This is a genomic window from Actinosynnema sp. NPDC050801 (assembly GCF_040673975.1).
Classification (GTDB): Bacteria; Actinomycetota; Actinomycetes; order Mycobacteriales; family Pseudonocardiaceae; genus Actinosynnema.
The window spans coordinates 173015-229245 of record NZ_JBFAQZ010000003.1; the positions used below are offsets into that span (position 1 = coordinate 173015).

General features: G+C 71.8%; 57 protein-coding genes (2 of these 57 running past the window's edge). 25 read left to right on the top strand and 32 right to left on the bottom strand.

The features are described 5' to 3' along the window. Positions 1 to 856, bottom strand: the 5' portion of a protein-coding gene (locus tag AB0K14_RS08820; protein WP_360451071.1) for a hypothetical protein. The gene continues 290 nt to the left of window position 1, outside the view; the window shows 856 of its 1146 coding nt (coding positions 1–856); its start codon is at positions 854 to 856; the stop codon falls past the left edge of the window. A gap of 79 nt (positions 857 to 935) precedes the next feature. Here AB0K14_RS08820 and AB0K14_RS08825 point away from each other — a divergent pair, with 79 nt between their 5' ends. The 4 genes from AB0K14_RS08825 (at position 936) to AB0K14_RS08840 (ending at position 3904) form a co-directional block, all read left to right on the top strand. Further along, a complete protein-coding gene (locus tag AB0K14_RS08825; protein WP_360451073.1) occupies positions 936 to 1508 on the top strand; it encodes a TetR/AcrR family transcriptional regulator in 573 nt (190 codons plus the stop codon). Between the two features lie 166 nt (positions 1509 to 1674). Then, positions 1675 to 2052 (top strand): GntR family transcriptional regulator, encoded by a 378-nt coding sequence (locus AB0K14_RS08830; RefSeq protein WP_360451076.1) that lies wholly within the window; start codon positions 1675 to 1677, stop codon positions 2050 to 2052. Positions 2053 to 2096: 44 nt separating this feature from the next. Further along, positions 2097 to 2909 carry an ABC transporter ATP-binding protein gene (locus AB0K14_RS08835; RefSeq protein ID WP_360451079.1) on the top strand — a complete coding sequence of 271 codons (813 nt, stop codon included), beginning with the start codon at positions 2097 to 2099 and terminating at the stop codon, positions 2907 to 2909. Further along, on the top strand, positions 2906 to 3904 hold the full coding sequence (locus AB0K14_RS08840) for a hypothetical protein (protein WP_360451082.1): 999 nt from the start codon (positions 2906 to 2908) through the stop codon (positions 3902 to 3904). Before AB0K14_RS08835 ends, AB0K14_RS08840 begins: the two co-directional genes overlap by 4 nt. A 91-nt stretch (positions 3905 to 3995) precedes the next feature. Here the strand turns inward: AB0K14_RS08840 and AB0K14_RS08845 are convergent, their stop codons facing one another. Together AB0K14_RS08845 and AB0K14_RS08850 are read right to left on the bottom strand one after the other, a co-directional pair. Further along, positions 3996 to 5468 (bottom strand): hypothetical protein, encoded by a 1473-nt coding sequence (locus tag AB0K14_RS08845; RefSeq protein ID WP_360451084.1) that lies wholly within the window; start codon positions 5466 to 5468, stop codon positions 3996 to 3998. A 145-nt stretch (positions 5469 to 5613) separates the two neighbouring features. After that, a complete protein-coding gene (locus AB0K14_RS08850; protein ID WP_360451086.1) occupies positions 5614 to 6426 on the bottom strand; it encodes a nitroreductase/quinone reductase family protein in 813 nt (270 codons plus the stop codon). 377 nt (positions 6427 to 6803) lie between these two features. Between AB0K14_RS08850 and AB0K14_RS08855 the strand changes: the two genes are divergently transcribed. Then, entirely contained in the window at positions 6804 to 7334 is a 531-nt protein-coding gene (locus tag AB0K14_RS08855; protein ID WP_360451089.1) for a DUF4232 domain-containing protein, read from the top strand. 9 nt (positions 7335 to 7343) lie between these two features. Here the strand turns inward: AB0K14_RS08855 and AB0K14_RS08860 are convergent, their stop codons facing one another. The 4 genes from AB0K14_RS08860 to AB0K14_RS08875 all read right to left on the bottom strand — a co-directional run bounded on the left by AB0K14_RS08860 (position 7344) and on the right by AB0K14_RS08875 (position 11626). After that, the gene (locus AB0K14_RS08860) at positions 7344 to 8654 is read right to left on the bottom strand and encodes an ABC transporter permease (RefSeq protein ID WP_360451092.1); all 1311 of its coding nucleotides are present in this window, start codon (positions 8652 to 8654) and stop codon (positions 7344 to 7346) included. Then, positions 8651 to 9388, bottom strand: a complete 738-nt coding sequence (locus AB0K14_RS08865; RefSeq protein WP_360451094.1) for an ABC transporter ATP-binding protein — start codon at positions 9386 to 9388, stop codon at positions 8651 to 8653. Before AB0K14_RS08865 ends, AB0K14_RS08860 begins: the two co-directional genes overlap by 4 nt. Beyond that, complete coding sequence (locus tag AB0K14_RS08870) at positions 9385 to 10395, bottom strand: efflux RND transporter periplasmic adaptor subunit (RefSeq protein ID WP_360451097.1); 1011 nt, start codon at positions 10393 to 10395, stop codon at positions 9385 to 9387. The genes AB0K14_RS08865 and AB0K14_RS08870 overlap by 4 nt, the downstream gene beginning before the upstream one ends. A 199-nt stretch (positions 10396 to 10594) precedes the next feature. After that, positions 10595 to 11626 carry a GDSL-type esterase/lipase family protein gene (locus AB0K14_RS08875; protein WP_360451099.1) on the bottom strand — a complete coding sequence of 344 codons (1032 nt, stop codon included), beginning with the start codon at positions 11624 to 11626 and terminating at the stop codon, positions 10595 to 10597. Between the two features lie 209 nt (positions 11627 to 11835). Between AB0K14_RS08875 and AB0K14_RS08880 the strand changes: the two genes are divergently transcribed. Beyond that, entirely contained in the window at positions 11836 to 14055 is a 2220-nt protein-coding gene (locus AB0K14_RS08880; protein ID WP_360451101.1) for an Ig-like domain-containing protein, read from the top strand. A 154-nt stretch (positions 14056 to 14209) separates the two neighbouring features. On the opposite strand, the gene AB0K14_RS08885 is transcribed toward AB0K14_RS08880, so the two are convergent. The 3 genes from AB0K14_RS08885 to AB0K14_RS08895 are packed head-to-tail and all read right to left on the bottom strand — an operon-like array spanning position 14210 to position 17536. Beyond that, positions 14210 to 15166 carry a sporulation protein gene (locus tag AB0K14_RS08885; RefSeq protein WP_360451104.1) on the bottom strand — a complete coding sequence of 319 codons (957 nt, stop codon included), beginning with the start codon at positions 15164 to 15166 and terminating at the stop codon, positions 14210 to 14212. A gap of 25 nt (positions 15167 to 15191) precedes the next feature. Next, positions 15192 to 16229, bottom strand: a complete 1038-nt coding sequence (locus AB0K14_RS08890) for a hemolysin family protein (RefSeq protein WP_360451107.1) — start codon at positions 16227 to 16229, stop codon at positions 15192 to 15194. Then, positions 16226 to 17536: a hemolysin family protein gene (locus AB0K14_RS08895; protein WP_360451110.1), complete on the bottom strand. Its 1311-nt coding sequence runs from the start codon at positions 17534 to 17536 to the stop codon at positions 16226 to 16228. The genes AB0K14_RS08890 and AB0K14_RS08895 overlap by 4 nt, the downstream gene beginning before the upstream one ends. A 77-nt stretch (positions 17537 to 17613) precedes the next feature. On the opposite strand from AB0K14_RS08895, the gene AB0K14_RS08900 reads away from it, so the two are divergent. After that, on the top strand, positions 17614 to 18033 hold the full coding sequence (locus AB0K14_RS08900) for a MerR family transcriptional regulator (protein WP_364337754.1): 420 nt from the start codon (positions 17614 to 17616) through the stop codon (positions 18031 to 18033). Between the two features lie 51 nt (positions 18034 to 18084). Here the strand turns inward: AB0K14_RS08900 and AB0K14_RS08905 are convergent, their stop codons facing one another. Together AB0K14_RS08905 and AB0K14_RS08910 are read right to left on the bottom strand one after the other, a co-directional pair. After that, a complete protein-coding gene (locus AB0K14_RS08905) occupies positions 18085 to 18723 on the bottom strand; it encodes a hypothetical protein (protein WP_360451116.1) in 639 nt (212 codons plus the stop codon). Between the two features lie 143 nt (positions 18724 to 18866). Next, positions 18867 to 19850 carry a cation diffusion facilitator family transporter gene (locus AB0K14_RS08910; RefSeq protein WP_360451119.1) on the bottom strand — a complete coding sequence of 328 codons (984 nt, stop codon included), beginning with the start codon at positions 19848 to 19850 and terminating at the stop codon, positions 18867 to 18869. A gap of 33 nt (positions 19851 to 19883) precedes the next feature. On the opposite strand from AB0K14_RS08910, the gene AB0K14_RS08915 reads away from it, so the two are divergent. The 5 genes from AB0K14_RS08915 (at position 19884) to AB0K14_RS08935 (ending at position 23689) form a co-directional block, all read left to right on the top strand. After that, positions 19884 to 20255 (top strand): metalloregulator ArsR/SmtB family transcription factor, encoded by a 372-nt coding sequence (locus AB0K14_RS08915; RefSeq protein ID WP_360451121.1) that lies wholly within the window; start codon positions 19884 to 19886, stop codon positions 20253 to 20255. Between the two features lie 148 nt (positions 20256 to 20403). Further along, complete coding sequence (locus AB0K14_RS08920) at positions 20404 to 20583, top strand: hypothetical protein (protein WP_360451123.1); 180 nt, start codon at positions 20404 to 20406, stop codon at positions 20581 to 20583. 160 nt (positions 20584 to 20743) lie between these two features. Further along, the gene (locus AB0K14_RS08925) at positions 20744 to 21745 is read left to right on the top strand and encodes a GNAT family N-acetyltransferase (protein ID WP_360451125.1); all 1002 of its coding nucleotides are present in this window, start codon (positions 20744 to 20746) and stop codon (positions 21743 to 21745) included. A 207-nt stretch (positions 21746 to 21952) separates the two neighbouring features. Further along, entirely contained in the window at positions 21953 to 23113 is a 1161-nt protein-coding gene (locus AB0K14_RS08930) for an L-histidine N(alpha)-methyltransferase (protein WP_360451128.1), read from the top strand. Between the two features lie 6 nt (positions 23114 to 23119). Then, positions 23120 to 23689, top strand: coding sequence for a hypothetical protein (locus AB0K14_RS08935; protein WP_360451131.1), 570 nt, complete (start codon positions 23120 to 23122; stop codon positions 23687 to 23689). A 136-nt stretch (positions 23690 to 23825) separates the two neighbouring features. Here AB0K14_RS08935 and AB0K14_RS08940 read toward each other — a convergent pair whose 3' ends face one another. From AB0K14_RS08940 to AB0K14_RS08970, 7 genes are all read right to left on the bottom strand, one after another. After that, positions 23826 to 24182: a DUF6292 family protein gene (locus AB0K14_RS08940; RefSeq protein WP_360451134.1), complete on the bottom strand. Its 357-nt coding sequence runs from the start codon at positions 24180 to 24182 to the stop codon at positions 23826 to 23828. Positions 24183 to 24291: 109 nt separating this feature from the next. Next, the gene (locus AB0K14_RS08945; protein WP_360451137.1) at positions 24292 to 25908 is read right to left on the bottom strand and encodes a tannase/feruloyl esterase family alpha/beta hydrolase; all 1617 of its coding nucleotides are present in this window, start codon (positions 25906 to 25908) and stop codon (positions 24292 to 24294) included. Between the two features lie 70 nt (positions 25909 to 25978). Next, positions 25979 to 26509 (bottom strand): hypothetical protein, encoded by a 531-nt coding sequence (locus AB0K14_RS08950; RefSeq protein WP_360451139.1) that lies wholly within the window; start codon positions 26507 to 26509, stop codon positions 25979 to 25981. A gap of 113 nt (positions 26510 to 26622) precedes the next feature. After that, positions 26623 to 27369: an alpha/beta hydrolase gene (locus AB0K14_RS08955; RefSeq protein ID WP_360451141.1), complete on the bottom strand. Its 747-nt coding sequence runs from the start codon at positions 27367 to 27369 to the stop codon at positions 26623 to 26625. 150 nt (positions 27370 to 27519) lie between these two features. Then, positions 27520 to 28374 carry an NAD(P)-dependent oxidoreductase gene (locus AB0K14_RS08960; protein ID WP_360451144.1) on the bottom strand — a complete coding sequence of 285 codons (855 nt, stop codon included), beginning with the start codon at positions 28372 to 28374 and terminating at the stop codon, positions 27520 to 27522. A 137-nt stretch (positions 28375 to 28511) separates the two neighbouring features. Continuing rightward, on the bottom strand, positions 28512 to 30008 hold the full coding sequence (locus tag AB0K14_RS08965; RefSeq protein WP_360451147.1) for an amidase: 1497 nt from the start codon (positions 30006 to 30008) through the stop codon (positions 28512 to 28514). A 154-nt stretch (positions 30009 to 30162) separates the two neighbouring features. Beyond that, on the bottom strand, positions 30163 to 30336 hold the full coding sequence (locus AB0K14_RS08970) for a hypothetical protein (protein ID WP_360451149.1): 174 nt from the start codon (positions 30334 to 30336) through the stop codon (positions 30163 to 30165). A 17-nt stretch (positions 30337 to 30353) separates the two neighbouring features. Here AB0K14_RS08970 and AB0K14_RS08975 point away from each other — a divergent pair, with 17 nt between their 5' ends. Beyond that, positions 30354 to 30989: a hypothetical protein gene (locus AB0K14_RS08975; RefSeq protein ID WP_360451152.1), complete on the top strand. Its 636-nt coding sequence runs from the start codon at positions 30354 to 30356 to the stop codon at positions 30987 to 30989. Between the two features lie 409 nt (positions 30990 to 31398). Then, a complete protein-coding gene (locus tag AB0K14_RS08980; protein WP_360451155.1) occupies positions 31399 to 32331 on the top strand; it encodes a hypothetical protein in 933 nt (310 codons plus the stop codon). 40 nt (positions 32332 to 32371) lie between these two features. Here AB0K14_RS08980 and AB0K14_RS08985 read toward each other — a convergent pair whose 3' ends face one another. Next, positions 32372 to 33223, bottom strand: a complete 852-nt coding sequence (locus AB0K14_RS08985) for an ABC transporter permease (RefSeq protein WP_360451157.1) — start codon at positions 33221 to 33223, stop codon at positions 32372 to 32374. Continuing rightward, complete coding sequence (locus AB0K14_RS08990) at positions 33220 to 34104, bottom strand: ABC transporter ATP-binding protein (protein ID WP_360451159.1); 885 nt, start codon at positions 34102 to 34104, stop codon at positions 33220 to 33222. The genes AB0K14_RS08985 and AB0K14_RS08990 overlap by 4 nt, the downstream gene beginning before the upstream one ends. Positions 34105 to 34224: 120 nt before the next feature. On the opposite strand from AB0K14_RS08990, the gene AB0K14_RS08995 reads away from it, so the two are divergent. Continuing rightward, positions 34225 to 34926 carry a MerR family transcriptional regulator gene (locus AB0K14_RS08995; RefSeq protein WP_360451162.1) on the top strand — a complete coding sequence of 234 codons (702 nt, stop codon included), beginning with the start codon at positions 34225 to 34227 and terminating at the stop codon, positions 34924 to 34926. Between the two features lie 15 nt (positions 34927 to 34941). Here the strand turns inward: AB0K14_RS08995 and AB0K14_RS09000 are convergent, their stop codons facing one another. Genes AB0K14_RS09000 through AB0K14_RS09010 form a run of 3 tightly spaced genes read right to left on the bottom strand, consistent with a single transcriptional unit; the run spans position 34942 to position 37983 of the window. Next, positions 34942 to 35595 (bottom strand): response regulator transcription factor, encoded by a 654-nt coding sequence (locus AB0K14_RS09000; protein WP_360451164.1) that lies wholly within the window; start codon positions 35593 to 35595, stop codon positions 34942 to 34944. Then, positions 35592 to 36563: a histidine kinase gene (locus AB0K14_RS09005; RefSeq protein WP_360451167.1), complete on the bottom strand. Its 972-nt coding sequence runs from the start codon at positions 36561 to 36563 to the stop codon at positions 35592 to 35594. The genes AB0K14_RS09000 and AB0K14_RS09005 overlap by 4 nt, the downstream gene beginning before the upstream one ends. 22 nt (positions 36564 to 36585) lie before the next feature. After that, positions 36586 to 37983, bottom strand: a complete 1398-nt coding sequence (locus AB0K14_RS09010) for a serine hydrolase domain-containing protein (RefSeq protein ID WP_360451170.1) — start codon at positions 37981 to 37983, stop codon at positions 36586 to 36588. A gap of 230 nt (positions 37984 to 38213) precedes the next feature. Between AB0K14_RS09010 and AB0K14_RS09015 the strand changes: the two genes are divergently transcribed. The 5 genes from AB0K14_RS09015 to AB0K14_RS09035 all read left to right on the top strand — a co-directional run bounded on the left by AB0K14_RS09015 (position 38214) and on the right by AB0K14_RS09035 (position 43402). Next, positions 38214 to 39554 (top strand): glycoside hydrolase family 6 protein, encoded by a 1341-nt coding sequence (locus tag AB0K14_RS09015; RefSeq protein ID WP_360451173.1) that lies wholly within the window; start codon positions 38214 to 38216, stop codon positions 39552 to 39554. Positions 39555 to 39601: 47 nt separating this feature from the next. Continuing rightward, a complete protein-coding gene (locus AB0K14_RS09020; protein ID WP_360451176.1) occupies positions 39602 to 40090 on the top strand; it encodes a MarR family winged helix-turn-helix transcriptional regulator in 489 nt (162 codons plus the stop codon). 73 nt (positions 40091 to 40163) lie between these two features. Continuing rightward, positions 40164 to 41591, top strand: a complete 1428-nt coding sequence (locus tag AB0K14_RS09025; RefSeq protein ID WP_360451179.1) for an MFS transporter — start codon at positions 40164 to 40166, stop codon at positions 41589 to 41591. A gap of 56 nt (positions 41592 to 41647) precedes the next feature. Further along, on the top strand, positions 41648 to 42052 hold the full coding sequence (locus tag AB0K14_RS09030) for a TIGR03618 family F420-dependent PPOX class oxidoreductase (protein WP_360451182.1): 405 nt from the start codon (positions 41648 to 41650) through the stop codon (positions 42050 to 42052). 147 nt (positions 42053 to 42199) lie between these two features. Continuing rightward, positions 42200 to 43402: an MFS transporter gene (locus AB0K14_RS09035; protein WP_360451184.1), complete on the top strand. Its 1203-nt coding sequence runs from the start codon at positions 42200 to 42202 to the stop codon at positions 43400 to 43402. Between the two features lie 99 nt (positions 43403 to 43501). On the opposite strand, the gene AB0K14_RS09040 is transcribed toward AB0K14_RS09035, so the two are convergent. Then, positions 43502 to 44323, bottom strand: a complete 822-nt coding sequence (locus AB0K14_RS09040; protein WP_360451187.1) for an alpha/beta hydrolase — start codon at positions 44321 to 44323, stop codon at positions 43502 to 43504. A gap of 76 nt (positions 44324 to 44399) precedes the next feature. Between AB0K14_RS09040 and AB0K14_RS09045 the strand changes: the two genes are divergently transcribed. Beyond that, positions 44400 to 45437 (top strand): sigma-70 family RNA polymerase sigma factor, encoded by a 1038-nt coding sequence (locus AB0K14_RS09045; RefSeq protein ID WP_360451189.1) that lies wholly within the window; start codon positions 44400 to 44402, stop codon positions 45435 to 45437. Positions 45438 to 45468: 31 nt separating this feature from the next. On the opposite strand, the gene AB0K14_RS09050 is transcribed toward AB0K14_RS09045, so the two are convergent. Then, positions 45469 to 45993 (bottom strand): hypothetical protein, encoded by a 525-nt coding sequence (locus tag AB0K14_RS09050; protein WP_360451192.1) that lies wholly within the window; start codon positions 45991 to 45993, stop codon positions 45469 to 45471. Between the two features lie 69 nt (positions 45994 to 46062). On the opposite strand from AB0K14_RS09050, the gene AB0K14_RS09055 reads away from it, so the two are divergent. The 3 genes from AB0K14_RS09055 (at position 46063) to AB0K14_RS09065 (ending at position 49509) form a co-directional block, all read left to right on the top strand. Continuing rightward, a complete protein-coding gene (locus AB0K14_RS09055) occupies positions 46063 to 46512 on the top strand; it encodes a helix-turn-helix transcriptional regulator (protein ID WP_360451195.1) in 450 nt (149 codons plus the stop codon). 5 nt (positions 46513 to 46517) lie between these two features. Further along, the gene (locus AB0K14_RS09060; RefSeq protein WP_360451198.1) at positions 46518 to 46928 is read left to right on the top strand and encodes a VOC family protein; all 411 of its coding nucleotides are present in this window, start codon (positions 46518 to 46520) and stop codon (positions 46926 to 46928) included. Between the two features lie 181 nt (positions 46929 to 47109). Beyond that, a complete protein-coding gene (locus AB0K14_RS09065) occupies positions 47110 to 49509 on the top strand; it encodes an excinuclease ABC subunit UvrA (protein ID WP_360451201.1) in 2400 nt (799 codons plus the stop codon). A gap of 97 nt (positions 49510 to 49606) precedes the next feature. On the opposite strand, the gene AB0K14_RS09070 is transcribed toward AB0K14_RS09065, so the two are convergent. From AB0K14_RS09070 to AB0K14_RS09095, 6 genes are all read right to left on the bottom strand, one after another. After that, complete coding sequence (locus tag AB0K14_RS09070; protein ID WP_360451204.1) at positions 49607 to 50290, bottom strand: pentapeptide repeat-containing protein; 684 nt, start codon at positions 50288 to 50290, stop codon at positions 49607 to 49609. Continuing rightward, entirely contained in the window at positions 50287 to 50889 is a 603-nt protein-coding gene (locus tag AB0K14_RS09075) for a hypothetical protein (protein ID WP_360451207.1), read from the bottom strand. Before AB0K14_RS09075 ends, AB0K14_RS09070 begins: the two co-directional genes overlap by 4 nt. A 126-nt stretch (positions 50890 to 51015) precedes the next feature. Further along, on the bottom strand, positions 51016 to 52521 hold the full coding sequence (locus AB0K14_RS09080; protein ID WP_360451210.1) for an alpha-N-arabinofuranosidase: 1506 nt from the start codon (positions 52519 to 52521) through the stop codon (positions 51016 to 51018). Between the two features lie 7 nt (positions 52522 to 52528). After that, positions 52529 to 53395, bottom strand: coding sequence for a carbohydrate ABC transporter permease (locus AB0K14_RS09085; RefSeq protein ID WP_360451213.1), 867 nt, complete (start codon positions 53393 to 53395; stop codon positions 52529 to 52531). Beyond that, entirely contained in the window at positions 53392 to 54354 is a 963-nt protein-coding gene (locus AB0K14_RS09090; protein WP_360451342.1) for a sugar ABC transporter permease, read from the bottom strand. Before AB0K14_RS09090 ends, AB0K14_RS09085 begins: the two co-directional genes overlap by 4 nt. 50 nt (positions 54355 to 54404) lie before the next feature. Beyond that, positions 54405 to 55715, bottom strand: a complete 1311-nt coding sequence (locus AB0K14_RS09095) for an extracellular solute-binding protein (RefSeq protein ID WP_360451214.1) — start codon at positions 55713 to 55715, stop codon at positions 54405 to 54407. A gap of 381 nt (positions 55716 to 56096) precedes the next feature. Between AB0K14_RS09095 and AB0K14_RS09100 the strand changes: the two genes are divergently transcribed. Further along, positions 56097 to 56231 carry the beginning of a LacI family DNA-binding transcriptional regulator gene (locus tag AB0K14_RS09100; protein WP_360451217.1) on the top strand. 894 nt of this gene lie beyond the right edge of the window, so 135 of the gene's 1029 nt are visible here — the first part of the coding sequence; it begins with the start codon at positions 56097 to 56099; its stop codon lies off the right edge, out of view.

Here is a 56231-nt window from a genome sequence, read left to right on the forward strand (position 1 = left end):
CGCGACCCACGGCGGAGTTGTTGCGCAGCACGCTGTTCAGCACCACCCAGGAGACGCCGATGCTGCTCAACGCACCGCCGTTGGCGCACGTGCCGCCATCGAACGTGCTGCCGACCACGAACACCGGCCGCCCCTGCGACTGGCTGAGCACGCGCATCCCCGCACCGCCCAGGTCCGGCCCGTCCCGGTCGCACGCGTTGCGCAGGAACGTCGAGTTGACCACCTTGACCCGCCCGCCGCGCACGAAGACCGCGCCGCCGCCCTCGGCCGCGCCGGCCGCGTTGCCGTCCGCCAGCGTGAGGTTCTGGATGGTCAGCCGCGGGTGGTCCTGGTCCTGGCAGTGGGACGTGGTGATGCCCAGCGCCCGGTCGCACGTGTTCTGGTAGAGGATGCGCCGCTGCCCCGCCCCGCTGAGCGTGACCAGTCCCCCGCCGTCCAGCACGACCTCCGGCGCGGCGTCGTTGCGGACCTGCGCGGTCACCGTCATGGTGATGGTCACCGGTTCGGGGCCGCACCCGAAGGTGATGACGCCGCCCGCCGCGACGGCCGCGACCACGGCTTGGGGCGTGCAGCTGGCCGGGGTGCCGTTGCCGATCACGCGGGTCGGGCGGGTCGTGTCCACGGCGGCGGCCTCCGGTGGCACCGGCGCGCCGCCGCCCGGGTTGCCCGCCGGCGGCGGGGTGAACCGGGTCGTCGTCGAGGTCGGCGCCGCGGTGGTGGTCGTGACGACGGGAACCGCGGCGGTCGTGGAGGCGGCGGTGGTGCCGGTCGTGCCCGTGGCGTCGGGCGGCGCGGCGACCGGAGGCGATGAGCACGCGGCCAGCAGCACGAGGACGCCTAAGACACCACGGGACATGCGGGCGACCTTAGCCCGCGCCGACGACCCCCCAGCGTGCCGACTTGACTTTCCCAGGTGTGAGTGGTGGATTACACTCATGGCCGGAGCACCGAGCGAACGACGACTCTCCACCGCCGAGGAACGACGGGAGACGGTCCTGCGCACCGCTCTCGGCGCGTTCGCCGCCCGCGGCTACTACGGCACCACCACCGGCGAGGTCGCGAAGTCCGCGGGCATCTCGCAGGCCTACGTCTACCGGCTCTTCCCCGACAAGGAGGCGCTGTTCCTGTCCGTGGTGGAGCACTGCTTCGCGCGCATCAGGGAGAGCCTCGCCGACGGGGTCGCCGAGGCCAGGGGCAGCACGCCGGAGGCCGTGCTCCACGCGATGGGCGACGCCTACGCGCGCCTGATCGCGGAGGAGAACACCCTCCTGCTGGTGCAGATGCACGCCCAGTGCGCGGCGATCTCCGAACCGGCCGTGCGCGAGGTCGTCCAGCGCGGGGTGGCCCGGATGGTCGAGTACGTGCGCGGCATGTCCGACGGCGGCGAGGACCAGGTGCAGGACTTCTTCGCCAGGGGCATGTTGTGCCACCTGGTGATGGCGGTGAGCGCCGACGACGTCGACGCACCGTGGGCGCGGACGCTGGCCAAGGGCATCCGCCACTACTGAACGCCCGCCGGGTGAAGGCCGCCGCATCGGCGGCCTTCACCCGGCACCGAAAGTGAGTGATCGACCAGTCATAGGAGTCGGCGTAGCGACCACCGGATGCGTTTGACAGCAGGCCGCACCGTGCGTCACAGTCATTCCACTAATCACTTAGTGGAAGGGTTGAAGGTTGATCGAGTTCCGGATCGACCGCCGGTCCGGCGTGGCCACCTACCTGCAGCTGGTGCACCAGGTGAAGCAGGCGCTGCGGCTCGGCCTGGTCGGGCCCGGTGACCGGCTGCCCACCGCGAAGGACGTGGTCGCGCAGACCGGGATCAACCCGAACACCGTGCTCAAGGCGTACCGCGAGCTGGAGCGCGAGGGACTGGTCGAGCCCATGCCGGGGCTCGGCACGTTCGTGCGCCGCTCGCTGGTCACGCCGGGCGTGGCCGAGGACTCGCCGTTACGCGGTGAGCTGCTGGACTGGATGGATCGCGCCCGCGCGCTCGGCATGGGCCGAGAAGACGTCGAGGCGTTGTTCCGCGCGGTCCTCGACAAGCGCTTCTGATCTGCGTTCCTTCACACTTGGGGGTCTTTGCGTTGGGTTCGGATGTGGGTTTCGCCGTACGCGCGAACCGGCTGGGAATGCGGTACCGCGGCACTTGGGCGTTGCGCGACTGCTCGTTCGAGCTCGCGCCCGGCACGGTGACCGCGCTGGTCGGGGCGAACGGCGCGGGCAAGAGCACGCTGCTGGTGCTCGCCGCCGGGCTGCGACGGCCGACCGAGGGCACCGTCGAGGTGCGCGGTGACGTGGGGTTCGTCGCGCAGGAGAAGCCGCTGTACCGCGGGTTCACGGTGGCCGAGACGCTGCGCTTCGGCCGCGCCACCAACCTCACCTGGGACCAGGACTACGCCGAGCACCTGGTCGGCGCGGCCCGGTTGCCCTTGGACGCCAAGGTCGGCCGCCTGTCCGGCGGCCACCGCGCCCGGCTGGCGCTCGTGCTCGCCCTCGGCCGCCGCCCGGACGTGCTGCTGCTGGACGAGCCGCTGTCCGAAATGGACCCGGTGGCCCGGGAGGCGACCGCGGGGACGCTCATGGTCGCGGTGGCCGAGACCGGGGTGACCGTGGTGCTGTCCTCCCACGTGATCGCCGAGTTGGACGGCATGTGCGACCACCTGCTGCTGCTCGACCGGGGCGGTGTGCGGCTGGCTGGGGACGTGGACGAGCTGATCGACGCCCACCGGGTGGTGGTCGCGGCGCGTGGTGCCGACTTCGGCGACCACGAGGTGGTCACCGCGCGCGAAGGCGAGCGCCAGGTCACCGCGCTGCTCCGGCTGGCCGGTCCACCCGACCTGCCCGAGGCGAGCCCGCCCGCCTTGCACGAGCTGGTCGTCGCGTACCTGCGGACCGGGGAGGCGGCGTGATCTGGGTCGCCTGGCGGCAGCACCGCGCGGTGCTGCTCTCGTTGGCCGCGTACGCGGTGGTCTTCACCGGGCTGGTCGTCTTCATGCACGTCCGCCTGGCCTCGCAGCTCGACGCCGAGGAGGTGGCGGCCTGCTTCGGGCAGGCACCGGACCGCTTCTGCGAGGACGCCAAGGGGTACTGGGACCTGCGCGCCCGGTTGTTCAACCTGGACGAGCTGGCGCGGGCGGCGGTCTTCGGCTTCGCCGCGCTCGCGGGCGCCTTCGTCGGCGCGCCGATGTTCGCGCGGGAGTGGGAGCAGCGCACGCACCTGCTGGCACTGAGCCAGTCGATCAGCCCGCGGCGGTGGTTCACCACGCGGGTGGCGGTCGTCCTGGCGGCGACCGTGCTCGGCGCGGCCCTGCTCGGCGCGGCGCAGTGGTGGGCGACGATGTCGCTCGCCGCTCCCCTCGACGTGTGGAAGCGCCTGCAGCCCAGGTACTTCGAGGCGCAGCCGGTGGCGCTGATCGGGTACACGTTGTTCGCGGTGGCGTTGGGCATCGCGGCGGGGTTGTTGCTGCGGCGCACGCTGCCCGCGATGGCGGTGACGCTCGTCGGCGTGCTGGGTGCGGTGTACGCGGTGCGGATGTTCGCGCGGCCGAACTACACGACCCCGGTGGTGGCGACCATCCCGTTCGACGACCCCGCCCAGAGCGCTTCCATCGACCCCGGCCGGTGGAGCCTCGCACAGGGGTTCAGCGACCTGGACGGCCGGTTCGTCGAGGACGAAGAGGCCGCGTACGAGGCGCTGTCGCGGTGCGAGCAGCTACCGGGCGAACCCGGTGACGCGCGCTACGTGCAGTGCGCGGCCGATTCCGGGCTGACGGGCACGGCGAACCTGGTGCACCCGGGCAGCCGGTTCTGGGCGTTCCAGTTCATCGAGTTCGGGTTGTTCGCCCTGGCGGCCGCGGCGTTGATCGCGCTGTCGCTGTGGTGGCTGCGCAAGCGGTCCACCTGACGCACGACCGGCGAACGCGCCCCCGCCGGCCGAAGCCGACGGGGCGCGTTCGCCGACAGCACCCCCGCGACGGGAGGTGGGCCGCCGTCGGTCAGCCGTTCGGCGTGGTGATCACCTTGAACGTCGACCGCAGGCTCTTGAAGCTGGTGTTGAGCCCGTTCAGGGCCGTGTCGATCGGCACGTAGTTGTTCAGCTCGCCGGACTTGCAGGCGCCCAGGCGCGCCTGCTGGTTGCCTTCCAGGATGCCGAGCGCGGTGTGGTCGACCTGGCTGAACAGCGGACCGCCGCTGTCGCCGGGGCGGGCGCAGATGTCGGTGTTGATGCCGACGTCGGTGGACAGCACCCGGCCGCAGCGGGTGCCGACCTTGTAACCGGCACCGGCGCCGCTGTCGACCGCGCCGGGGTAGTCGGCCACGCTGGAGGCGGAGCCGGAGGCGCACACCACCCAGCCCGCCTTGACCTCGGTCAGCGGGTGGATGCCGGTGATGTACTCGTCCACCGAGACCGCCTGCTCGCCGCACGGGGTGTCGGCGTTGCTGTCCGTGCCGCCGTTGCGGCAGTGCTTCAGCACCCGGTTGCGCCCGGTGTGGGCCTCCAACCACATGTTCCGGGCCGCCGTGTCGACGTACGGCAGGGCGGCGAAGTCGTACGGGTACGAGTTCCGCTCGATGCCGTGCTGCTGGAGCACCGGGACGCCGTTGTGCTGCGTCGGCGTGTTCTTGGTCTTGCCGGCCATGCAGTGGCCCGCGGTCAGCACCCAGCCCTTGCCCGGGTGGCCACCGCCGGTGGAGCGCAGGTTGAAGCCGGCCGTGCAGCCACCCCAGCTGTTGTCGTTGCGCTGCATGTCCAGCCGCAGGCCGCCGCGCATGGGCCCGTAGCCGCCGCAGTTGAGCGGGTGGCAGTAACCCTGGTCGGGGTACGCCGCCGCCAACGGGTTCGGCTTGGGCAGCACCTTGGTCCGCACCGCCACGCCGGCCTCGTCGGCGACCGCCCGACGTGCGGCGTCACCTTCCCGGGCCACCGACGACGCGGCCACCGACGCCTTCTCCTGCGCGACCCACGCGCGCTCCCACAGGACCACCTCGTTGTCGCGCTCGTCGACCGCGGGCAGGTACACCGCGTCGGCACCGGCGCCCACCTTCGCGGCGATCCGGTCCTTGGCGGCGGTCAGGTCGGTCAGCGAGTGCCGGACGGCCTGCGTGCGCACGTGCGCCCGGTCGGGCACGTCCGCCAGGTGCCGGTCCGCGGCGGCCGGGTCGGTCATGGCCACCACCAGCTCGCCGGAGGTCTGGTCGAGCCACATGCCGCCGTACTCGGCCGGGTTCTCCCGGCGCAGCACGCCGTCCAGGCGCACCGCCTCGTCCTGCAGCTCCAGCCGGCGCAGCGCCTCCCCTTCGCTGACACCGTAGTTGTCGACCAGGTACCGCACGGACTCCGCGACCGCCGCCGGGTTCAGCGTCGTGCGGGCCGTCGGCGCGGCGGTGGCTCCTCCTGTCGCGCTCACCACGGTCGCCGCGGCGACCAGCGAGGCGAACAGGGCCCCCAAGCCCCTTGCTCTACCCACGGACATCTCCTTGCTCGGTGGATGGAAAACATGAGCATTCAACATGCTGTGAACGAGCCACGTCGACCGGCACCCCGCCCGGCGGGACAAAGACGGGTAGTCCTACCTACCCATCACATGTCCCGGACCGGCCATCCGGTTGTCATCACGCGTCGAGGAAGGGGATCAGCTGCTCCTCCTCGAAGGTCAGGTGGTCCTCCAGCTCGCCGATCAACCGGTCCACGTCCGCGCGCAGGGTGGCCGCGTCACCCCGTTCCAGGGTCCGCTGGAGCTGCTCCAGCAGGGCGGCGATGCGCTCGTGCTCCTCGCCCAGGCGGTCCAGCGTGGGCGCGAGCTCCGGGAACCGGTCCCGCAACATCGGGAACGTGCCGCGGTCCTCGACCGTGTGGTGGAACCGCAGGCCCTGGCACGCGGTCAGGCAGTTGACCTTGAGCTGCGCGCCCAGGGTCGGCTTGGACCCGGCGACCTCGCGGCGGATGGTCGCGAGTTCCCGGCGGAACGCGTCGTGCACCAGCTTGAGCGCCGCGCCCCAGCTCGACGCGTTCGGCGGGCCGCCCGCGACCTGCGTCAGCGCGACCACGGGGATCCGCCTGGTGGTCTTGGCCTGGTACTCGGCCCACCCCGGGTCCGACTCGACCGCCCGCGCCCACAGCTCGTCCCGCTCCGCGCCCTCCAGGACGGTGGCCTTGGCGTCGTAGGTGAAGACGCCGTCCTCCACCTGGACCACGGGGTCGGCCACGAGGTTGTGGAACCAGTCGGGGTGGCGCGGCGAGCCGCCCGCCGACGCGATGATCACGATCCGGTCGCCGTCGGGCAGGTAGCCCACGGGGTTGGTGTGCCGGGCGCCGGACCGGGCGCCGGTGGTCGTCAGCAGGATGAGCCTGCCTCCTTCGAAGGGTCCGCCGACGCGGCCGGCGTTGGCGCGGAACTCGTCGATCACCTGCTGGTTGAAATCCATCTGTGGTTGGTCTCCCTGATTCTGGGCATGCTGATTCTGGGCATGACCGAGTCACCACGGGTGAATTCAGCCGTGGTTTTCGGTGGAGGTCTTGTGGAGGCGCGCTCGCAGGGCGGTCCCGCGCGGGGACCGCGATGGGCGCGCGTGAATGCGCGGCTGCGCTGGTGTGCTGAACGGGTCCGGGTGCATCGCGCCTACCTGCGCGGAAACCCGGGAAACCCTGGTGTGCGGCGGGCCCCTGGCCCACCCGGCGATCAAAGCTCGGCCGGGTGACTCTCTCGCTCGTGGCCCAAGGCCGACCCGGCAGTCACGGGTCCGAGCTTATCCCGGGAATGCGCGGCCAGGCAACTTCGAGTTGTCGTGCGAGGATCGACGGCGTGCCCCGACTTCTTTTCCTGCTGTTGTTCGCCGTGTCCGCGTGCACCGCCGCGCCGCCGGTTCCGCCATCACCGCCACCGTCGGCCACGCACTGCGTGGACTACGCGGTGACGGGCGAGGAAGCCGCCTCGGGGCTGCGCGTGCTGACGCTGGAGGTGACCAACTGCGGCGCGGAGGCGTTGGAGCTCGACGGCTACCCGTCCGTCACCGTCCTGGGCGCCGACCGGGAGCCGCTGCCCGTCGCGGTCGGGCCCGGGTCGTTCGGCATCTCCGCGGTGGAGGCGTTCGACGCCGAGCCGCGACCCGTCACGGTGGCGCCCGGCGAATCGGCGGTGACGGGGTTGCTGTGGCGCAACACCTACACCGACACGTCCGCGCCGCCGGTCGTCGGCGAGCACCTGGAACTCGCCGTCGCGAGCGGCCGGCCGGCGCAGGTGTTCACCCCGGTCGGTGAGCGCGGCGACCCGATCACCCTCGACCTCGGCAGCACCGGCAAGCTCGGTGTGCGGCCGTGGACCGCCGCGCCCTAGACCGCGTCCTCAGGCGCGCATCACCGTGGAGATCGGGATGCGCGCCGCCCGCAGCGCGGGGACGAGGCCGCCCAGGACGCCCGCCACCAGGCCCGCGATCACCCCGGCCACACCCGCCTGCCACGGGAACGCCACGCCCTCCAGCGACGGGAACCGCGAGCCGAACAGCGTCATCGCCAGCTTCAGCCCCACCACGCCCGCGCCGATCGCCAACGTCGCCGTGAGCAGACCGGTCAACAACGTCTCCGCCAGCACGATGCCCGCCAGCAGCAGTCGCGGGGTGCCCACGGCGCGGCGCAACGCGAACTCCTCGATGCGCTCGCCCACGGTCGCCAGGCCGACGTTGAGGATGCCCGCCACGCCGATCAGCAGCACCAGCGCCGCCATGCCCAGGAAGATCCAGCGCAGCAGCGCCAGTTCGGTGGACATCCGCTTCAGCGTCTCCACCGTGGTGACGTGGATGCGGTCCGCCGGCGTGCCCGCCGCGACCAGCCTGGCCCGCAGGACGTGCTCGACCTCGACCGCGTCCGGTGTCATCAGCACCTGCATGCCCGGGCCCGAGTCGGTGTCGCCCATGCTGGTCGCCGGCAGCCAGTTCATCAGCTCGTCGGAGCGGACGTAGGCGGTGGGCTGCCCGGCGCCGTCGTCCACCACGCCGATGATCCGCGGCGTCGGGTTGGCGGTGGCGCCGTCGACCCGCATCTCCGCCGGCACGTGGTAGCGGGTGAACGCCTTCGCCGCCTCCTCGTTGAGCACGAGCCTCGGTGCCAGCGACGGCTCGCCGCCGAAGTCCAGCCACTGGCCCTGCGACGGGCGGAACGGCCGGAACTGGCGGATGTCGCCGGTCAACCCGACGAGTTGCAGCTCCACCGCCTGCCCCGAGGGCGCGCCCGCGTCGCCGTCGTCCACGGGGTAGCAACCGGACTCGTCGCACGTCATCCGGGGACCGCCGTAGCCGCCCTGCTGGTCGATCGGGCCGCCGCCCTCGTTGATCGGTTTCACGCCGGGTTCGCCGATGATCGCCCGCGCGCTGGTCATGGCCACCGCGTCGGTGCGGCCCTCCAGCACCTCCAGGGCCACCGGGACGGTCTGCCCCTCCGGCGACAGGTACATCTGCCGCGTGCCGTCCTTGCCCTGGTACAGCTCGACGTCGGCGAGCATGGCCCGGTTCGCGATCTCCGCGCCCGCCTGCACGACGACCACCGCGAGCACGCCGAGGAACAGGCTGACCATGGACAGGAACGTGCGCAGCTTGCGAGCCCTGATGCCCTGGCCGCCGATGATCAGCGACGCCCGGAACCGGCCGGAGAGCCTGATCACGCGACCACCCGCTGACCGGCCGGGCGCAGCAGGCCGTCGGACAGGTGCAGCACCCGGCCCATCTTCGCCGCGTGGTCGTGGTCGTGGGTGACCAGCACCAGGCCGCAGCCCACGTCGGTGGTCTGGCGCAGCACCTCCACGACGAGGTTGCCGGTGTCGGTGTCCAGTGCGCCGGTCGGCTCGTCGGCCAGCAGGATCCGCGGCTCGCGCACCAGGGCGCGGGCGATCGCCACGCGTTGCTGCTCACCGCCGGACAGGCGCGGCGGCTTGTGCTTGGCCAGGTGGCCGATGCCCACGCGCTCCAACGCGGCCAGCACCTTCGCCTTGCGCTTGCGCCTGGGCAGCCAGCCCTGGCCGTTGACCAGCGCCATGGCCACGTTCTGCGCCGCGGTCAGGTGCTTGAGCAGGAAGAAGCGCTGGAACACGAACCCGAACTCGGCGCTGCGCAACGCGGCGGCCTTGCGCTCGGGGATCTTGGTGATGTCCCGGTCGCCCAACAGGTACTGGCCGCCGTCGGGCCGGTCGAACAGGCCGATGAGGCTGAGCAGCGTGCTCTTGCCCGAGCCGGAGCGGCCGAGGATGGCGACGCTGTCGCCGGGGTGCACGGTCAGGTCGACGCCCGCGAGGATGGTGCGCGGCTCGTCCTGGCCCTTGAGGGTCTTGGTCACGCCGGTGAGGTGGATCAACGGCGGTGCCGCCACCGGTGGCGGCACCGGCAGGGGTGACGTGGTCACTTGCGCCCCGCCCCCGGCTCGCCCTCGCCCGCGGGCTCACCCGGTGGCAGGTTCGGGCCGGGCACGGCCAGGGTCTCCTCGCCCGTCAGGCCCGACTTGATCTCCACCACCTTGCCGTCGGTGAGGCCGAGCTCCACGTCCGCGGTCTGCTTGACCCCGTCGGACCCGATCACGTCGACCTTGCCCTTGCCCTGGCCGCCCGCGACCGCCTCGACCGGCACGACCAGCGCGTTCTGCGCGGACGCGGTGACCAGTTCGAGGGTGGCGGCGGCGCCGTTGATCAGCTTCACGTCGGCGGGCGCGGTGCACACCAGGCGCAGACCGGTCGGCTCGGACGAGTTCTCCGGCTCCTGCGGCTGCTGCGGTGGCGGCGCGGGCGTGTTGGCGCCGGTCGCCCCGCCGGGATTCGATTCCGGCTGCTGCTGCGGCGGCGGCGGCGGCACGGTGCCCGGCGGCAGGGCCGCGATCGTGCCGAGCAGGGCGCACGGGAACGGGCCGGGCCCGTTCTTGATCTGCGCCTGCACGGTGCCCTGCGCGGCGTCGGAGATCTGGTAGGCCTGCTCGCCGTTGATCTCGGCGACGATGCCGTAGCCCGCGTACTTCGCCGACGCGATCGGCATGCCCGCGGTGACCGTGGCGCGGTCGTCGACCAGGCGTCCGCCGAACGTGGAGCCCGCGGGCACGTCGACGTTGTTGGGCTTGCCCTCCGCCCAGACCGTCGCGATCCGGGTCGGCCTGGTCGGCGTGCTGGTCGGCTCGGCCACGGTCAGGTAGCGCACCTGGCCCGCGACCGGCGACACGATCCCGAACAACGGGTTCATGGTGACCTTGCCGGTCAGGCTGACCTTGTTGGACAGGTCCTGCCTGGTCGGTTTGGTCGTGGTCTGCACGGTGCCGCGCGGCGCGAGCTCGGGGTTGAGCGGCTCGGCCCCGGTCGACGTGCACGAGGCCGCGGCGAGCACCGCCGCGGCCAGCCCGCACACGCGGACGAAGGTATTTGTGGACACCGGTCCCCCCAAAGCGAATCCCCTATCCGGTCTCGCCGATTTATCCCTATGACGCCGGCGGGGTGACCGGGGTTGCGCGGCAACGCGAAACCGCTCCCACCCCGGGTCGGGGCGAGAGCGGTTTCCGGTGCTCAGAGCTGGTCAAAGCCGGTCAAGTCGGTGGAATTGGCGGAGTCGACCGGACATCGGCGAAGGGGTGCTAGGCGACCGCGTGCAGGTTGCCGTCGGCCCCGGCGAGGCACCGGGCCGAGCCCGCGCCCCCGTTGACGAATTCGGTGATGCACCGGCCGAACTGCGCGTGGCCGGCGGCGTTCGGGTGGAACGACTGCTGGGCCAGGTGCAGGCCGATGGCGTCCAGGCCGCCGGTCACCAACGCGTACGGGTCGACGGTCAGCCGGCGCTGCCACTCCCCCGTGGAGCTCTCGCCCTTGCTGCACGCCTCGCGGTTCTCCGTGGCGCGGGAGAGGTCGAGGAACTTCACGCCCGCGCGCGTCGCCACGCCGCGCAACGCCTCCGACAGCTGCGGCACGGCCACCGTGCGACCGTAGGCCGCGTCGGCCAGGCGGAGCGGGCAGCCCTGCGGGCCGTGCAGGTAGCGGTCCATCTTCTCGGTCACCGGCGAGGCGTACGAGGTGAGGACCAGGTTGTAGGAGGAGGTGGCGTACCCGGCCTGGGTCATCGCGGTGCGGACGTCGCGCAGGGCGTTCTCCACCTTCGGCGCCATCCCGGCCAGCCTGCCGGGCCACTCGCGCTCCAACTTGGACCGGCAGCTGGAGCCGAACGGGTTCACCCACGCGGCGACGCAGTCGACCATGGTGTCGGCGAACCGGACGTCGTCGTTCGCGCCGACCTGCACGACGACCGTGGTCACGCGGTACTGGCGGGCGATGTCGATCAGCCTCCGGGCCTGGGAGCCCTCGGTGTAGTGCACGGTGTCGGCCAGCGACACGTTCGCCGAGTCCGCCCCCGAGCAGGCCAGGTTGAACGTGCGCTCGGCCAGCTGGGTGCGGTGGATCATGGCCTGGGTGGACCGGTGGCACCAGTTGCCGTTCTCGCCCTCGGTGCCGGGCTCGTAGGACCCGGCGCCCTCGCCGGACATCGCGCTGTCGCCCAGCGACACCACGGCGGTCTGCCGATCGTCCACGGCGCCCGCCGTGGTCGGGATCGCGAAGAACGCCGCGCCCGCCAGCAACAGGGCGCCGACAGCGGCACTGACTCGTTTCCTCGACACCGCGGACCTCCACAGGGTGATCGTCATCGACCGGAGCGGGACGTCAACCGACCGTAGGGGTGCGTTCACACGGCGACAACAAGCCGATCGGCTGTTTCCCGTGCTCCTTCGGTGCCCCGCAGGACGGCCCGGGGCCGGACCGCCCTTCGGCGGTCGGACCGCCGACGTGGGCCTGCGAGGCTGGTTGACTCCGCCGACAGGGGCACGTCATGCGAGCACTCGCCGCCATCGCACCCGTCACCGCCCTGGCCGCCGCGACACTGGTCGTGCCGTCGACCGGGCTCGCGCACGCCGCCGCGTTCACCGCGCGGATCGACTTCTCCGACCAGGCCACCGCGCCGGCCGCCGGCTACGCGCGGGACTTCGGCGAGCCCTACGGCGCACGGCCGACCGGTCAGACCCACGGCTGGGTGTCGTTGGGCACCACCACCCCGTTGTCGCTGGTGGGCAACGGTCGCAACCGCGGCGGCTCCGGCGACCCCCGCCTGGCGACCCTGGTGCACGCCCAGCTCCCGGCCACCTCGCCCGGCGTGCCGGCACCGGGCAGCTGGGAGATCGCCGTGCCGAGCGGGTCCTACACCGTCACGGTCGCCGTCGGCGACGCGGGCACCGCCACCGACAGCACGCACTGGCTCAACGTCGAGGACCAGAACGCGGTCGCCGCGTTCAAGCCCACCGCGACCACCAAGCACGCCACCGCGACCCGCGTGGTCACCGTGACCGACGGCCGGTTGACGCTGTCCCCGCGCTCCGGCGCGAACACGAAGCTGAACCACGTCGACGTGGACGGCCTGCCGGACGGCTCGCCGTCGGTGCGCGCCGCGACGCCCGCGAACCTGGCGACCGCGGTCGACCCGACCACGTCGGTGGTGGCCGACCTGCGGCTGCCCGCGGGCGCCGTGGACGCGGCCACGCTGTCGTCGACCTCGGTCCGGCTGACCCGCGTGTCGGACGGCACGGCGGTGCCCGCCAACGTGATCACCAGCGGTGGCGGCGACGTGGTGAACCTGTCGCCGCTGGCCCCGCTGGCGCCGGCCACGCTGTACCGGTTCTCGGTCACCTCGGGCGTGCGTGACGTGGCGGGTGGGGCGTTCCGGCCGTTCTCGTCGGTGTTCACCACCGGCGCGGGCTCCGGTGGCGGGTCCGTCGCGTTCCGGCAGGTGTTCGGCGTGGCCACCGGCGCGCCGTTCACCAGCGTGGCGTTCGGGCCGGACGGGCGGCTGTACGCGGCCACGTTCACCGGGCAGGTCCACCGCTTCCCGGTCGACGCCGACGGCACGCTCGGCGCGGCGACCGTCATCGAGACGGTGCGCGCGCACGCCACCGCGGCCGGGCTGCCCGGCGCGCCGAACCGGACGGTGATCGGCCTGGCGTTCGACCCGGCGTCCACCGCCGCGGCACCGGTGCTGTGGGTGACGGACAACTACGGCGGCACGTCCAACGCGCCCGACTGGTCCGGCAAGGTCGCCCGGCTCAGCGGCCCGGACCTGGGCGTCTACACCGAGGTCGTCACCGACCTGCCGCGCTCGATCAAGGACCACGAGTCGAACTCGCTCGCGTTCGGCCCGGACGGCGGCCTGTACCTGGCGCAGGGGTCGATGAACGCGATGGGCGCGCCCGACACGACGTGGGGCAACCGGGCGGAACGCCTGCTCAGCGCCGCCGTGCTGAAGGTCCACCCGGCGCGGCTGCCCGCGACCCTGCCGGTGAACGTGCGCACCGAGGCCGGTGGGACGTACAACCCGTACGCGGCCGACGCGCCGGTGACCATCCACGCCACCGGCGTGCGCAACGCCTACGACCTGGTGTGGCACCGCAACGGGCACCTGTACGTGCCGACGAACGGCTCGGCGGCGGGCGGCAACACCCCGGCCACGCCGTCACCGCTGCCCGCCGCCTGCGCGTCGCGCCGCGACGGTCCGTACACCGGTCCGGCCGTGCCGGCGGTGACGGGCAACCCGAACGCCGAGACCGACTACGTGTTCGACGTGAAGCCGGGCAGGTACTACGGGCACCCGGCGCCGGTGCGCTGCGAGTGGGTGTTGGCGGGCGGCAACCCGACGTCCGGCGCCGACCCGTTCCAGACCTCCGCGTACCCGGTGGGCACGGCGCCGGACCGCAACCTCGACCTGGCGGGCACCTACGACGCGGGCCTGCACGCGTCGCCGAACGGGGTCGTCGAGTACCGGGGCGCCGCGTTCGGCGGTCGGCTCGACGGGCGGCTGCTGGTGGTGCGCTACTCGTCCGGGCAGGACGTCCAGTCCTTCGACGTGGGCCCGACCGGCGCGCTGTCGAACAGGACGACCGGAGCCACCGGCATGACCGGCTTCAACCAGCCGCTCGACATCACCCAGAGCCCGACCACGGGCTACCTGTACGTGACGGAGCTGGGCGCGAACCGGATCACCCTGCTGCGCCCGGCGACCTGAACCACGCCGGGTCCACGCCCGGAGGGCGACCGGCTTCGGCGAGAGGATCCCGGGCCCGCGCCCGATCCTGCGGTGCGCGGGAACGGTGGGTCGAACGGGAGAGCGGTGTGGTGGAGCGGAGGGGAGGCCGCCCCACCACACCCGGTCGTGCGGGCTACTCCTCCGAACCGAAGTCCTCGCCCGCGTCGAACACCTCGTCCACGACCTCACCCACCACCATGCCGCCCACGACCCCCGCCGCGACACCGCCGACCACCGCACCCATGCCGGGCCCGCGGTGGTGACCGCGGTGGTCCGGGTGGCCCTGGCCGTGGTGTCCCGGCATGCCGTGCGCACGGCCGCCGCGGCCCGCGACCTGCGCCAGCCACTCGCCGATGGCGCCCGCCCAGTCGGTGTTCACCGCGTCGGCGTGCGAGGCCTGGAACCGGCCGAACGCGTCCGCGCCGGACGAGAACAGGCCGCCCCGCTTGTCCGCCTCCAGCACCACGACCAGCTCGTGCGGACTGGCCACGAAGGTCAGCTCCACCTCGTTCACCCGGCCCGCGAACTGCGCCGGCGGGTAGAACTCGATCTCCTGGTAGAAGCCCAGCTCCTGGCGCACGCTGTGGATCCGGCCCGCCTCGACGTCGGCGGAGCGGAACTGGAAGCCCAGCTGCCCGAACGCGTCGAGCACCCGGTCCTGCGACGGCAGCGGGCCGACCAGGACCGGGTCCAGGTCGCCCTTGTCGGGCGCACCCGAGATCACCAGTTCGGTCCGCACGCCGACGGTCACGCCGGGCAGGCGCTGACCGCCGACGGCCGTGATCGGGGTCTCCCACGGCAACGCCAGTTGGAACGGCACGGTCACCGGTTGACCGGCCGCGACCCGCACGTCCTGCGCCACCTCCAGGCGCAGGAACTCGGCGGTGCCACCGAACTCGTGGTCGCCTTGCTCGACCTCGACCCTGGTCACCAGGGACAGCACGATCCGGTCGATGCGGGCCTCGTTGCTGCCGCCCTGGATGCGCACCTGGCCGGTGATCACCTGGCCGGGCTGGGCGTGCGGCGAGTCGAGCACGGTGTCGACGGACGGTCCGCCGACGCCGAATGCGCTGAGCATCCGCTTGAACATGGGCTGGAGTTCCTCCGTGAGGTGATCAGTTCGGTTGGTCGGTCTCGTCCTCGAAGTCGCCGATCAGCTCTTCGAGGAGGTCTTCCAGGGCGGCGATGCCGACCACGCGGCCCTCCGCGTCGGCCACCAGCGCCAGCTGCGCCCGTTCGGCGCGCATCCTGGTCACCGCGCCCGCCACCGGCAACTCGGCGGGCAACGTCAGCGGCACGGTCATCAGGTCGCGGGCCGCGGTGTCGGCGCCGGCCGCCGTGGCGCGCACGGCCTCGCGGATGTGCACCAGGCCGACGAACCGCCCGTCGGCGTCGATCACCGGGAACCGCGACCGCCCGCACTCACGGCTGCGGTCCTCGATCGCCCGCGCGCCGATGTCCTCGGCGACGGTGACGGTCTCCCCGATGGGCACCATCACCTGGGTCACGGTCGTCTGCTGGAGCTGCAACATCCGGGTCAGCAGCCGGCGCTGGCCCTCCGGGATCAGGCCGTGCTCGGCCGACTGCCGCACCAGCATCCGCATGTCGTCCGGGTGGTGCTCGCGGCTCAGCTCGTCCTTCGGCTGCACCTTCACCAGGAGCAGCAACGCGTTCGTGACCGCGTTCAGCGCGCTCAGCAGCAGCCGGACGGTGTGCGCGAACGTCCGGAACGGCATCGCCAGCAGCAGCGCCGACCGCTCGGGGTGGCTGATCGCCCACGACTTCGGCGCCATCTCGCCGATCACCATGTGCAGGAACACCACCAGCACCAGGCTGATCGTGAACGAGATCGCGTACGACAGCCCGGACGGCAGGCCGACGGCGAGCAGCAGCGGGTCGACCAGGTCGGCCACCGCGGGCTTGGCCAGCGCGCCCAACCCCAGCGTGCACAGCGTGATGCCCAGCTGCGCGCCCGCGAGCATCAACGACAACTCGCGCACGCCCGCCAACGCGGCCCGTGCCGCCCGGCTGGTCCGCGCGGCTTCCTCCAGCCGGTGCCGCTTCGCCGCCATCAGGGCGAACTCGGCGGCCACGAAGAAAGCGTTGGCCGCCAACAACAACAGGGAGACGAACAACGACCACGTGGTGCTCATCGCCGCGCCCCCGTGCCGAGCGGCACGCGGCTGAGCAGGACCCTGCTGGGCACGTGCCGGGCCACGGCCGTCACCCGCACGAGCACCCCGCCGGACTCGACCTCGTCGCCCACGTCGGGCGTGCGGCCGAGCCGGTGCAGCACCAGGCCGGACACGGTGTCGTAGTTGTCGTGCGCGGGCAGCTCGACGCCGGTGGCGTCGGCGATCTCGTCGATCCGCAGCCGGCCGGGCACCTCCCACCCGTCGGCGCGCCGCTCCACCGTGTCGCGCAGCACGTCGTCCTCGTCGTGGATCTCACCGACCAGTTCCTCGGCCAGGTCCTCCAGGGACACCACGCCCGCGAAGCCGCCGAACTCGTCCACCACGCAGGCCAGCTGGCGGCGTTCGAGGCGCAGCCGTTCCAGCACGGCGGGCAGCGGCAACGTCGACGGCACCACCAGCGCGGGTGACGCGACGTCACCCACCGGTGTGGTGGCCCGGTCCTCGGGCGCGACGGTCAGCACCTCGGCCAACCCGACCACGCCGCGCAGGTCGTCCAGGCCGTCGCCGACGACGGGGAAGCGGGAGTGGCCGGTGTCCAGCAGCCCGACCACCCGCGCGACCGGCTCGTCGGCGCGCACGGTGTGCACCGAGACCCGCGGTGTCATGGCCTGGTCCGCGACCAGGCCGCGGAAGTCCAGGCCCCGGTCGAGCAGGCGGGACAGCTCGGCGTCGAGGTGGCCGCGCTGCTGCGCCTCGCCGATGATCTGCCTCAGGTCGTCCGGGGTGGCGCCCTGGGGCAGCTCCTCCACGGGTTCGATGCCGACCGCGCGCAGCAGCCGGTTCGCCGAGGCGTCGAACAGCCGGATCAGCGGACCGGTGACCTTGAGGTAGGCCAGGGTGGACGTGCTCAGCGCCTTGGCCAGCGCCTCGGGTCTCGCGATGGCGAGGTTCTTCGGGAACAGCTCGCCGAGCACCATCTGGACCGCGGTCGCGAAGGTGAGCGCGAGCGCCATGGACAGCGTCACGGTCAGCGTCGGCGACAGGCCCGCGTGCCCGAGGACGGCGGCCAGGCCCTCGCCCAGGAGCGGTTCGGCGACGTAACCGGCGAGCAGCGCGGTCACCGTGATGCCGAACTGGGCGCCGGAGAGCATGAAGGAGAGGCGTCGCGTGACGCGGTAGGCGCGTTCTGCGGCCTTGTCGCCACTCTCGGCCTGGTGCCGCAACCTGCCCCGGTCGACCGCCATGTAGGCGAACTCCTGGGCCACGAAGTAGCCGGTGGCGATGGTCAGCAGCACGATCGCCAGCGTGCCGGAGATGATCAACATGGTGCGGTGTCGTTCAGCCGGGCCCGACCCGGCCGGCTACTACCGTCTTCGTCGTCTGACATACTTCACACTAGCACGTGGCACTGTACGGTTGCGGGGAGGCGCGGGTGGCGGAGGTCCTGCTCAAGATCGGCGAGTTGGCCGCGCGGGCCGGCGTCAGCATCCGCACCGTCGACTACTACACGAGCCTCGGGTTGATCTCGCCCGCGCAGCGCACGGCGGGCAACTACCGGCTCTACGCGCCCGGTGACGTGGAGCGCATCCACCTCGTGCAGCGGCTGGAGGTCCAGGGCGTGCCGCTGGACGAGATCGCGACCGCGTTCAACACCCGGCAGGCCGACGTCGGTCCCGTGCTGGTCCGGATCGACGAGGACCTGCGGGCGTTGCAGGCGGCGGCCGAGAACGCGTCACCCGAGGCGCACGGCGTGCTGTCGGCCATCGCCAACCGCGTGCACTCGCTGATCGCCCTGGCGTTGGACCTCCCTCCCCTGCCGTGAACCCGCCGCGCGACCGGAGAGGCCGCGCGACGGGCGTCCGAACCTCGGCGATCAGCCCAGCCAGGGGCTGAAGTGCTCGGCCACCGCGGTGGCCAGGCCGCCCACGCTGAGCCGGCCGTCGACCTCGATCACGCGCAGGCCGTGCTCCCGCGCCCGCTCGACCACGTCCTCCGCCAGCAGGCGGTCTCTTTCGACCCGGTTCGCCTGCGCGCGTTCCGGGTCGCTCACGGCGGCGGACACCTTGCCCGCCCTGGGCAGTTCACGGATCTGGCGCTGCCGGAACACCTCGGTCGGCACGAGGAACACCGCCTGCCGCGGGTCGGCGAGCAGCGGCGCGACCAGTTCCGGTCGCAGCCCCCACCCCTCGGCGACGAGCGGACGGCCGCTGGACAACGCGCGCAGGTCGTCCAGCACCATCCCGAACCGCTCGGCGTGGCCGCGCTTGCTGTGCTCGGCCATCTCCTGCGGTGACGGTCGCACCCAGGTCGTATCGGGGTCGTGGTCTTGGAGGGTCAGCCACGCGTGCCGGTGCGGGTAGCGCCCGGCGTGCGCCAGCGCGCGGTCGTAGTGGCCCCGGGCGTCGTGGAAGTCGTAGTGGTACGCGGTCAGTCCGAACCGGCGCGACAAGAGCCAGGCGACGGTCGACTTGCCCGTCCACTGCGCTCCGCCGATCCACAGGACAGTGCTCAATTCCCCAGAAGGTCCCCACCTCATGGTGGCAAGGGTGACGGGTGCGCGAGCGCGGAACAAGTCTTGTTTTTGCTGGTCAGAGGCGGTTAAGTAGTTGGTGTCGGTTGATATGGTCCCCACCTCGGACCGACAGTGGTGGTAGCTCAGGCAGTCGCCGTGGCGGGTTCGGTGTGCACCGTGACCGCGGCCAGGCGGGGCACCGCGTGCTTGAGGTGCCGTTCCACCTCGTGCGCGATGCGGTGGCCCTGCTCGACGCTCAGGCGCGCGTCCACCGCGATCGCCAACTCCGCCCGCAGCACGTGCCCGGTCCACCGCATGCGCACCCGGTCGGCCCGCACCACGCCGTCGACCTGCGCGGCGGCGCGTTCGGCCAGGTCGACCGACGCCGGGTCGACCGCGTCGAGCAACCGGCCGAAGACCTCGCCCGCCGCGTCGCGCAGGACGAACAGGATGGCGGCGGTCATGCCCAGGCCGACGAGCGGGTCGGCGGCGGGGAACCCCAGGGCCACCCCGATCCCGCCCAGCACCACGGCCAGCGACGTGAAGCCGTCGGTGCGGGCGTGCAGGCCGTCGGCGACGAGCGCGGCCGAGCCGATCGCCCGGCCGACCCGCATCCGGTAGCGGGCGACCAGCTCGTTGCCCAGGAACCCGACCACGCCGGCCAGCGCCACCACCCAGAGGTGCCGCACCGGTTGCGGGTCGAGCAGCCCGCGCACCGACTCGTACCCGGCGTACGCCGCCGACGCGGCGATCACCAGCACGATCACCACGCCGGCCAGGTCCTCCGCACGTCCGAGGCCGTAGGTGAAGCGGCGGGACGCGGCCCGGCGGCCCAGCACGAAGGCGATGGCCAGCGGGATCGAGGTGAGGGCGTCGGCGGCGTTGTGGACGGTGTCGCCCAGCAGCGCCACCGAGCCGGTGACCAGCACCAACACCGCCTGCACGGCCGCCGTGGCGAACAGCGCCACGAACGAGACGACCAGGGCGCGCATCCCCCGCTCGCTGCCCTCCAGCGCGGTGTCGACGCGGTCCACCGAACGGTGCCCGTGTCCATGCCCGTGTCCGTGTCCGTGGCCGTGCCCATGCCCGTGTCCTTTGCCCGTCACGTTGGCAGCATACCTGCGCATTCACGCAGATACGCAAGCAAGTAGGCTGGCGTCATGCACACCGCGCTGTCGGACTTCGACATGCCCAACGACGAGCAGGTACACCTGGCCGCCGAGTCGTTCCGCCTGCTCGCCGACCCGACCCGGATCAAGGTGCTCTGGGCGTTGCTGCAGGGCGAGTCGTCGGTGGCCTGCCTCGCCGACCTGGCGGGCGCCGCGCCGACCGCGGTCAGCCAGCACCTGGCCAAGCTGCGCCTCGCCGGTCTGGTGAAGGGCCGCCGCGAGGGCACGTTCGTCTACTACTCCGCGGCCAACGACCACGTGAAATCCCTTCTGGCACAAGCACTCTTCCACGCCGACCACGTCGACCGCGGCATCCCGCCCGCCGACGACGCCGAGCAGGAGGTCGCTCACCACCAGCGTTGACCGCCGCGCCGGTTTCACCCTTACGTCGCAACGAATCGGGCATATCAGTGCAGCTCAACGGGTATCCGAAGCTCCCCCACCCCGGTTCAACGAGGAGCAGGACCATGGGCATCCACACCTCTTCACGACAGTCCGGCAGGAGGTCGTGATGGCGCAGTCGTGTGACCTGATCGACATCCGCAGCGGCGACCTCTTCCACCAACCCGTCCCCTACGGCCTGGTGTACCCGACGTGCACCGCCGACGGCGAGGCCCCGCCCAGCCAGCGCGGCCGGACCTGGGAACACCTGACCGCGTCGGGCCGCGTCCTGCAACCGGCGCCCCGGTGACGCCCGGCGGGTTTCCGCCGACGGGGCCGTAGGCAATCGCCTGCGGCCCCGACTTCGTTGTGCGGCTTGGGAAAACCCGCCTTGACGGGACGCCGGTCGGGAAAGCGCGCGACCGCGACGATCATCGCGGCTAACGTGTCCACCGGGCGAAGGGGGCGCGGTGGAGTCGTTCGATCCGAACGAGGCGGACGCGGCGGACCTGGCGGGGTACTACCGGGTGGTGCGGGACAGCCACCTCGTCGACGAGGACTCGCCGCACGAGCCGGTGCCGTCGTACGACGACGTGGTGGAACGGCTGCGCAGCCCGTTCCCCGGCGTCGGTCCGGCGGGGCACTGGGTGGTGCGCGACGCGAGCGGGATCGTGGCGTTCGGGTACGCGCGGTTCCCCGAGGACGAGAACAGCCACATCGCGGTGGCCACGGTGGTCGTGCACCCGGAGTCACGCCGGCGGGGCATCGCCACCCGGTTGCTCCGCGAGATGGTGCCGGAACTGCGTGCGCGCGGGCGCACGGTGATCGAGGACTGGGGACTGGTGGCGGGACGGCCGGGCACGCGGTGGGCGCACCGACTGGGGTTCAGGACCGTGCGGGCGGTGGCGGCCATGGGGATGGCCCTCGAAGACCGGACGCGGTGGCCCGTCGACCTGCCCGACGGTTACCGGGTGGAGCGGTGGGTCGACGCGGCGCCCGAGGAGATCGTCGCGTCCTACGCCGCCGCGCGGAGCGCGATCCACGACGCGCCGATGGGCACCACCGAGTACGTCCTTCCGGAGTGGACGGTGCGGCGGGTCCGGGAGAACGAGGCGGAGCTGCGCGGCGAGAACGTCGAGCAGCGCGTGGTGGTGGCCGTGCACGAGGCCACCGGCGAGGTCGCCGGGCTGACCGAGGTGGTGCTGCTGCCGCACGGGCCGCGCACGGGCTACCAAGGCGACACGGCCGTGCTCGCCGCGCACCGGGGCCGCGGGCTCGGCCTGGGCATCAAGGGCGTGATGGCCCACTGGCTGGTCGAGGACCACCCGGACCTGGAACGCATGCGCACCTTCACCAACGCCGACAACGAGCACATGATCCGGGTCAACCGAGAGCTGGGCATGGCCGTCGAACGCACCGTGCTCGTGGTCGCGCACGACATCGACGCGCTGACGGCCCGCCTCGCTGGGTGACGACCTGCCTCACCGGCCGACGACCCGCGTCACCGGCCGACAGCCCGCGTCTCCGGCTGACGTCGCGCATGTCGAGCGGTCCGGCACGTCGAGCGCGGTGAACCCTCCGCCGCCGTGGTCGCCGGGTGACCCCGTAGCCGAAAGCCGCGTAGGTGTCGGTGGTGATCGGTAGGCTTCGCGGTGCGGACCACAGCTGGAGGAGGTCGAGTGACGGCGAGCGACGGGCGTCTGGTCGGCGATCTGGCCAAGGCCATCGACGAGTCGGATTTCGCCTGGTCGTTGGTGCTCGTCGGCGAGGACCAGCGGGACAAGCTGGCCGCCCTCACCAGCGACCTGCTCGGCAAGCCGTCGACCGCGGGTGACGGCAAGCAGATCACCTCCGGTTACGCCTACTGGGGCATCGGACCGACGATCGCCTGGGCGCACGCCTGCGCCGACCCGTTCTACCTGGTGATGAAGCAGAGCCTGGACTCGTTCACCCGGCGCTGGGCACGGGTGCGCGGCCGGATCGGCGAGGGGTTCCACCACGTCAGCTTCGGCGTCGGCACCGGGCACAAGGACCGGCTCATCCTGGAGCACCTGCTGGAGCGCAACCCGGCCCTGCTCTACCTGCCGGTCGACATGAGCTCGGAGATGCTGCGGCTGGGCACCCAGGAGGCCACCCACCGCGTCGGCCTGCGCGGGCACCGGGTGGTGCCGGTGCAGCTGGACTTCTCCATCACCGACAACCTGGACGAGCTGCGCGAGCTGATCAACCGGCTGGTCGGCGACGAGCCGGTGCTGTACTCGCTGCTGGGCAACACCATGGCGAACTTCGACCACGACGCCGAGCTGCTCGCGAACCTCACCGCGCTGGTCCGGCCCCAGGACCTGTTCCTGCTTGAGGTCGCCACCACGGAGGCGTTGAGCGACGACCTGGCGCAGGACGCGGTCCAGGAGTACGCCCGCAGCCGGGCCTACCGCGAGTTCGTGACCAGCGCGTTGCTGCACAACACCGACCTGACCATCAACGTGGACGCGGTGCAGTTCCGGGGCGCGGTCGAGGGCGACCGGGCGTTGAAGGTGAAGGTCGTCTACCAGAACCAGACCGGCGGCGACATCATGATGATGCTCCCCGACCGCACCCGGGTGCCGTTCCCGGACCGGGACACCATCCGCCTCTACCTGACCCGCAAGTACGCGCGGAAGGCCTTGGACGGGGTCGTGCGCGAAGCCGGGATGCGCAAGGTCGTCGGCACGCACTCCGACTTCGCTGTGCCGCGCTCGTCGCAGGGCTTCGGGATGGACCTGCTGCTGCTCGCGCCCGGTGCGCAGCCCCCCGCGCCGGAGCAGGTCGACACCCTGGCCCGCGACATCTGGGAGAACTGACCGAAGATGACCCGCGTCGTGATCACGGCGCTGACGTTCGGCGCGCTCGCGGTGGCGATGGCGCTGGGCGTGAGCTGGTTCGTCGTGTCGCCGCCCGGCGACCGGTGGGAGCCCGCGGTGAACTCGTTCGCGCTGCTCGCGGGCATCACCGGCATCTTCGCCGAGCGGTGGGCGTCGCAGCGCGAGCAGCGCAACCAGGCCATCGAGTCCATCCGGCTGGAGGTGGCGCGCAACCGGGAGACGCTGGACGGCGAGGCGTTCAGCCCGGACGGTCCGCGGGGCAGGCGGGTGTACCCGAGGCTGGTGCAGTCGGCGGTGGACTCGGCGTTGTCGTCGGGCGCGCTCAGCCCGCACCGCGACGCCGACCTGATCGACCTGCTGCACCGGTGGCGCACGACCGTGGCGTCGGTGAACCGGCGGCTGGAGCTGACCGAGATGCTGGTGTTCACCAGCCCGTCGGACCAGAAGGCCGAGGAGTTCCACGCGGCGCTGCACAGCGCGAGCAGCTTCTTCCAAGGTGTGCGGGCGCTGCTGGACGAGGCCCAGGCCTACCTCGGTGGACCCGTCGGGCGTTGACTCGCGAGCGTCGACCGGCGTCGGCTGGCGTGAGCCCGCGTCGGTCGGCGCTAGTCGCGTTGCTCGGTGTTGGTCAGCGTTGGTCGCGTGGGCCGGTGTGTTCAGCGTTGGTCGCGTGGGTCGGCGTGGGTCGGGATCAGCTCGCGGCCAGCAGTTCCCGGTCGTCGTCGACCAGCTCCAGCCCGTCCACCCACCGCGCCACGGCGGCCGGTTCCGGGCGGATCGGGCCGCGCAGCCGCGCCAGCACGAACGGCGGCTCGGCGCTGTCGCTCTCCACCGCGACGGACCAGCCCCGGTCCTCGTCCCAGAGCAGCGCCACGTCCCGGTCGGCGAACCCGGGCAGGTGGCCGTCGAGCGCGAGGTAGGCGCCGAGGCGTGCGCCGTCGGACTGGACGCAGGAGGACTCGCCGCTGAGCCCGAGCGCGCGGGTCACCCTCGACACGTAGGCCAGCAGTTCGCGCACCGCGCTCTCGTCATCGAATTCCCAGTCCACTTCGCACCACCGTCCCCACCCCGGAGCCCACCGACCGCGCCGAGTCGTCGACGCGATCCGGGGTAACCCGTTCGTGGAGTTCCGAAACACGGACGTCCGGTTTGCCAGGTCAGGACGCGGTCGGGCCGGGCTGTCCGTGCAGGTAGACGCCCACCCAGTCGACCGCGTCACGGGTCGGTGCGGCCGGCGGCGCGGGCACGAAGTTCGCCGCGTCGTCGATGCTGCCGCTGCCGTCGTACCGCGCGGTGAGGGGGTACGGGAACACGGGCCGGGTGCGGACCACACCGCCCTTCGCGTCACGGCGGGTGGCGATGACCCGCTCCGGCGCGGTGCCCTGCTCGACCCACGCCAGCAACTCGCGGATCGGGTCGAAGCCGGCCAGCTCGTCGCCGCCACCGCAGTGGCGCACGCCGGGCACCATGAACACCCGGGCCCAGCCGCGGATGTCGTGGTCGTCGCGCCGGGCCAGCCGTTCGTAGTAGTCGAGCAGGCCGCGCGGCGGGACGCCCTGGTCGCTCCAGCCGTGCCAGAGGATCAGCTTGCCGCCCGCGCGGCGGAACTCGTCCAGGTCGAGGCTCATCGCGTTGCCGCGCACGCCTTCGACGTTGAGCCGGGCGAACTCCTCGGCGGTGAACTCGACGTCGGCCAACGACGAGGGCGGCGTGCCCACCGGGTAGCCCATGCGCCTGAGGTAGTCGTCCGCGAGCAGCGCGGCCAAGGGGGTGTCGCCGTCGTCCGACGGCGTGATCCAGTCCTCCCAGGCCAGTTCGGAGCCGCGTTCCTGCCCGGCCGGGTAGAGCCTGTTGCCGCGGGCGTCCGCGGGGCCCGCGTACAGCTTGCGCACCACGTCGACCTGCGCCGCGGTGAGGCAGTCACCGCCGTCCGGTGCGCACTCCAGCGGCGCGGGGTCGTAGTCGCAGCGGCGCGGGTCGTCGATCAGGCCGTCCACCAGGCCGTCGATGCGGTCGCAATGCCGCATGACGGCGTCGTGCAGCACGGGCAGCCGGTCGGCGGTGAGCACCGGGCGGCCGTCCGCGCCGGTGTTGGTGCGGGCCAACCAGGCCTGGTAGAGCACCAGCGGGCTCTGGTAGTTGGCGGGCGCGCCCGCGATGACGCCGTCGAAGTCGTGCGGGTAGCGCTGGGCCAGCAACAGCCCTTCCCGGCCGCCGTTCGAGCAGCCGGCGAAGTACGAGAACGAGGGCGGGTCGCCGTAGTAGTCCTCGATGACGCGCTTCGCCGCCAACGACACCACGTGCGGCGCGCGGAACGCGAAGTCGTCGCGAGCGGCCTGGTTGTCGGCGGCCCACCGGCCGTCGCCCGACCGCACCCGGCCGCGGCCGACGTGCCCGTCGTCGGTGGCGGCCACCGCGACGCCGCCGACCTCCGCGCCGCAGTCGGGGAATGTGGGCGGCAGGAGTTCACCGCAGAACCCGCCGCAGCCGTACTGGAGGTAGCGGCCGGTGTAGGTCGTGGTCGGCAGCTTCAGCTGGAACCGGATCTCCGGCTCGACGTACCCGAGCACGGCGCAGTGCGCGGTCTCGGCGCCGTGCTCGGGTACCGGTTCCGCCTGCGTCACGTGCGCACGGGCGCCGGGCACCTCGAAGTCGCCCACCAGGTCCGAGCACTCGGTCACGGGCCGGATCGTCCCGTCGTCCTCCCCCGGCGCCGCGGCGAGCGCGGCCAGCAGGGACGCCACCAACCCGATCACCACAACCCACCGGATCACTCGCACCTCCTCCGCTGCCCATTCTGCCGATCAGTGCCACGCGGTCCGGTGCGCGGGGGTCGGAATCGGGTCAGGGGCGGGGTGTGCGGACGGCGACGGCGGCGATGTCGTCCAGGTACTCGGCGGTGAACCCACCGGCGACGTTCTCCGCTTCGGCGATCACCACGGTCACGCCGTCGACCGTGTCGGAGTCGTAGTTCTGCGCGGTGAAGGGGACGTCGTTGATCCGGAGCAACGATCCCGACAGCGGCGTGAGGTCGCCGGTGCCGTGGATGTCCTCGACGCGTTTGAACTCGCGCGCCTTGTCGCGGTCGTCGAACTCGACCCAGGCGACGAACACCACGGCCGTGCCGCCCTTGTCGTCGGTGACGGTGAACAGCATCCGGTCGAGCGCGACGCACGGGACGGCTCTCAGCAACTCCTGCACCTGGCCGAAGGAGTGGGAGACGCACTCCGCGTCCTCCCGGGTGGCCCGGTCGACCACGCGCAGCCCGCTGTCACGCCAGACCTCGTCCGGGTCCTCGGGCGCCGCGAGCCCACCCGCGCCCGCGGCCACCACGCCGGCCAGCGCGGCGGCCGCGATCAACCCACCCGATCCCACCTGCCGCCACCTCCCCCACCGACCGGCACAGTCATCCACTGGTACCCGGTTTGAAGGTAACTCCCACCTGCCACCGGCGGACAGGCCCCGCTACCGAACGCCGCACCACGAACTCAGCTGAGGTGTCGGGCGAAGAACCGGTTCGCCTCGTCCCCCTCGAACCGCGGCACGCCGGTGTGCCCGCCCATGTTGGCGTGCAGCGTCTTCTCCTCGGAGCCGAACGCGTCGAACAGGTCCAGGGCCATTTGCCGGTCGTTGCCCTCGTCGTCCCACTGCAGCAGCACCAGCAGCGGAATGGTGACCTGCCGCGCTTCCTCGAACACCGCGCGCGGCACGAAGCTCCCGGCGAACAGGAGGGCGGCCGAGATGCGCGGCTCGACCACCGCCAACCGGACGCCGATGGAGATCACCCCGCCCGCGTAACCGACCGGGCCGCCGATCCCGGGCAGCGCGAGGAGGGCGTCCAAGGTGGCCCGCCACTCCGGGACCGCCCTGTCGACCAGTGGGAGGACGAGCCGGTCGACGATCTCGTCACCGACCGGCTCGCCGGCCTCCAGCGCGCGTTGCAGGTCGGCGCGGGCCTGCTCGGCTGCGGCGAAACGGGGTCGGTCACCGCCGCCGGGGAGCTCGATGGTGGCCGTGGCGAAGCCCTCCGCCGCGGCGTGCCGGGCCCGGGCGGCCAGTCGGGGGTACATCCGGCGCAGTCCGCCGGGGTGGCCGAGGAGGATCAGTGGGGCGGGTGCGGAGGTGGGGGTGGTGGGGGTGGGTCCGGGCGTCCAGAGGATGCCGGGGACTTCGTCGAGGGTGAACTCGCGTTCGAGGACGCCGTCGTGGAAGCGCTGTTCGGAGGTGAATCGCACGGTCGTGCCTTTCGGGAGTGCTCGTGAACGGCGCTCCCGGACGACCTATCGCCCGACCGTGACCCCTGAGGGGAGCACCCATGTCGATACGTCCACGGGTACCACCTCCTCGTTCTTCCGCACGGCCTGCGAGAAGCAGCCTACCGGAGACTAAGACCCGAACGCCGCGATCACCGACGCCATGTCCGCACTCGCACCGACTCGACCCGCCGCGGTCCGGTAGTGCTCGTTCAGCACGCGCATCAAGCGGTCATCGGTGCCCGTCGACGCCATCGCGGCCATGATCAGCTCGCTGTCCTTGACCGCGCCGTCGACCCCGAACGAGGGCGGGAACTCACCGTCGATCATGGCACGACCCTTGACCTGCGCATACGTGCTGTCCACCGGCCCTCCGGCGATGGCCTCGAAGAACGCGTCGGGATCCAGCCCCAGACCTCGGGTCAGCGCCACGGCCTGCGCGGCGGCCGCGGTGATCGACAGCACCCACGAGTTCGCGGCCAGTTTGAGCCGCTGCCCGTCACCAGGGCGTTCACCCGCCCACACCGTGCGGATCGCGATGGCGTCGAACACCGGCGCGACGGTCGCGCGCAGCTCGACGGGCCCGCCCGCGAGGACGGTCAGCTTGCCCTGCTCCGCCGGTGCACGGGTGCCGAGAACGGGTGCGTCCACGTACGGCACGCCGTGCATCGCGGCCAGTTCGGCGAGGTGGTCGCTGCCGGCCAAGCCGACCGTGCCGCACTGCACCCACACCGCGCCGTCCTCGATCGACGGCAGCGCCTCGGCCATCACCCCGGCGGTGGCGTCGGCGTCGAACAGCATCGTGATCACGGCGTCCGCGCCGACGACCGCGCTCTTCGGGTCGTCGGCGACCACGGCGCCCTCGTCGGCCAGCGGACGGGCCTTGGCCAGGCTGCGGTTCCACACCACGACGTCTGCCTTGGCCCGCAGCAGGCTCCGCGCCATACCGGCGCCCATCAGACCCGTTCCCAACACCACCACGCGCATGGGCCCAACATCCCACCATGGGCCGAATGGCGCATCACGAAGACGTCACCTGGGTTACACGGAGCTGAGGGGTGAGGGTGGGGGTTGGGTGATGGGAACACCAGGTGAACGACCTGTTCTGCCGGGCGGCGGAGGGGTTAAGGCAGCGAAGGTAGGTAAGAAGGTGCGCGCCGAGCGTGGGCGGTCCGTTCGAACGCGGCGGCGAAGCGCAGCACCGTCATGTCCGCCCCATGGCCCGCCATGAACGACACCCCGATCGGCAGCGGCCCCGCGAACCCGGCCGGGACGGTGGCGTTCGGGTAGCCGGACACGGCGGCCGGCGTGGACGACCCGAGTTCGTAAGCGTCGCCGCTGCCGTACTCGGTCCGCCACGCGGGCCCGTTCGTCGGAGCCATGATCACGTCCAGCCGGTGCGCGGCCAGGACCTCGTCGATGGACCGACGGGCGAGAGAGGTAGCGGTGCGGCGCTGCTCGACGTAGGTCGGGTCGGTCACCGGCGGCGCCTTCTCGGCCTCGACGAACAGCTCCTGGCCGAACTTGCTCAGCTCCACCGGGTCGGCCTCGTTGAACGCGATCAGCTCGGTCAGCGTCTTCGGCACGCCGGGCCGGGTGCGCAGGTACCGCTCCAGGTCGTGCTTGAACTCGGTGATCAGCGCCGGGAACTCGGCCGCCTCGACCTGGTCCTGGTAGGGCAGCTCCACCTCGACCACGGTCGCGCCGGCCCGCCGGAGCACCTCCACCGCCGACTGCACGACCCGGTCCGCGTCGCCGTCGCGGCCCGCCTTGCGCCAGACGCCGACCCGCTTGCCGCGCAACGACGCGGAACCGAGGTCGGCGGCGTAGTCGACGCCCTTGCCCTCCAACGCGGACATCAGGATCGCGGCGTCCACCACGTGCCGGGCCATCGGTCCGGCCGTGTCCTGGTGCGACGAGATCGGCACGATGCCGTCGCCGCTGACCCGGCCGAGCGTCGGCTTGAGCCCGACCAAGCCGTTCTGCCCGGCCGGGCAGACGATCGAACCGTCGGTCTCCGTGCCGACGGCGACCTGCGCCAACGACGCCGCCACCGCCGCGCCCGAGCCGGACGACGAGCCGCACGGGTTGCGGTCGAGCACGTGCGGGTTGTTGGTCTGCCCACCGACCGCCGACCAGCCGGAGGTGGAGGACGTGGACCGGAAGTTCGCCCACTCGGACAGGTTCGTCTTGCCCAGCACCACCGCGCCCGCGTCACGCAGGCGTCGCACCAGTTCGGCGTCGTCGCGCGGCGGCACGCGCAGGGCGCGCGAACCGGCGGTGTTGCCCATGTTCCTGGTGTCGATGTTGTCCTTGAGCAGCACCGGGATGCCGTCCAGCAGCCCCTTGGTCCGCCCTTCCCGACGACGCCGATCGCTCTGCGCGGCCTGCGCGAGCGCTTCGGGGTTCACCGCGACCACCGAGCGGACCTTGCGGTCCACCGTTTCGATGCGGCGCAGGTAGGCGCGGGTCAGGTCGACCGAGGTGAGGGTGCCCGCGTCCATGCGGCGGACCAGGTGCGGGATGGTCACGGCGTCCAGGTTCTCGACCGGGCGGGTGTGGGCGTTGGCCGGCGGTGCGATGACGAGCACGCACAGCAGGGCCGCGAGCAGGGATCGCATGGTGGTCAGCCCAGACCCGGTGACCGGTTCCGGTCAACCCGCCGTTCGTCGGCCGCTTCGGGGCGCTGGTTCCGGGCGCGTCTGGTTCCGGGCGCGTCTGGTCTGGGGCGCCTGGTCCGGGTTGCCTGGTCCGGGTGCCTGGTCCGGGGCGTGGTTACTTGTTCTGGGGAGGCGGAGCCGGGTCGGCTGCGGCGACCCGGGCGTGCAGGCGGTCGCGGATCTCGTCGGGAGAGTAGGCGCGGCGCTTGCGTTCCGCGCGTGCGATCACCACCCCGGTCGCAGCGACACCCGCGACACCGGCCAGGCCGAGCAGCTTCCACCAACGCATCTGCCTAGGCTACCGGGATGGCTGGAACGAAGATCGGTCTGGACGAAGCGGTCGAGCTCACTCGAACCGGTGATGTCTGGTTGTTCCGCGGCAGCTCGGTCGCCGACCGGGCGATCCGCGTGACCACGAACAGCCCGGTCAACCACGTGGGGATGACCGTGGCGGTCGAAGACCTGCCGCCGTTGATGTGGCACGCCGAGCTGGGGCGCTCCTTGCCGGACGTGTGGACCGGCACGCACCACCGCGGCGTGCAGCTGCACGACCTGCGCGAGGCCGTGCTGGTGTGGGCGCGCAAGTACGGGCAGCGGGCGTGGCTGCGGCAGCTCGACCGGCCGACCACTCAGGAAGAGGACGACGCGGTGCTCAAGACGGTGGCGCAGCTGAACGGCACCCCGTTCCCCTCGACGGCGAGGTTGGCCACGAGGTGGTTGCGCGGTCGACTGCCGAACTTGCGCAAGACCTCCGAGGCGACGCTGGAGACGGCGTACTGCGCGGAGGTGGTGGCGGTGACGTACGAGGCGATGGGGTTGTTGCCTGGCGGTCGTCGGGCGAACTGGTACGACCCGGGGCGGTTCTGGAGTGGGGATGAGTTGGATCTGTTGGGTGGGGCGCGGTTGGGGGACGAGATAGCGGTGGAGATCCCAGGGGGTTGAGGTTGGTTGGGTCCGGGTCGGGTTGGGTCCGGTTTGGGTGGTGTGGGTCGGGTCGGGTCGGGTGGTGTGGGTTCGGCGCTCGGGTCCGGCTCGATTTGACATGGGGCCCTTACGGGCACCCCAGGCAGGCCAAAGCCGGGCAGGCCTGGCGGATAAAGCGCCCGCCAAGCCTGCCCGGCTTCGTCCAGCCTATGGCACCCGAACCCATGTCAAATCGGGCCTCGGTGGGTGCGCTGCGGGTCCGATGGGGCTGGGTTGGGGAGCCTCGGTGGGTTGGCGGCGGGGTCGTTGGGAGTGAGTGAGGGTGGTGGGTCGTTGAGGTGGGTTGTTGGCCATTTGTTCACGGGGTTGGGCACCGCCTTGGGAAAAGCAGGCGTGCTGGACGACGTGTCGCCCTACCATCCGATTGGTGAACACACGTTCAAGCGTGGCGTTGGTCGCGGTGTTGTTGGTCGGGTGTGCGGCTGAGGCGGAGGTGCCGCGGACGGTGCCGGAGACCGGGTTGCTCGGGGCGCTGGCGGGTGCGCGGTCCACTGCCGAGTCGTCCGTGCTGGTCGAGTACGGGGATGTCGCGGCGGTGCGGGCGTTGCTGGGCAAGGACGCGGAGCGCTTCAAGGGCTTGAGCGGCTACGGGTATTCCGACGTTGCCGGGCGTGGTCAGGTGTTGCCTGAGCTGGTCGGGTTCGACCCGGCACGGGCTGCGACGGCGCTGCGGGTGGGGCAGGCGCCCATGTGGGCCGCTGTGTTGCGCATGGACGTCGACGTGGCGGCGGTGGAGGCGAAGCTCGCCGGGCTCGGTGGTCGTCGGGCCGGCTCGGGGGCCTGGATCACCGGTGAGGACAACGAGGTCGACGCGGACGGTCCGTTGGCGGAAGCGGGGATCGTGACCGGGTTCCAGCAGGTTCGGGTGGAGCCGGGCTCGGTCGCCCACTCCCCCAGCGGTGAGGCGTTGAAGTGGGTGACCGAGTCGCCGGGTGAGAGGTCGCTGGCCGCGGATCCGATGATCGGTGAACTGGCCCGCTGCCTCGGCGAGGTGTCGGCGGCGGTGATCAGCAAGCCCAAGAGCGGGTTGCCGGTGGCCGCGGGCGTGCGCACGACCCCGGCGGGTGAGAGCACCGAGGTCGTGTGCGTGCCCGACGAGAACCCCAACGCGCTCAAGGACCTCGTGCGGACCAAGTTGGAGGCGGCGCCCTGGTCGGAGGTGCTTCCCGGTGCGACGGCCGAGCAGCCCGGTGACCAGACCGGTGTGGTGCGGGTGCTCGCGCCGAACGCGCCGGAGGCCGGGGTCGGTCGGGTGCTCACGGCGTTGCAGCGCGGCGAGCTACCGACGTTGTTCGGCTGATTTGGGTGGGCGTGGGGGTTGCCGGTCGCGGTCGGGTCGGTCAGTCGAACCGCTGGGCGACCTGTTCACGGCGGGCCGCGACCGAGGAGCCCGACTCGCGCCGGGCCATGCGGCGCAGGACGAGCGGTGCCACGGCGAAGCCCACCACGGCCCACGCACCGAGCGCGACCACGGTCTCCAGGTGGCGCCACGAGCCGCCGATCTCGGCCACGGCCACGGCGTCCGGCAGCAGTGCCGACCGCAGGCCCAGTCCCAGCCAGTACAGCGGGAACGCCTGGCCGACCCACTGCAACCACCCCGGCATGGCGGTGATCGGGTAGAACACGCCCGACACCACCACCAGGCCCATGAGCAGCAAGGTGACGAAACCGAGGTTCTGGGCGTTGCCGAACACCGCGCCGATGATCGCCCCGATCGGCAGGGTCGCGAGCAGGCCGAGCACCAGCACCCACGTCACCGTCAGCCACGTCGACACCCGACCGGCCGCCAGACCGTCGAACAGCAGCAGCGCGGGCACCAGGACCACCGCGAGCACGGCGATCGTCATAGCCGCCTTGCCCAGCACCCTGCCCACGACGTAGGCGAGCACACCGTTCGGCGTCGCCTTGGCCCGCAGCAGCGTGCCGTCCTCACGGTCCATGGTCAGCGCCAGCGCCAACCCCATGAGGCCGGTGAAGACGACGTTCATCGCGAGGATGCCGGGCACCGCCTGCGCGCCGAGCGGGAAGTCGAGGCCGGGGGCCGCGCCGTCGCCGAACGCGTACATCACCACGAGCGCGACCACCGGCAGCCACAGCCAGCCGATCAGCTCGCCCGGGTTGGTCATGGTCTGGCCGAACTCGATCCGTGCGCGCCGCACGCCGGCGCGCACGGCCATCGCCTTGGCGTTCACGCGGCCACCGCCTCGGACTCGCGCACCAGCGCCAGGTACACGTCCTCCAGGCCGACCCTGCGGACCTCCAGGTCCTGCACCGCCTTGCCGTGCTCGGCGAACAGCTCCCGCACGTAACCTGTGGAGTCGGCCACGGACCGCACGTGCTCCGCGCCGTCCAGCCGGTACCTGACCTCGGCCTCGCCCGCGATCCGGGCGGCCAGTTCCGCGGCCGTGCCGTCGGCCACCACCCGGCCGGACACGAGGATCACGATGCGGTCGGCCAGTTTCTCGGCCTCGGTGAGGTCGTGGGTGGTGAGCAGGATCGAGGTGCCGGACAGCCGGCGCACCAGCTCGTGGAACTCGCGCCGCGCCTCGGGGTCGAAGCCGACCGTCGGTTCGTCCAGGAACAGCAGGTCCGGCCGTCCGACCAGGCCGACCGCGACGTCCAGCCGGCGTCGCTGACCACCGGACAGGGTGCCGATCCTCCGGTCGGCGTGGTCGGTCAGGCCGACGAGGCCGATCAGCTCGTCGGGGTCGAACACCTGCTCGCGGTAGGGCAGGTAGAACAGGCTCAGGTACGACAGCAGCTCGCGCACCCGCCAGCGGCCGTGGTCGCGCCACGATTGCAGCACCACGCCCAACCTCGCCCGCCACGCCTCGTCGGCGTCGTCCGGGTCGACGCCCAGCACCCGGACGTCGCCGTCGGACCGCTTGCGGAAGCCCTCCAGGATCTCGACGGTGGTGGTCTTGCCCGCGCCGTTGGGGCCGAGCAGCGCCACCACCTCACCCGGTCCGACGGTCAGGTCCACCCCCTTCAGCACGTCGGTGGAGCCGTACCGCATGCGCAGGCCGCGCGTGTGCACGACCGACGGTTCCCGCTGGTTGTCGCCGGTTCTCATGCCTTCAACCGTATCGTTGAACCTCCATATTGAGACTTTTGGCGGTTGTGGGTGAGTTCATGCGGTCGGGGAGACAGGTAACCTTAAAATCGCCGTTGAACCCGGTAGGAGGATGTGACGGTGTCGCTTCGCCCAGTGGACCTCGCCCGCGCGGCGGGCATCTCGGCCCAGCAGGTGCGCAACTACCTCGACGCCGGGGTGCTGCCGCCCGCCGAACGCTCACCGGCGGGGTACCGGAGGTTCGACGAGCGGCACCGGCAGGCGTTGACGACGTACCGGGCGTTGGGGCGGGGGTACGGGTGGGAGGCCGCCAAGGCCATCATGCGCTCGATCCACGACGGTTCGCCGGACCTGGCGTTGGCGCGGGTGGACGCCGAGCACGCGGCGGCGCACGGGCAGCGGTTGGCGTTGCGGGCGACGGCCGAGGCGCTGGAGGCGGTGGCCGTGCACCCGCCGGACGCGGTGCCGCGCACGGGGTTGCGGGTCGGTGAGCTGGCGGCGCGGCTGGGCGTGCGGCCGTCCGCGCTGCGGGTGTGGGAGGCGGCCGGTCTGCTGCTGCCCAAGCGCGACACCGACGGGCACCGCCGCTTCGGCGCGACCGACGTCCGCGACGCCCGGTTGGTGGCCACCCTGCGGCAGAGCCGCTACCCGCTGCCCACGATCAAGCCGATCATGGACGAGTTCCGCAGCTCGGGTGGCGCGGACGCGTTGCGCGCGGCCATCACCGCACGGGACGCGGAACTCGGTCGTCGGGCGATGGCGATGCTCGAAGCCGCCAACGCCCTGCACGGCTACCTGACCACGGCAGGTACCGAGTCCTAGGCACGGGTGCGCCACCTACCTCGTGGTCAGCCCGGCCTCGTAGGCCAGGATCGCGGCCTGGACGCGGTTGGCCACCTCAAGCCGGTGCAGGATCGCGCTGACGTGCGCCTTCACCGTGCCCTCCACGAGGCCCAGGCGCCGGGCGATGTCCTGGTTCGACAGGCCCTCCCCCACCAGCGCCAGCACGTCGCGCTCACGGGCGGTCAGCGCGGCGACCCGCCGGCGCGCGTCGTCGAGCCTGGTGAGGCGCCCGCCGCGCAGGTCGGCCACGACGCGGTGGGCGATCTTCGGCGACAGGTAGGCCGCACCCCCGGCGACGGCGCGCACGCCGATCAGGAGTTCCCTCGGGTCGGCGGCCTTGAGCAGGAAGCCGTCGGCACCCTCGCCCAGCGCCCGCGCCACATACTCGTCCTCGTCGAACGTCGTGAGCACCAGCACCGCGACCTCGGGCGCGGACCGGCGCAGCTCGACGGCGGCGGCCAGGCCGTCCAGGCGAGGCATCCGGATGTCGAGCAGCACGACGTCCGGCCGGTGCTCAAGCGCCAGCGCGACCGCCTCGTGCCCGTCCGCGGCCTCGGCGACCACCTCGATGCCCGGGTCGGTGGTGAGGATCGCCTTCACCCCGGCGCGGACCATCGCCTCGTCGTCGGCGAGCAGCACGCGGATCACGCCGGTCCCTCCCCGCCGGATCGCACGGGCAGCCGTGCCGCCACGGTGAACCGCCCGTCCGCCGGACCCGACCGCAGGGTGCCACCGAGCAACCGGACCCGCTCGGCCAACCCCGCCAGCCCGCTGCCGTCGCCCGGCGGCACCGGGTCGGCCGGGTTCGCCACGGTGACCAGCACCTCGTCGGCCGATCGCCGCACCTCGACGGTCACCGGCGCGCCAGGCGCGTGGCGGGCGGCGTTGGTCAGCGACTCCTGCACCACCCGGTGCACCGCGCGGTCCACCAACGGTGACAGCGGTGTCGTGTCGCCCACCTCGGTGAGGACCACGGGCAACCCGGCTCGTGCGGCCCGTTCCACCAACACCTCCACGCTCTCGTCCGGCGGTTCGACCGGCGCTCCGACGCCTTGGCGCAGCACGCCGACGGTGTGCCGCAACCGGTCGGTGGCGGTCACCGCCGACGCGCGCAACCCGGCCGCGGCCTCGCGGGTCGAGTCGGTGTCGGCGGTCAGCTCCAACGCGCCGGCGCGCAGCGCGATCAGCGCCAGCTCGTGGCCGAGCGAGTCGTGCATGTCGGCCGCGATCCGGGCGCGCTCCAGCAGTCGGGCCCGTTCGGCGACCAACTCCTGCGACCGCTCCAACTGCACGATCCGCTCCCGTCCGGCCTCGACCAGCTCGGCCTGCTGCCGCCGGAACCGACCGGCGAGCCAGGGCAGCAGCACGGACAACCCGAGGCTCGCCAACGCGCCGACGCCCTCCCAGACCCGCACCGCGGTGATGACCAGCCCGGCCGCCGCCACCACGCCCACCACCAGCCCGCCGCGACGCACCGGGAGGTGCCGGCCGAGCAGGTAGGCCAGGACTCCCAGCACCACGTACGCCAGTTGCCGCCACGCCGGCATCGCGTCCGTGCTCAGGCCGTTGACCAGCCCCGCGACCGCGACGACCGCGAGCACCGCCCCGTTCCGCATGACCCGCACCCTACGTCGCTCCTCAGTGGACCGTCGAACGCAATCGCAGCAGGCGCGCGATCGCGGTCACCACGCCCGCGAGCGCCACCACCAGCAAGGTGATCGACAGCGGCGCGGCGAAGTAGGTCAGCTGCGCCCACGTGACGGCTCGGCCGTTCACCAGGAACGACACCAGGTCCGGGTAGGCCGCGAACACCGCCGCAGGCAGGAGCAACGGCACGAACCGCAGCCACACCCGCCACCGCGGCGCGCCCGCCCGACGCCGTGCCCACCGGTCCGACCGCCGCACGCCCAGCACACCGAGCCCCACGGCGAGCAGCGCGACCAGGCCGAGCACCAGCTCCCACAGCTGCCGCGCACCACCGACGGCCTCCGGCTGCCGCCCCTCGCTCAACGCGATCAAGCCCATGAGGATGTCGTAGGTGTCGTCGTGCAGCGCCGCGCTGTTGGTCAGCACGGCGAACCCGTACCCGGTGCCGGGCACGACCGCCTGCACGGCCGAGTAGGTGAACAGGTTCCCGGGGTGCACCAGCGTGCCGTCCTGCGGGATCCAACCCATGCCGTACTCCTCCACAGTGGACGAAGTGTGCATCGTGCGCAGGCCTTCCGGCGACACCAACGCCACGCCGTTCCCGGTCTGGCTGATCAACCACCGGCCCATGTCCGCGGCCGTGGTGATGACCCCGCCGCCACCGCTGGAGTCGAGGAACCCGGGCAGCTCGGCACGGCTCACCCAGGCGCCGAACAGCGAGTTGTAGCCGTCGGCGGGCCGGACCACGTCGGCCGACACCGCGCTGCGCCCCATGCCGAGCGGGCCGAACACCCGCTCCCGCAGGTACTCGCCGAACGGCCGCCCGCTCGCCACCTCCACCAGCCGGGCGGCCAGGTCGTAGTTCACGTTGCAGTACTCGTAGCGCGTGCCCGGGTCGGCGGCCAGCCGCCCCTCGCCCAAGCCCGAGGCGTACTCCGCGAGCGACGTCACCGACTCCAGCGCCGTGACGTCGATCGTGGTGTCGGAGAAGCCGGACGTCTGGTTCAGCAGGTGCCGGACCGTCACGCCGGTGAACCTCGGGTCCGCCATGGTGAAGCCGGGCAGCTGGTCGACCACCGGCTCGTCCAGCCCGATCCGCCCGTCCTCCACCAGCGTCATCACGGCCATGGCGGTGAACGACTTGCTGACCGAGGCGACCCGCATCGGCGTGTCCGCGGTGACCGGTGCGCCCTCGGAATCCTCGCCGTAGCCGGCGGCGTGCACCACGCGGTCGTCGTGGGTCACCACGATCGACACGCCCGGCAGACCGGTGTCGTGCATGACGCCGGCCATGTAGTCGTCGATGGAGGCCGGGGACGGCTCGGCGTGGGCGGCCGGGGTCAGCAGGGTCGCGGCGACGATCACCGCGCCGATCAGGGTTGTTCTCATGCGGTGAAACTACGAATCGGTGGCGGGCCCGGGCATCGGGCCGCAGGCCGGATCCACCCCTGACGAAAGTAAGGGGTGGCGGCGGCGCGCTGTTCACCTGGACGTTCGCCAGGGGCCTCGCGCGGATCCGAAGCCCCCGGACGTGATCACGGCCGGGTGTCCGCCCCGCGCGGTACGGTGGCAGCACACCGCCTCCCTCACATCGTTGTGATCACCGGAGGTAGCAGTTCATGAGGTCTTTCATACGCGTCGGCCACGTGCTGACCGCGGTCGTGTTCGCGGCCGGGCTCGCGGTCGCCACCCCGGCCGACGCGGCACCGCACTGGATACCGCCACGCGTGGACAACCCGTACGTCGGCGCCCGCGCCTACGTCAACCCGGAGTGGTCCGCGCGCGCCGCCGCCGAACCGGGCGGCACGGCCGTCGCCGGCCAACCCACCGGCGTGTGGCTGGACGACATCGCGTCGATCGAGGGCTCGGCCGGGAAGATGGGCCTGCGCGCCCACCTGGAGGAGGCCCTGCGCCAACGCGCCGGCCTGGTGCAGCTCGTCCTGTGGAACGCGCCCGGCCGCGACTGCGGTTGGCTGTCCACCAACGGCGAGCTGGCCTTCGGCGAGCTCCCGCGCTACAAGCAGGAGTTCGTCGACCCGATCGCCCGGATCCTGGCCGAGCCCAGGTACGCGCGGCTGCGGGTCGTCGCGGTCGTGGAGCCCAACTCGTTGCCGTTCCTGGTCACGCACGTGCAGCCCCGGTCCGACGCCACCCTGAGCTGTGAGCAGGTCAGGGCCTCCGGCGCCTACACCGAGGCCATCGGGTACGCGCTGGCGAAGCTCGGCGCGATCCGCAACGTCTACAACTACCTCGACATCAGCCACCACGGGCACATCGGCTGGGACGACAACCGCAAGCCGACGCTGGCGCTGCTGGTGAAGGCGGCGAGCTCGGGCGGCAGCGGGCTCGGCACCGTGCACGGCTTCATCGCCAACACCGCCAACTACTCGGCGCTGCGCGAGGAGTTCATCGTCAAGACGGTCGTCAACGGGCAGCACATCCAGCAGACCAGGTGGGTGGACTGGAACCCGTTCGTCGACGAGCTGTCCTTTGTGGACTTCATCCGAGCCGAGGCGGTCGCGGCGGGCTTCGACCCGCGCGTCGGCGTGCTGGTCGACACCTCGCGCAACGGGTGGGGCGGACCGAACCGGCCGACCAAGCCGGGCCCGGAGACGACCGTGGAGACCTACGTCGAGACCAGCCGGATCGACCGCAGGCTGCGGATCGGCAACTGGTGCAACCAGACCGGCACCGGCCTGGGCGAACGGCCGGTCGCCGCACCGCGGCCCAACGTCGACGCGTACGTGTGGATGAAGCCGCCCGGCGAGTCGGACGGCGCGAGCCTCCCGCTGCCGATCGGCGACGAGAACCACAACCGGATGTGCGACCCGGACTACCAGGGTCGGCCGGATTCCAGCCCGGACCCGACCGGCGCGTGGCGCAACGCGCCGCCGGCCGGCCACTGGCACTCGGCGCAGTTCCAGGAACTGCTGCGCAACGCCCACCCGCCCGTCAACTAGATCTCTTGCGGATAATCCAGTGTTGTCCCGGTAGCTAGACTGGGGCCATGTCCGCCATGGCCCCAGCCCGCACCGAGTCCGACCTGTCGTTCCTCCTGGACCACACCGGCCACGTGCTGCGCACCCGGATGGCCGCGGCACTGGCCGAGATCGGCCTGACCGCGCGCATGCACTGCGTGCTCGTGCACGCCCTCCAGGAGGAGCGCACGCAGATCCAGTTGGCCGAACTCGGCGACATGGACAAGACCACGATGGTCGTCACCGTCGACGCGCTGGAGAAGGCCGGCCTCGCCGAGCGCCGGCCGTCCAGCACGGACCGGCGGGCCCGGATCATCGCGGTCACCGAGAAGGGTGCCGAGCTGGCCCGGCAGAGCCAGGCGATCGTCGACGGCGTGCACCGGGCCGCCCTGGACTCGCTGCCCCAGAAAGATCGAGAAGCACTCCTGCACGCACTGAACCTGCTGGTCAGCGACCATCTGGCCACCCCGATCACCGCACCTCAGACGGCTCGCCGGGCCCGCGAGAGCACGAGGTAAGTCCGCAAGAGATTGTCTGCAACGGAACTATCCGCTACGGTTCCTCCTGTCACCACCCGAACAGGAGAGACCGATGTCGTCCTCGCTCGACACACCGCTCGAAACGCCCCGCGCGAACCGCTGGTCCGCGCTGGTCGTGCTGTCCGCCGCGATGCTCATGACCATCCTCGACGGCAGCATCGTGACCGTCGCCATGCCCTCCATCCAGCGTGACCTCGGCTTTTCCGACGCCGGCCTGAGCTGGACGGTCAACGCCTACCTGATCGCGTTCGGCGGACTGCTGCTGCTGGCCGGGCGGCTCGGTGACCTGATCGGCCGCAAGACGATGTTCCTGGCCGGGAACGCCGTGTTCACCGCCGCGTCGCTGCTGGCGGGCGTGGCCACCACGCCCGGTCTGCTGATCGCCGCCCGGTTCCTCCAGGGCGCGGGTAGCGCGATGGCGTCGGCGGTCGTGCTCGGCATCCTGGTGACGCTGTTCACCGAGCCGGGCGAACGCGCCAAGGCGATCGGCGTCTTCAGCTTCACCGGCGCGGCAGGCGCGTCGATCGGCCAGGTCCTGGGCGGCGTGCTCACCGACGCGCTGAGCTGGCACTGGATCTTCTTCATCAACCTGCCGATCGGCGTGGCCACCGTGCTGCTGGCGATCCGGGTGCTGCCGACCGACCGGGGTGCCGGCCTGTCGGCGGGCGCCGACGTCCTCGGCGCGGCGCTCGTGACCAGCGGTCTGATGCTCGGCATCTACACCGTGGTCAAGGTCGAGCAGTACGGCTGGACGGCGGCGCACACGCTCGGCCTCGGCGCGCTGTCGGCCGCGTTGCTGGCCGCGTTCACCGTTCGGCAGGCGAAGGCGCGGACACCGCTGATGCCGCTGCGGATCCTGCGCTCCCGCAACGTCACCGGCGCGAACCTGGTGCAGGTCCTCACGTTGTCGGCGATGTTCGCGTTCCAGGTCATCGTCGCGCTCTTCATGCAGAAGGTGCTGGCCTACGGCGCGCTCGCGACCGGGCTGGCGATGCTCCCGGCCGCGGTCGCCATCGGCGGCGTGTCGCTGTTCGTCTCGGCGCGGCTGAACACCCGGTTCGGTGAGCGCGCGGTGCTGCTGGTCGGGTTGGTGCTGCTGGCGGGCGCGATGGTGAAGCTGGCCACGGTCCCGGTGGACGCCGACTACGTCACCGACCTGCTGCCGGTGATGCTGCTGATCGCCGGCGGCGGGCTGGTGCTGCCCGCCCTCGCCTCGCTGGGCATGTCCGACGCGAAGCCGGACGACGCGGGCCTGGTGTCGGGGCTGTTCAACACGACCCAGCAGGTCGGCATGGCCGTGGGCGTGGCCGTACTGTCCACTTTGGCGGCCGCGCGGACCGAGGGGGAGCTGGCAGCGGGGGTTGCCGAGCCCGCCGCGCTCACCGCCGGGTACCAGGTCGCCTTCACCGTCGCCGCGAGCCTGCTCGCCGCCGCGTTCGCGGTCACGCTGATCGTCCTGCGCAAGCGCCCCACTGCCTGACCCTCCCCGTTCCCACTCCCGTTTCACTCCCGTTCCACTCCCCGAAGGAGATCGACATGACCGTCAACGCCGGCCCCGCGCCCCGCACCCTGACCGACGACGAGCTGGTGGACCTGCTCGGCAAGCAGCAGTTCGGCGTGCTGGCCACGGTGAAGCGCAGCGGCCACCCGCACCTGTCCACCGTGCTGTACCAGTGGGACGCGAAGGAACGGGTCATCCGCGTCTCGACCACGGCAGACCGCCTCAAGGCACGCCAGATCCGGGCCAACCCGAGGGTCGCGCTGCACGTCAGCGGGCCGGACGTGTGGTCGTTCGCCGCGGTGGAGGGTGACGCGGAACTCGTGGAGAACGAGGGCGGGAACGGCGAGCCGGACCGCCGCCTGACCATCACGTTCCCGGCGACCCGCCTCTACGGCACCGCCCTGGACATCCCGAAGGACGAACCGGAGGCCCGGGACTGACCGGACGCGTCGGCGCCCGTCCCGTGTGAGCAGCAGCACGCGGCGCGGGCGCCGACGCGCGTGACGGGACCGTTAAAATCGTTTCCGTAGCTAAGCAAACCAGTCGCGCGGTCACTGTCGACTCGGGACAGACGACAGGAGCGACGCATGACGGCGACGGTCGAGTCCACCGCGACCCGCCCGCGGGGCAAGAACGGCGGGGCCGCGATGGCCGCGCTCGCGCTCGGCGGGTTCGGCATCGGGACGACCGAGTTCGCCACCATGGGCCTGTTGCCGCAGATGGCGGCCACGTTCGACATCTCGATCCCCACCGCGGGCCACGCGATCAGCCTCTACGCGCTCGGCGTGGTGGTCGGGGCGCCGCTCATCGCCGGGCTGGCCGCGAAGCTGCCGCGCAAGGGCCTGCTGATCGGCCTGACGATCGCGCTGGCGCTCGGCAACGGCCTGTCCGCCATCGCGCCGAACACCGGCCTGCTGATGACGGCGCGGTTCGTGGCCGGCCTGCCGCACGGCGCGTTCTTCGGCATCGCCGCCGTGGTCGCCACCACGCTCGTGCCACCGGAGCGGCGCGGCACGGCGGTCGCCCGGATCATGGTCGGCCTGACCCTGGCCAACCTGGTCGGCGTGCCGGTCGCCACCGCCGCCGGTCAGCAGATCGGGTGGCGCGTCGCCTACCTCGCGGTGACCGTGATCGCGCTGGTGACGGCGCTGGCCGTGGCCAGGTGGCTGCCTCGCGTCCCGGCCGCCCGGGACGCGAGCGTGGGCGCCGAGCTCAGCGCGTTCCGCCGTCCGCAGGTGTGGTTCGCGCTGCTCACCGGCATGATCGGGTTCGGCGGCATGTTCGCCGTCTACTCCTACATCTCGCCGATCACCACCGAGGTCACCGCGCTGTCCGCGTCCGCCGTGCCGTGGGTGTTGGCGGTGTTCGGCCTCGGCATGACGCTCGGCGCCACGGTCGGCGGCCGGTTCGTGGACCGCTCGGTCATGGGCACGGTGTTCGGCTCGCTGATCGCGGTGACGGTCGTGCTGGTCGTGTTCGCGCTGACCGCCACCTCGCCGGTGATGGCGTTCGGCACGGTGTTCCTGATCGGGCTCGTGTCGCAGGTGCTGGCGTCGGCGTTGCAGGTGCGGTTGATGGACGCCTCCCCCGACGCCCCGTCGCTGGCGTCGTCGTCCAACCACTCGGCGTTGAACATCGCCAACGGCGCGGGCGCGTGGCTCGGCGGTCTCGCCATCGGCGCCGGCTGGGGCTACACCTCCACCGCGTGGGTCGGAGTGGGGTTGAGCCTGGCCGGGCTGGCGGTGGCCGCCCTGTCGGTCGTGGTCGACCGCCGCCGCGTACCCGCCTGACGCGACGCCTCGTCACGCCTGGTGACGACGCCGACCTCACCTGCGGCCCGGCGGCGACGGACGGTGCTGAACAGCGTCCGTCCGTCGCAGCCTCGTCGGTCAGGCCTGCCCCAGCACCTCGCGCAACCGGGTGGCGAAGCGGTCCGGGTCGTCGGCGAAGCCGATGTGGCCGCCGGGGAACCTGGTCGGCTCCAGGCCGAGCCCGTCCGCCAGCGCCGTCGACGTGCGCTCGCACAGCTCGCCGACCGAGTCCTCGCCGATGCCGACCACGATCCGGGTCGACGCCGAGCGCAGCGCGTCGAAGTCGGGCACCCAGTGGACCGTCGGCCGCAGCATGTGCTCGTACTGGTAGCGCTCGTCGGCCAGGTCCCGCGGGTCGCGCTCGCCGCCGAAGACGTGCTCGACCACCTCGTCGGGCATCTGGATGTTCGCGATGGCCATGAACTGCCGCCACGCGCCGACCGGATCGCCGGAGCGGTAGGTGGCGATCATCTCGTCGGTCCGCCGCAGCAGGTCCTCGCGGTCGGGGACGAGCTGGTCCAGGGGCGGCTCGTGCGGGATCGCGGTGTGCACCAGGTCGGGCCGGGCCTGCACGAGCGCCAGCACGCTGACCGCGCCGCCGCTGGAGCCGAGGACCGCGGCCGGACCCGCGTCGAGGTGCTCGATCAGCCGGGCGATGTCGTCGGCGCGCAGCTCCGGGGTCGCGTCGCGGTCCGGGTCGTCGACCTCGCTGCGGTTGATGCCGCGCGGGTCGGTGGTCAGCACGGTGTGGTCCGCGGCGAGCAGGTCGGCCAGCGGCTCGAACGACCTGGCGTCCATCGGCGCGGCGACCAGCACCACCAGCGGTCCCCGGCCGCGCACCTCGTAGTGCAACAGTGCGTCGGGCACACGGAGGGTGTCGACGGTGGCGGTGTGGGTCATGGCGGTTCCTCCCGGAAGTCCTCTGAAGTGCTCGTTCACCGGTAGTGACTCCCGGGGTGGGGCAGAATCGTCGCTCGTGAGCGAAGTTTCCCCGGTGAGTTCCGCGGCGGCGATCGAGGACCCCGACCTGGACCGGGCACGCGAGGGCGACGGCGCGGCGTTCACCCGCCTGGTCGAACCGCTGCGCCGGGAGCTGCACGCCCACTGCTACCGCATGCTCGGCTCCACGCACGACGCCGACGACGCCCTCCAGGACGCCCTGCTGCGGGCGTGGCGCGGGCTCGGCCGCTTCGAAGGACGCGGCTCGCTGCGCTCGTGGCTGTACGCGGTAGCCACGCGCACGTGCCTGGACACCGCGGAGAGCCGGGGTCGGCGCGCCCTCCCGGTCGACCTGGGGCCGTCCAGCGAGCGCGCGGTGGTCGGCGACCGGCCGTCGACCGACGTGGCCTGGCTCGGGCCGTACCCCGACGCCGGTCTCGGCGACGGTGGACCGCACGGGCGTTACGCACAGCGCGAGGCCGTCGAGCTGGCGTTCGTCGCCGCCCTGCAACACCTGCCGGGCAACCAGCGGGCGGCGCTGCTGCTGTTCGAGGTGCTCGGCTTCTCGGCGGCCGAGATCGCCGCGATGATGAACACCTCGACCACGTCGGTGAACTCCGCGCTGGCCCGCGCCCGGCGGGTCGTGGCGGAGAAGGTGCCCTCGCGCACGCAGCAGCAGACGTTGCGCCTGATCGACGACGCCCGCCTGCGGCAGGTCGTGGCCGACTTCTCCGGCGCGCTGGAACGCGGTGACGCCGACACCCTGGTCGCGCTGCTGACCGAGGACGTCACCTGGTCGATGCCGCCGCTGCCGCACTGGTACCGGGGCATCGAGGCGGTCACCGACTTCGCCGTGCGGGTGCCGCTGACCGGCTGCCCGCCGTGGCGGCACGTCGAGACCGGCGCGAACGGCCAGCCCGCCGTCGCCTGCTACCTGTGGGACGACGGCGCGGGCGCGCACCTGGCGTGGGCGATCAACGTGCTGACCTTGCGCGACGACCTGATCTGCGAGGTCACGTCGTTCGTGGGGGCCGGTCACTTCCCGGCGTTCGGGCTGCCCGCGTCGCTCCCGTGACGGTGACGGCCGTGGCGACCGCGACCCCGGCTCACCAGGCGGCGACGCGCACGACCTCGCGGGCGATGTCCTCGACCGACCTGCCGTCCGTCGCGACGCGCACGGTCCCCGGCGGCGCTTCCGCGTCCAGCAGGCGTGCCATCGCCAGGCTCCGCTCGACGTGCGGCGCGAGCTGGGAGCCGATCTCACGGCGCGCGAGGCGTTCCCGGACGGTCGCCTCCTCGGCGGTGAGCAGCACCAGCGTGGACCGGACCTCCCCCGGTCCCATGGCACGCCGGAGCATCGGCTCCTCCAGCACGCTCACCGTGTTCGTGTACACGAGCCGCCGCTGACCGAGGGCGGCGTAGTTGGCCCAGATCGAGGCCAGGTTCCGCTCGGTGATCGCGGTGCGGTGCGGGTCGTCGGCGGGCGCCGGGTGGATCTGGTCCAGGAAGTCGCCCTCCACGAAGCAGTGCGCCGTCCCGCCCGCCTGGAGCAACTGGGAGACCTCCCAACCGACGCTCGACTTGCCGACCCCGGCGCCACCACCGATCAACAACAACCCACGCGTGACCATGATCGCCAGACTGCCACCACCGGCCGCGAAAGCCTGCTCGGCGTCCGTCCATGTGGCACGATCGCGCACGTGACGAGCACACCAGCTGCGGCGCAGCACCTGCGCGACCTCGCGCTGCTGCGCCGCGTCCGCGACCGGATCGACCGGGAGTACGCGCAACCACTGGACGTCGAGGCGCTCGCCCGCGGCGTCAGCATGTCCGCCGGGCACCTCAGCCGCCAGTTCCGACGCGCTTACGGCGAGTCACCGTACTCGTACCTGATGACCCGGCGCATCGAGCGCGCGAAGACGCTGCTGCGCCGTGGCGACCTCAGCGTCACGGAGGTCTGCTTCGCGGTCGGCTGCTCGTCCCTGGGCACCTTCAGCACCCGCTTCACCGAGCTGGTCGGCGTGCCACCCAGCACTTATCGGCGGCAGGCGACGGGCGAGACGGAGGGGATGCCGCCGTGCGTGGCCAAGCAGGTCACCAGACCGATCAGGAATCGAGAAGCGCCGACCCCCGAGCCTCACCTAGCGTGACGGCCATGGACATCACCATTCACCAGACCTACCTCCCGCAGGACGACCCGGAGGCCGCGCTGGCCTTCTACCGCGACACCCTCGGCTTCGAGGTCCGCAACGACGTCGGGTACGAGGGGATGCGCTGGATCACCGTCGGCCCCGTCGGCCAGCCCGGCACGTCCGTCGTCCTGCACCCGCCCGCCGCCGACCCCGGCATCACCGAGGACGAGCGCCGCACCATCGTCGAGATGATGGCCAAGGGCACCTTCGCCGGCATCAACCTCGCCACCAAGGACCTCGACGGCGTGTTCGACAAGCTCCAGGCCGACGGCGCCGAGGTCGTCCAGGAGCCGACCGAGCAGCCCTACGGCGTGCGCGACTGCGCGTTCCGCGACCCGGCGGGCAACCTGATCCGCATCCAGCAGCTGCGCTGAACCGCCCGGCCACCGCGGCCGATCGCCCCAGACCGATGAGTGCCGCCCCGCTCCCGCGCACGGCCCCGCGTCGACGTCCCGCTCCCCCGACGCGCCGCCGCCGGAGCGGGGTGATCGCACCCGCCCCGACCCACGTGCGCCGCAGCGCGAACCACCCCCGCCCGACCAGATGGAGACCCGAATGAGCCCGGCCAAGAAGGGCGCCCAGCAGGGCACCCAGTCGCCCGCGCCGCACGCCGCCGACAGCCACGACACGATCCGCGTGCAGGGCGCGCGCGTGAACAACCTCAAGGACGTCAGCGTCGAGATCCCCAAGCGCAGGCTGACCGTGTTCACCGGCGTCTCCGGGTCGGGCAAGAGCTCGCTGGTCTTCGGCACGGTCGCGGCGGAGTCGCAGCGGATGATCAACGAGACCTACAGCGCGTTCGTGCAGGGCTTCATGCCCACGCTGGCGCGGCCCGAGGTCGACGTGCTCGAAGGGCTGACCACCGCGATCATCGTCGACCAGGAGCGGCTGGGCGCCAACCCGCGCTCGACGGTCGGCACCGTCACCGACGCCAACGCCATGCTGCGCATCCTGTTCAGCAGGCTCGGCACGCCGCACATCGGCCCGCCCAACGCGTACTCGTTCAACGTCCCGTCGGTGAAGGCCAGCGGTGCGATCACGGTCGAGCGCGGCGGCAAGACCAAGGCCGAGAAGGCGACGTTCAACCGCCTCGGCGGCATGTGCCCGCGGTGCGAGGGCATGGGCTCGGTCAACGACATCGACCTCGCCGCGCTGTACGACGACAGCAAGTCGCTCAACGAGGGCGCGCTGACCATCCCCGGCTACAGCATGGACGGCTGGTTCGGGCGCATCTTCCGCGGCTGCGGCTTCTTCGACCCGGACAAGCCGATCCGCAAGTACAACAAGCGCGAGCTGCACGACCTGCTCCACAAGGAGCCGACCAAGATCAAGGTCGACGGGATCAACCTGACCTACTCGGGCCTGATCCCCTCCATCCAGAAGTCCTACCTGTCCAAGGACCTCGACGCGCTCCAGCCGCACATCCGGGCGTTCGTGGAGCGGGCGGTGACCTTCACGACCTGTCCCGAGTGCGGCGGCACCCGCCTGGCCAAGGAAGCCCTCTCGTCCAAGATCGAGGGCAAGAACATCGCCGACGTCTGCGCGATGCAGATCAGCGACCTGGCCGACTGGGTGCGCGCGCTGGACGAGCCCTCGGTGGCGCCGCTGCTGACCAACCTGAGGCGCACGCTCGACTCGTTCGTGGACATCGGCCTCGGCTACCTCTCGCTCGACCGGCCGTCCGGCACGCTGTCCGGCGGTGAGGCGCAGCGCACCAAGCTGATCCGCCACCTCGGCTCGTCGCTCACCGACGTCACCTACGTCTTCGACGAGCCCACCATCGGCCTGCACCCGCACGACATCGAGCGGATGAACGCGCTGCTGCGGCAGCTGCGGGACAAGGGCAACACCGTGCTGGTGGTGGAGCACAAGCCCGAGGTCATCGCGATCGCGGACCACGTGGTGGACCTCGGGCCCGCCGCGGGCACGGGCGGCGGCGAGGTGGTGTTCGAGGGCACGGTCGACGGGCTGCGTGCCGCGGACACCCTCACCGGGCGGCACCTGGACGACCGGGCGTCGGTGAAGCCGTCGGTGCGGACGCCGTCGGGCGCGCTGGAGGTGCGCGGCGCCGACACCCACAACCTGCGCGACGTCGACGTGGACATCCCGCTCGGCGTCCTGTGCGTGCTCACCGGCGTCGCCGGGTCCGGCAAGAGCTCGCTGGTCCACGGCTCGGTCGCGGGTCGCGAGGGCGTCGTGGTGATCGACCAGGGCGCGATCCGGGGTTCCCGGCGCAGCAACCCGGCTACCTACACCGGCCTGCTCGAACCGATCCGCAAGGCGTTCGCCAAGGCCAACGGCGTGAAGCCCGCGTTGTTCAGCTCCAACTCCGAGGGCGCCTGCCCCACGTGCAACGGCGCCGGCGTCATCTACACCGACCTGGGCGTGATGGCGACCGTGGAGACCACGTGCGAGGACTGCGACGGCAAGCGGTTCCAGGCGTCGGTGCTGGAGTACACACTGGGCGGCCGGAACATCGCCGAGGTGCTCGCGATGTCCGTGGTCGAGGCGGAGGCGTTCTTCGCCGACGGCGAGGCGCGCACGCCCGCCGCGCACAAGGTCCTCGACCGGCTCGCCGACGTCGGCCTCGGCTACCTCACCCTGGGGCAGCCGCTGACCACGCTGTCCGGCGGTGAGCGGCAGCGGCTCAAGCTGGCCACGCAGATGGCGGACAAGGGCGAGGTCTACATCCTCGACGAGCCGACCACGGGCCTGCACCTGGCCGACGTCGAGCAGCTGCTCGGCCTGCTCGACCGGCTGGTCGACTCGGGCAAGTCGGTCATCGTCATCGAGCACCACCAGGCGGTCATGGCGCACGCGGACTGGATCATCGACCTGGGTCCGGGCGCGGGCCACGACGGCGGCCGGATCGTCTTCGAGGGCACCCCGGCCGAGCTGGTCGCCAAGCGCTCCACCGTGACCGGCGAGCACCTGGCGGACTACGTCGGCGCCTGAGCGGCGCGCACGTCACCTCGGATCGCGGCCGGGTTCCGTCCGGTGACCACCGTGTCACCGGACGGCCCGCCGCGATCCGAGGCGGACGTGACGCGGCTCAGTCCTCCGGCACCAGTCGCTCCCACCGACCTCCCGGCGGTGCGTACTTGTCGGCGATCCCGGCGGTCTTCCACCCGGGTGGCCACGCCTCGACCTCGCGGCGGAACCCGTCTTCGTCGTCCACCCGCGCCAGCGCACCCGACATGACCACGGTCCCGCCGAACTCCGCTGCTGTGAAGGTGGCCCCACTCGCGAAGTGGACGCGACTGAAGACCGCGTCCCCGGTGCACCTCAGCTCCACGAATTCTCCCGGCATCGCCATCCGCGCCGATTCGAACGTGACGTCGGCGAACCGCGTGCGGTGGAAGCCGACCTGCCCGTGGAACGACGCCTCGCCGAACGACGCCTGGTCCGTGAACTCGGCATCGAAGAACCACGCGGAGTTGACGAAGCGAACCTTGTCGAACATGGCCGCGCCGACGAACACCGTCCCGAGGAACGAGCCTGTCTGCCTGAACCGCGCGTCCTGGAACAGAGCGCGGCTCTCGAACCGCGCGCGGTCGAACGTGGTCTGGCGGGTGAACTCCACGAACCGGAAGTGGGCGTCGCCGAGGAACGAGGCCCCGTTGAAGGTGGCGTCGCGGATCGAGCACCCGGACAGGTCCAGGTCGATCAGCATGGCGCCGGTGAGGTCGAGGTCGTGGTCACCCGGCCAGTGCTTGGGGTTGACCGGCCCGTTCACGGGGTCGGCCCTGCTGTCGGGTGACGCCCCGTGGGGGCGCAGCGGGAGGCCAGGATGCGCTGGGCGGTCACCCGGACCTCCCGTTCCTGGATCCACTCCTGCTGGTCGGCTTCATCGACCGGCGGGTAGGGCATCCGCAGGTAGGCGCAGACCACGTCGACCACCGTCTGCCGGTGCTCGGGGTTCCCGTCGGCCAGCCGGTCCAGCGCGTACAGCCCGCCCAGGCGCACCGGGGCGCTGGCGGACCCCAGGTGCTCCACGGACTTGGCGTACAGCTCGGTGATCCGGCGCTCGGCCGCGTCCTGCTCCGCCGCGGCCGCGGTCCGCTCGGCGTGCAGCCGGGTGTGCTCGGCGACCGACTCCGTGTGGGCCTGGGCGCGGTCGCGCTGGGCCAGCTCCAGCTCCTGGGTCCGCTGCCGCCGTGCCGCCAGGTAGAGCGCGAACAGGCCACCACCGCCGACCGCGATCCCGGAGACCACCTTCACCACGTCCAGGTGCGCGGCGGCCTTCTTGTCCGCGTCGGCCAGGCCCAGCCCGTCCACCCACTGCCACAGCACCACCAGCACCCCGGCCGTGACGAGCAGCAGCACCAACGCCACCACGGGCACGGTCCAGTGCGGTAACGGCTTTCGCGGGGGTTCCGGCGGCAACGGGGTCACACAGGCGAGATCGTCGCCCGGCGGGCGATCGCTACACCGGGCGACGATCGATCACGTCCGGCGACGTCACGGCCGGGACGTGAGGCGCACCGCCGTCCACGAGACGGGAGGCAGCACGACGTGCAGGTCGTCGTCCGCGATGGTCGCGTCCTGCGGCTTCGGCACGACGCGGTCCGGATCGGTCTCGGTGTTGGTCGCCGAGCCGTCCGGGTCGTGCACGGTCCACGCCTCGGCCACCTCCACGTCGCCGAACGCGGCGAGGCCGACCCGCAGGTCCACCGGCTCCGACCGGTGCCGGTTCACCACGAACACCACCGTGTCACCGGTCTCCTCGTCGTGCGTGGCCACCGCGTCGACCACCGGGACGTCGCCGAAGCGCTCGGTCGGGTACGTCGGCGAGGTCGTCTCCACCCGCAGCACCCGACCCCGCGCCAACCGCGAGGTCAACGCGAACGGGTGGAAGATCGTCTGCCGCCACGCCGCACCGCCCGGCTCGCTGCGGATCGGCGCGATCACGTTGACCAGCTGCGCCTGGCACGCCACCGCGACCCGGTCGCTGTGGCGCAGCAACGAGATCAGCAGGTTGCCGACGACCACGGCGTCGGTGACGTCGTACTGGTCCTCGATGACCCGCGGCGCGATCTCCCACTCCGTCCGCGGCGCGGCCTGGAACCGCTTCATGTACCAGACGTTCCACTCGTCGAACGAGAGCGTGATCTTCTTGCTGCTCTTGAGCCGCGCGCCGACCGCGTCCGCGGTCGCGACCACGCTGTCGATGAAGTGGTCCATGTCCGTGGCGGAGGCGAGGAAGCTGTCCACGTCGCCGTCGTGCACCTCGTAGTAGGCGTGCAGCGAGATGTGGTCCACCTGGTCGTAGGCCAGCTCCAGCACCGTGGACTCCCACTCGCCGAACGTCGGCATGGCCGAGCTCGAACTGCCGCACGCCACCAGTTCCAGGTCCGGCTCGGCCTGCCGCAGCGCGCGGGCCGTCTCGGCGGCCAGCCGGCCGTACTCGTGCGCGGTCTTGTGCCCGAGCTGCCACGGACCGTCCAGCTCGTTGCCCAGGCACCACAGCTTCACGCCGTGCGGCTCCTCGCTCCCGTTGGCGCGGCGCAGCTCGGACAGGTGCGTGCCGCCTTCGTGGTTCATGTACTCGTGCACGTCGAGCGCTTCGGCGACACCCCGGGTGCCGAGGTTCACCGCGTACATCACCTCGACGTCGGCCTTGCGCGCCCAGCGGACGAACTCGTCGATGCCGACCTCGTTGGTCTCCAGGCTGTGCCACGCGAGCTCACGGCGCACCGGGCGTTCGGCGACCGGGCCGACACCGTCCTCCCAGCGGTAGCCGGACACGAAGTTGCCGCCGGGGTAGCGGACCAGCTCGACCCCGAGCTCGCGGGTCAGCTCCAGCACGTCACCGCGGAAACCGTCCTCGTCGGCGGTCGGGTGGCCGGGTTCGTAGATGCCGGTGTAGACGCAGCGGCCCATGTGCTCGACGAACGACCCGAAGAGCCGGCGTCGCACGGGCGCGATGACGTAGTCGGGATTGAGGGCAACGGAGGCGTTGAGCACGGTGCTCCTACTTCAGGGCGCCCGCGGCCGCACCGCTGCGCCAGAAGCGCTGCAGCAGGACGAAGGCGACGATGAGCGGGACGATGGCCAGCAGTGAGCCGGTCACCACGAGGTTGAACAGCATCCTGGTGCCTGCCTCCTGCTGCGCGGTGTTGAACCAGGTGGTCAGGCCCACGGTCAGCGGGTAGAGGTCGGCGTCGCTGAGCATCACCAGCGGCAGGAAGTAGTTGTTCCAGGTGGCGACCAGCGTGAACAGGAAGACGGTGACGATCGCGGGCCGCATCATCGGCACCACGATCTGCCAGAAGATGCGCAGCTCCCCCGCCCGGTCGATGCGGGCGGAGTCGATCAGCTCAACGGGCACGCTCTCGTCCACGTAGACGCGGATCAGGTACGCCCCGAACGGGCTGAGCAGCGAGGGCAGGATGACCGCCCACATCGTGTCGACCAGCTCCACCTCGGACAGGATCAGGTACGTCGGCAGCACCAGCGCGGTGGCCGGCACCATGATCATGCCCAGCAACGCCGTCTCGAACAACCGCTTGCCCGGGAACCGGAACCTGGCCAGGCCGTAGCCCGCGGCCGCGGCCAGGGCCGTCGCGCCCACCGCGCTCAGGCCCGAGTACAACGCCGTGTTGACCAGCCACTTGCCGTACGCGCCGTCGTCCTCGCGGAACAGCTGCCCGATGTTCTCGAACAGGTTGAACTCGGCGAACCACAGCGCCGGGCTGTCGAGCAGGTCGGGCTGGCTCTTGGTGGCCGCGACGACCACCCACAGCAGCGGGACGAGGAAGTACAGGATGCCCACGCCCATCAACAGGTGCGGGAGCCGGGTCTTCACCCTGGTCGGGTTCTCACCTCTGCCGAGGGTCATGCGCGCTTCCCCCGCCTGCGGTTGTTGACGAACACGAACGCGTAGGCCACCACGAACACCAGGAAGCCGAGCGCGAAGGAGAGCGCGGCGGAGTAGTGGAAGTCCGAGTAGGCGAACGCCTGGTTGTAGGCGTAGAGGTTCGGCGTGTAGCCCGCCGAGATCTGCGGCGCGAACCGGGCCATGATCTGCGGTTCGGTGAAGAACTGCATGGTGCCGATGACGGTGAAGATCGCGGCCAGCGAGATCGCCTGCTTGATCGCGGGCACCTTGACCCGCAACGCGATCTGCACCGGCGTGGCGCCGTCGATCACCGCGGCCTCGTACATCTCCCGCGGCACGCCCTGCAACGCCGAGTACAGGATGATCATGTTGTAGCCGGTCCACGCCCACGTCACGATGTTGCCCAGCGACACCAGCAGCAGCGAGACGCTGAAGAAGTCGATCGGGTCACCGCCCACTAGCGTGGGCAGGTCGGCGAACGGGCCGAACGTGCGGCTGTAGAGGAAGCCCCACATGAGCGCGCCGACGACGGCGGGCACGGCGTAGGGCATGAACGCGATGAGCCGGAACGCGATGGCGAACTTCGTGGTGACCGCGTCGAGCGCGAGCGCCCCGGCCAGCGCGATACCCAGCATGATCGGGATCTGCACGAGTCCGAAGAGGACGACCCGCAGCAGCCCGTCGAGCAGCAACGGGTCGGTGAACGCGCGCACGTAGTTGTCGAGGCCGCTGAACCGCGTGCCGAGGGCGAGGCTCTTGCTGGACAGGCTGAGCCAGAACGCGTACCCGAGCGGCACGACCAGGAACGCGACGACGACGAGGAAGAACGGCAGGACGAACAGCGTCCCGGCGACCGGGTGCGCGGTGACCCGGCGCGACCGCCGCCGCGCGCGGGACTCGACCGGTGCGAGCGGCGGCGGGTCGTCGGCCTCGGGCGCCGTGATCGGCGTGGACCGCATCACGGTGGACCTCCTGACTTGGCCTGGGATTGAGGGCGTCGGGCCGGTCGCTACTTGCTGACCTTGAAGCCCTGCTGCTCGGCGTACGTGACGACGTTCTTCTGCGCCTCGTCCAACACCGAGTCCCAGGACCTGCCGCCCGTCATCGCCTCGGCGCTGCGGTCGTCCAGCTCGCTGTACACGAAGTCCTGGAAGGGGGTGAACTGGAAGTCGCCCAGCTTCTCCGACACCGGCACGAAGATCTCGTTCACCTTCTGGCCGTTGAAGAACTCGTAGGCCTTGCCGGTGAACGCCGGGTCCGCCGCGACGTCCTTGACCAGCGGGTAGAGGAACGCCTTGTCCAGGCCGATCTCCCAGGCCGCCTCCGACTTGCCGAACAGCTCGCGTGCCACGGTGGTCGCGGCCTTCGGGTTCTTGGCCTGCTTGGTGACGGTGAACGTGGAGCCGCCCCAGTCGCCCTGCTCGTCCGCGCCCGCGGTCCACTGCGGCATCGGCGCGACCGCCCACTTGCCCGTGGTGTTCTTCAGCGAACCCGCCAGGTAGCCGGGCGTCCAGCCGGCCGCGGCCCACGTCCAGTACTTGCCCGAGTCCAGCGCGGCGGTGGCGTCGGCGGTGAAGAACGGGTCCTTGGCCATGAGGCCCTTGTCGACCAGGTCCCCGATGAGGTCCACCACCCGCTTGCACTCCGGCGCGGTCAGGTTGATCTTCACCTGGTCCTTGGCGGTGGTGTGCGAGTAGCCGTACGGGCGGCAGCCGGACTGCCACATCAGGCCGTTGAGCCAACCGCCGTCGCTGCCGAAGCTCGCGATGTGCGCGTTCGGGTCGGCCGCCTTGATCTTCACGGCCGCCTCGGCGTACTCGGCCCACGTGGTCGGCACCGGGATGCCGTGCTGGTCGAACAGGTCCTTGCGGTACATCAACGCCATCGGGCCGCCGTCGACCGGGATCGCGTAGACCTTGTCGCCGTCGGTGGCCTGCTCCCACGCCCACTCCGCGTACAGGCCCTCGTCCTCGTTGGCGCCGTGCTCGCCCATGTCCGCCAGGGCGTCGAGGATGACGAACGTGGGGATCTGCTGGAACTCCACCATGGCCACGTCCGGCGCGCCCTTGCCGGCGGTGATCGCGGTCTTGAGCTTGGCGTAGTGGTCCGCCCCGGTGCCGGCGTTGGTCCACTCGACCTTGATGTCGGGGTGGGTGGCGTTGAACGCCTCGACCACCCCCTTGAACTCCGGGTACCAGGCCCAGACGGACACCGTCACGGGTCCGTCGTCGCCGCCCGCCCCGCCGCACGCCGCCACGGCGAGCAGGCCGCAGGCGGCGAGCCCTCCTCGGAGTTTCGCCAACCAGGTGGTGCCGAGCATGTGTGCGCCTTCCCGTCGCGGCATGCATCCGGGCATGCGCGACCGCGATCACGGTGCGTGAACGAGACGGACAGGGTGAGCGGCGACCCCGCGAGGCGCGAACTGGTGCCTGGAGGCCGGGTCCGGGTGTCGCACCACGGCCGGTGGGTCCTGGGGACCCCACCGCGTCTGCCGCCGTGGCACCGGGTCTTGCTGCGCTGCAAAGCACTATGGACGGCGTTTTGCCGCGCTGCAAGACCTCATCTGAACTTAATTGAAACGATATTTGAGACGGTTGCGCCTCCCTGCGGTTCGGGACTTGTCGCGACGCGGGCCGCGATGCACACTCCCGTGCAGCGCTGTAGCGGTGGGGCCGCCGCGCCGGTCCGACGGAGGAGAACGATGCGCGACGCCACGCTGCGTGACGTAGCAGAGCTCGCCGGCGTGTCCGCGCGAACGGTCTCGAACGTGGTCAACGGCTACGCGCGGGTCACCGAGCGGACCCGCGAGAAGGTGGAACGGGCGATCGAGGAGCTG

Excerpts from the sequence above, each read along its gene's own strand:
- AB0K14_RS08880 (WP_360451101.1), top strand. The coding sequence starts at position 11,836 with ATGCGAGCACTCGCCGCCATCGCACCCGTCACCGCCCTGGCCGCCGCG.
- AB0K14_RS09005 (WP_360451167.1), bottom strand. The coding sequence starts at position 36,563 with ATGCGGAACGGGGCGGTGCTCGCGGTCGTCGCGGTCGCGGGGCTGGTC.
- AB0K14_RS09040 (WP_360451187.1), bottom strand. The coding sequence starts at position 44,323 with ATGACCCACACCGCCACCGTCGACACCCTCCGTGTGCCCGACGCACTG.
- AB0K14_RS08920 (WP_360451123.1), top strand. The coding sequence starts at position 20,404 with ATGGCGCAGTCGTGTGACCTGATCGACATCCGCAGCGGCGACCTCTTC.
- AB0K14_RS08895 (WP_360451110.1), bottom strand. The coding sequence starts at position 17,536 with ATGTTGATCATCTCCGGCACGCTGGCGATCGTGCTGCTGACCATCGCC.
- AB0K14_RS09095 (WP_360451214.1), bottom strand. The coding sequence starts at position 55,715 with ATGCTCGGCACCACCTGGTTGGCGAAACTCCGAGGAGGGCTCGCCGCC.
- AB0K14_RS08850 (WP_360451086.1), bottom strand. The coding sequence starts at position 6,426 with ATGGATTTCAACCAGCAGGTGATCGACGAGTTCCGCGCCAACGCCGGC.
- AB0K14_RS09090 (WP_360451342.1), bottom strand. The coding sequence starts at position 54,354 with ATGCGGTCCACGCCGATCACGGCGCCCGAGGCCGACGACCCGCCGCCG.
- AB0K14_RS09035 (WP_360451184.1), top strand. The coding sequence starts at position 42,200 with ATGACGGCGACGGTCGAGTCCACCGCGACCCGCCCGCGGGGCAAGAAC.
- AB0K14_RS09015 (WP_360451173.1), top strand. The coding sequence starts at position 38,214 with ATGAGGTCTTTCATACGCGTCGGCCACGTGCTGACCGCGGTCGTGTTC.
- AB0K14_RS08990 (WP_360451159.1), bottom strand. The coding sequence starts at position 34,104 with ATGAGAACCGGCGACAACCAGCGGGAACCGTCGGTCGTGCACACGCGC.
- AB0K14_RS09030 (WP_360451182.1), top strand. The coding sequence starts at position 41,648 with ATGACCGTCAACGCCGGCCCCGCGCCCCGCACCCTGACCGACGACGAG.
- AB0K14_RS08965 (WP_360451147.1), bottom strand. The coding sequence starts at position 30,008 with ATGCGATCCCTGCTCGCGGCCCTGCTGTGCGTGCTCGTCATCGCACCG.
- AB0K14_RS09020 (WP_360451176.1), top strand. The coding sequence starts at position 39,602 with ATGTCCGCCATGGCCCCAGCCCGCACCGAGTCCGACCTGTCGTTCCTC.
- AB0K14_RS09060 (WP_360451198.1), top strand. The coding sequence starts at position 46,518 with ATGGACATCACCATTCACCAGACCTACCTCCCGCAGGACGACCCGGAG.
- AB0K14_RS08935 (WP_360451131.1), top strand. The coding sequence starts at position 23,120 with ATGACCCGCGTCGTGATCACGGCGCTGACGTTCGGCGCGCTCGCGGTG.
- AB0K14_RS08910 (WP_360451119.1), bottom strand. The coding sequence starts at position 19,850 with ATGCGCAGGTATGCTGCCAACGTGACGGGCAAAGGACACGGGCATGGG.
- AB0K14_RS08825 (WP_360451073.1), top strand. The coding sequence starts at position 936 with ATGGCCGGAGCACCGAGCGAACGACGACTCTCCACCGCCGAGGAACGA.
- AB0K14_RS09010 (WP_360451170.1), bottom strand. The coding sequence starts at position 37,983 with ATGAGAACAACCCTGATCGGCGCGGTGATCGTCGCCGCGACCCTGCTG.
- AB0K14_RS08960 (WP_360451144.1), bottom strand. The coding sequence starts at position 28,374 with ATGCGCGTGGTGGTGTTGGGAACGGGTCTGATGGGCGCCGGTATGGCG.
- AB0K14_RS09065 (WP_360451201.1), top strand. The coding sequence starts at position 47,110 with ATGAGCCCGGCCAAGAAGGGCGCCCAGCAGGGCACCCAGTCGCCCGCG.
- AB0K14_RS09085 (WP_360451213.1), bottom strand. The coding sequence starts at position 53,395 with ATGACCCTCGGCAGAGGTGAGAACCCGACCAGGGTGAAGACCCGGCTC.
- AB0K14_RS09050 (WP_360451192.1), bottom strand. The coding sequence starts at position 45,993 with ATGGTCACGCGTGGGTTGTTGTTGATCGGTGGTGGCGCCGGGGTCGGC.
- AB0K14_RS08970 (WP_360451149.1), bottom strand. The coding sequence starts at position 30,336 with ATGCGTTGGTGGAAGCTGCTCGGCCTGGCCGGTGTCGCGGGTGTCGCT.
- AB0K14_RS09025 (WP_360451179.1), top strand. The coding sequence starts at position 40,164 with ATGTCGTCCTCGCTCGACACACCGCTCGAAACGCCCCGCGCGAACCGC.
- AB0K14_RS08915 (WP_360451121.1), top strand. The coding sequence starts at position 19,884 with ATGCACACCGCGCTGTCGGACTTCGACATGCCCAACGACGAGCAGGTA.
- AB0K14_RS08890 (WP_360451107.1), bottom strand. The coding sequence starts at position 16,229 with ATGAGCACCACGTGGTCGTTGTTCGTCTCCCTGTTGTTGTTGGCGGCC.
- AB0K14_RS08885 (WP_360451104.1), bottom strand. The coding sequence starts at position 15,166 with ATGTTCAAGCGGATGCTCAGCGCATTCGGCGTCGGCGGACCGTCCGTC.
- AB0K14_RS08975 (WP_360451152.1), top strand. The coding sequence starts at position 30,354 with ATGGCTGGAACGAAGATCGGTCTGGACGAAGCGGTCGAGCTCACTCGA.